This window comes from Komagataeibacter sp. FNDCF1, assembly GCF_021295335.1.
In the GTDB taxonomy this organism is placed as follows: domain Bacteria; phylum Pseudomonadota; class Alphaproteobacteria; order Acetobacterales; family Acetobacteraceae; genus Komagataeibacter.
The window spans coordinates 3,224,080-3,281,750 of record NZ_JAIWOT010000001.1; the positions used below are offsets into that span (position 1 = coordinate 3,224,080).

Here is a 57,671-nt window from a genome sequence, read left to right on the forward strand (position 1 = left end):
GGCCAGGCGGCGCATGATCATGTTGCGCTTGAGCGTGGACAGGTGATCGACAAACAGGATGCCCTCCAGATGGTCGATCTCGTGCTGCAGGCAGGTGGCCAGAAGGTCATCGGCTTCCAGTTCCTGCACCTTGCCCTCCATGTCCTGGTAGCGCACGCGCACGGCCTCGGGGCGGATGACCTCGGCATACTGGTTGGGCAGCGACAGGCAGCCTTCCTCACGCGCGGCCATGCTGTCCGTCTCGGCAATCACCTCGGGGTTGATCAGCACGATCGGGTTGCGGGCTTCGTTCCTGTCGGACACGTCCACAATGGCGAAGCGCATGCCAAGCCCGACCTGCGGCGCCGCCAGCCCGATGCCGGGGGCCTGGTACATGGCGGAGAACATGCGGGGGATGATGGTGCGCAGTTCGCCCATGTCCTCTGGCCGGACAAGGCGGGTTTTCTGGCGCAGAACCGCCTGGGGCGCGACCAGGATCGGCATGGGGGTCGCCTGAGCGATGACATCATGATCAATCATAGATCGCCATTTAGCGTGTCCGTACCCGTGATGCCAGTGGTGATGCGGCCAAAATGGCGCATGTGGCATCCCGTTGGTGACAGGGCTGGCGGGTGCCTCCCCTTGCGCATGGCTATTATTCTCCCATATCGTGAAAGAACGGAAGCGGACGCCTGAGCGGGTTCGTTTCACGTTTCTTGTCTCGCTCGCAGCAGAGGAGGCCGAGTTGTCGGGAAGAGTTTTCGGGTCCCCCATGTTCCTGGGGTTCGACCATCTTGAACAGATGCTTGAACGCGCATCGAAGAACGCAACGGATGGGTATCCGCCCTATAACATAGAGCAGGTCAGCCCCACGACCCTGCGCATCACGCTGGCGGTGGCCGGTTTCGTGATGGAGGACCTGCACATCACGCAGGAGGACAACCAGCTTGTCATCCGCGGGCGGCAGAGTGATGACGGGCAGGGCCGCATCTTCCTGCACCGTGGGATTGCGGCACGCCAGTTCCAGAAGGCATTCGTTCTGGCCGAGGGAATCGAGGTCGGCGGCGCCTGGATGGATAATGGCCTGCTGCATATCGAACTGGCGCGCCCGCAGCCCGAGGTACGCGTGCGCAAGATCGAGATCACGCGCGCACCATCGGCCACCGCGCCCGCGTCGCGTGATCGTGTTCCGCCCGTGGTTGATGTGCCCATGGGCCGCAAGCAACGTGTCGTGAGGGTAATTGACGAGGAATGACAGCGTACGCCGTAATGTAACGGCCAGTATTGCAATGCAGAGCCGAAGGGGCGCGTGCCCTTTCATGATGCAGGAGATGACGCGATGAGAGTCACAACACAGAATGGCCGGGTCGTGCTGCATAACGAACCCGAAGTGGCAGCCAGCCCCCATATCATAACCACGGGCGAACTGCGTGGACTGGGCATGGAGTCGGTGGCCTATATCCGCGCGGTGCAGGTGGAGGGCGAGGATGCTTTCGCCATACACGCGGCCGATGGTACCCCCATGGCGGTGACGGATGACCGGGAAACAGCGGTCAACGCCATCCTCCAGCACGAAATGATCCTGGTGCCGCTGCACTAGATCTTTTGCAGCCGCACACAGGCAATGGCCCTGTCCGCACATGCGGGCAGGGCCATTTTTGTTGTGGATCGGATCCCCTGTACATCAGGGGCATGATGACCCCGCGAGGCAGGCGCTAAAACTCCTGCCGCGCGGGTGCCGAGGGCCGTCGGCCTAGTTGCCGGTCCTGCCCGCGGGGTCGAGCCAGCCGATATTTCCGTCGGGTCGGCGGTAGAGCACGTTGACCGTGTCGGTCTTGCTGTTGCGGAAAAGCTGGATCTGGCTATCGGCCAGATCAAGGCGCATCACGGCCTCGCTCACGCTCAGGGTCGGGATCTCGGCGGGGCGTTCGGCAATGATGGTGGCGTAGGGGCCGGCCGTGGCCAATGCCGCGTCCTCTTCCTCAAGCGGGCTGTCCTCATCCATGGTGGCCGCTGGGGCCGTGCCGGGGCGCAGGACATAGCTGCGCCCGAATTCGGGCACCTGCTGGCGGGTTTTCATATGGCCGTGATTCGTGGCCTTGCGGTGGTAGCGGCGCAGGCGGCGGGCGATATGCTCGGCCGCGTCGTCAAAGGCCGAATGGGCATCGGCTGCCTCTCCCTCGCCGCGCAGGGTCAACCCGCGTGTGGCATGGAGATTGATGTCACAGGTAAAAAACGAACGCGCGCGGCTGAACGTGACACGTGCTTCCATGGCCTGCCCGAAATACTTTTCCGAAATACGGTCCAGATGGGCGCTTACCCGGTATTTCAGGGCATCGGACAGGTCGATCTGCTTTCCGGCAACACTGATGTGCATAAGGGATGGCTCCTTATCTGATCACGGCGCAGTCGCAGGGGTGGACGGATACGGTCGTTCAGTTCATGGGTATGTCTATGCTGGGCCGATCCTGTTCCATGCGGGCTGCGTCGTGTGCTGTTGCGTTGTTACCCGTCGGGCACATGGTCCCGAACGGGTACATTTGGGCATGGTTGCAGGGGGGCTGTCCATGCCTTGTTTGCATAAAAGATAGCAGGATTCTGTATGAATGAAGGCTTGCGTTCCATCCCCTGCATACAGGGGTGGCCGGGCTAGAGCGTGAATTTTTCACCCAGGTACACGCGGCGCACGTCCTCGTTCGCCACGATTTCCTCCGGCCGGCCTTCGGTCAGGACCTGCCCGCTATGCATGATGTAGGCCCGGTCAATGACTTCCAGCGTCTCACGCACGTTATGGTCGGTAATCAGCACCCCGATCCCGCGATCCTTCAGATGGGCGACCAGATCACGGATTTCGCCCACCGCAATGGGGTCGATGCCCGCCAGCGGCTCGTCAAGCAGGATGTAATGCGGCTGGCTGGCCAGCGCGCGGGCAATTTCCAGCCGCCGCCGTTCACCACCCGACAGCGCCAGCGAGGAGGAATGGCGCAGGCGCGTGATGCCGAATTCCCCCAGCAGGCCATCCAGCATCGTCTGCCGCCGGTCGGGGTCGGGTTCCACGATCTCGAGCGCCGCCATGATGTTCTGTTCAACGGTCAGGCCGCGGAAGATGCTCGATTCCTGCGGCAGGTAACCGATACCCATCCGCGCGCGGCGGTACATGGGCAGCTGGGTTATGTCCGCGCCATCCAGCGTAATGGTGCCCATGTCGGGCCGCACCAGCCCCACGATCATGTAGAAGCTGGTGGTCTTGCCCGCGCCATTGGGGCCAAGCAGGGCCACGGCCTCGCTACGCTGTACCTGCAGCGAGACGTCACGCACCACCTGCCGCTTCTTGTAGCTCTTGCCGATGCCGCTGGCGATCAGCCCGGCGGACGGGGCCGCGACCGGCTGTTCGGCGGGAACGGTCGCGTCTGTGGCTTGTGCCGGGGGCGTCATGTTCATCGTGCTGATCCCTTGTCACCTTTGCCAGCCTGGTTCGGAATGACCAGGCCGCTCACGCGTGATCCGGGGTTGTCGGTCAGTGTCGCGATATCGGTATGCATGTTCACGATGGCCGATGTGCCGCTGACCTGGTTTTCCCCACGGGTGATATGCACGTTGCCCACCAGTCGGGCAATGCCCGTATCGGGTACATACACGCCCCGGTCCCCTGTCACGGTCTCGGTGCGGGTACGGATCACGATATGGCCAAAGGCATCCACATGGTCGATCGTGCCGGCACCGGGGGCGGGCCGGTCATCCGCTGTGTCGACCGGCGTATCCTTCTTCCCGTCGGGGTGGGTGTCATTCCATTCGCGTCGTGGGTGGCTGCGCTGGTCCTTTGGCCTGTCGTAGCCGACCAGCACGTCGGCACGGATCTGCCGTCCGTCACTGGTGGTCATGGTCGCGTTGCCGCGGGCGACGGACATGTGTTCGTGCGAATGGTATTCCAGCACGTCGCGCGCGGTCAGGATATCCTGCGGCGTCGTCATCTTCAGGTGCTGGCCGGTCATGACCAGGATCGCCTGATCCACGTCATATACCGCACGGTCACCCCATGCCTGATCGTTCATGTTGAAGGAATGGACGTGACCCAGCGCTTCCAGGCGGTAGACCTCGCTGGCGCCGCCGGGACCGCTGTCGCCGCCGGACCCGTTGCCGGACGGGCCGGCCGTGCCGGGGCCGCCGGGCGCGCCGGCGGGTGTCGGGCTATCCGGTGTGGGCAGATCCTGTGGCAGCGTGTCGGACCCGGTGGCAAGGCTTGTATCCACATCCGGGTCAGCAGGCACGGAAGCCGCGGGTGCAGTGGGTGGCTGGACCGTGGAAGCGGGGGCAGGGGCGTCATCCACGATATGGGGCCGACGCGTTTCAAGCGGGGGCGCGACCCCCATATGGTCGGCCAGCGGGGCACTGGCGCCAGGTGGCTGCGCGATGGGCTGCCCGGCGGTGGTGGTCGCGCCCGTTGTTCCCTTTGACCCTGCGGGCGCTGCCGCCTTCTTGCGGTAGAAGGCGATCAGCCGGTCCGCGCGTACGGTCACGTCGCCCCGGATGGCCTGGGCGCGGTCATAGGCGGTTACGGTCTGGGCGTTCTGGTCCCAGTCGAAGCCACCGGCGGCCGTCACGTTGATCTGCTGGCCGTGCGACATGTCCAGCCCCTGCGCCATGGCGGGTGCCGCCACCGCCGGCCCCAGCAGGACGCCACCCAGCGACAGGGTGGACAGGGCGACCCGCGACCGGGCGGAGGGTGCGCGTGCCATCAGTTCGCCCTTTCCGCTGCGTTGAGGATCATGCGGCCGGGGCCACGGAACAGCATGATGCCACCATGGATGTCCAGCATGCCGCCCTGCACGTCCATCACGCCCATGGGGCCTTCGCCATGGATCCAGCTGTCGGTTACGATGATGTTGTGACGCATGTCGATATCGGCGGTAGGGGTGAGCATCAGGGTTCCGTCATTGCGATAGAGCGTGACCTCGTGCGTCAGGTCCAGCATCTGGGCATGCTGGATATAGACGCCTTCATTGGCGGTCACGTACAGCCAGTTTCCGTTATCCATCAGGGTATCGGCGGCGGCGTTGGTCAGGTCAATGCGTTCGGACGAGACCTGCCGCGCCTCATCGGCGGTAATCATGTAGGGGCGGCCATGTTCATCCAGCCCGCGATAGGTCGGGTTGAGCATGCTGCCGCTTTTCACGCGCACATGGCTCATCTGCGCCATGGTGCCGGTATGCATGATCACGGCGCGCTCGACCGCGGGCCACGCGGCAATGGAACCAAGCAGGATGAGCGCCAGCAGCGGCAGCATCCACTTGGCCGAACGCATGATGGTCTGCCGGCGCGCAAGGTCTGCGGCATTGGGCAGCAGCCGCGTGCGGGTGGACAGGTCAAATATGCTGCGGCGGCGCTCCGCATCGTCGGCGTTGCCGAGATAGTCCTCACGCTCTATGCGGTCGGGAGCACTCCCGCCGTCCGTATCGTCGGGTCGATCCGTCATGCAATGCCAGCACGCAGCAGGTCGTGCAGATGGACGATGCCGACAGGCTGGTCCGTGTCATCCAGCACGAAAATGCTGGAAATGGGGCGCGGGCGGTCATTCATGATCCGCAGTGCTTCCGCCGCCAGCACGTCCGGCCCCAGGGTCTGCGGGCGGGTGTTCATGATATCGGCGGCATGGGTGTGATCAAGGTCCAGGTCCAGCGCCAGGCGCAGGTCGCGGTCGGTGATCAGCCCGACCAGATGGTTGTTCGCATCCACCACGCCCATGCAGCCAAAAGCCTTGCGTGTCATTTCCATGATGACCTGCCGCAGCGGCATGTCCGGCGCGCCAAGCGGCATGCTGGAGCCAAGGTGCATGAGTTCGCGCACCTTGCGCAGCTGCGTACCCAGCCGCCCGCCGGGATGGAAGATGCCGAAATCGCTGGCGCTGAACCCGCGGCGCTGCAGCAGCACGATGGCCAGCGCATCGCCCAGCGCCAGCTGCATGGTGGAACTGGTGGTGGGGGCCAGACCGTTGGGGCAGGCTTCCGGCGCGCGGGGCAGCAGCAGCACGATATCCGCCGTGCGGGCCAGCGTGGAATCGGCGCATGATGTCATGGCGATGAGTAGCATGCCGAAGCGCCGGGCATGGGAAATGAGATCGGCCATCTCCGATGTCTCGCCCGAATTGGAGATGGCGAGTACCGCATCCCCCTTCTGCAGCATGCCCAGATCCCCGTGCGAGGCCTCGGCGGGATGGACAAAGATGGCCGGCGTACCGGTGGAGGCAAGGGTGGCCTGTATCTTGCGCCCGATATGCCCCGACTTGCCAATGCCGGTCACGACCACGCGCATGTTGTCCGTCAGGATGCGTTCGATGGCCTGGATGAAGGCCTGCCCCAGCCCGCCCCCGCCGGGCGTGGGGGGCGCGTCCAGTGCCGTGATCATGGCGTGCAGGCCCGCGGATTCGGTGCGCAGCACATTGCAGGCATCAAGCAGGATGCGCGCCTGTGGCGTGCGCGTGCTTTCGCCGGAGGCAGAGGTGGGGAAGGGGGAAAGGCTGCTGTTCATGCCCGATCTGTGTTGTTGCGACAGGCTGCCGGTTAAACCGGGAGCGGTGTCAGGCGGCCCGGTGCGCGAAGATGTCCGGGTCCTGATAGCCCAGTATATCAAGCCGTGCACGCGCAGGCATGAAATCAAAGCAGGCCTGCGCCAGCGCGCGCCGGCCTTCGCGGTGCAGCAGGGCTTCCAGCCTTTCCCACAGCGCATGCAGGTAAAGCACATCGGAGGCGGCGTAGCATAGCTGTTCACGCGTAAGGTCCGGCGCCCCCCAGTCCGAACTCTGCTGCTGCTTGCTCAGTTCCACCCCCAGCAGTTCACGGCACAGATTGGCCAGCCCATGGCGGTCGGTATAGGTGCGGACCAGCTTGGAGGCGATCTTGGTGCAGATGGAGGGTGCGACCGTAACGCCGAACGTGTGCTGGAGGATCGCCACGTCAAAGCGGGCGAAATGCATGAGCTTGGTTACATGGCCATCAGTCAGTACGCGGATCAGGTTGGGGTAGTCCGCCGCCGTTGCACCGGCCTTGACCTGCACCAGGTGGGCCTGCCCGTCCCCTGCCGAAAGCTGGACCAGGCACAGCCGGTCACGGTGGGGGTTGAGGCCCATCGTTTCCGTATCGACAGCCACCATGCCGCCAAAGGTTACATCGGCGGGCAGGTCGCCGCGATGGAAATGGATGGCATCGGGTGCAGGGCTTGCAGCCATGTTGAAAACGCTCCGTCACGCTATTGCCCTCACGGTGGCAGGTCTGGAAGGCAACCGCAAGGAAGGCCGCCCGTTGTATCGCGGGCCCCATCGGTGCGGGGCCGTGCAGGCGGACCTGCGCGTGAAGGATATGTTCGTGGGCGGTTTACACCAATTCGGGCCGGGAAACAGACAAAAAGATAACGGGGCAGACCTGACGGGCTGCCCTTACCAACCCCGATGGGGTGTATTATCCTGTTTTTCACTAAATAATGGTGCCCAGAAGAAGACTCGAACTTCCACGACCTTGCGGCCACAGGTACCTGAAACCTGCGCGTCTACCAATTCCGCCATCTGGGCTCAGAGGCTCCCCAGCGGAGGCCGCCGGGGTGGTGTGAGCGGTGTTTAGTCCGGCGGCCGGGTACGGTCAACAGGCTAAATGCATTTTTTTGAAATCAGGTGCATTTTTTCTTCCGTCGCCTGCGCAGGATGCCCGGTGGCGTGACAGAATGGACTGTGACGCCACCCGGACACGTGCGAAAAATGGCAGGTGAGATCGGATATGGCAGGCGGCGCAGTCACGCGCCACAGACAGGAGCGGTTCATGACACGCAGGGTGGCAACGGTTTTTGGCGGATCGGGATTCGTGGGGCAGTCCATTGTCGGGCGGCTGGCGCGGGCGGGATACGTGGTGCGCGTGGCCGGGCGCAGCGCAGGCATGGCCCCGGCGCTGCGCATGCAGGGCGAAGTGGGGCAGGTCGTGCCCGTTGTCGCCTCCATCACGGACGAGGCCGCCTGCGTCGCGGCGCTGGAGGGGAGTGATCTTGCCATCAACCTTGTGGGCATCCTTTCGCCGCGCGGGCGCGTAACCTTCGAGGCGATCCATGTCGAGGGGGCGGGGCGTGTCGCCCGGCTGGCCGCCGCCGCCGGGGTGGAGCGGCTGATCCATGTCTCGGCGCTGGGGGCTGCAATCGACAGTCCCTCCGCCTACGCACGCAGCAAGGCGGAGGGAGAATGCGCCGTCGCCCGCGCCATGCCGCAGGCGGTGATCATCCGGCCCTCGCTCATATTCGGGGTGGACGGGCCGTTTCCCGCCATGTTTGCGCGCATGGCGCGGTTCATGCCGGTCGTGCCGGTATTCGGCGCGGCTACCCGGTTCCAGCCGGTCTGGGTGGGTGATGTGGCCGAGGGCATGCTGCGTATCGCAACGGGGGAACACATGGCGGGTGCCGTGTTCGAATTCGGCGGGCCGAAAATCATGACCATGCGCCAGATCGTGGCATGGTCGGCGCGGTGGGCGGGCCATCCGCGTCCGCTGTTCGAGGTGCCGCGCTGGCTGGCCAGTGCGCAGGCCAGCGTGCTCGAGCACCTGCCCGGCAAGGTGCTGACACGCGACCAGGTCCGGCTGCTTTATGTCGACAATGTCGTGGCCCCCGGCGCGCGCACGATCGAAATGCTGGGCATCACGCCCGCCCCGATGGACCTGATCCTGGGCTGAGGCAGGAAAACTGGGGGAATTTGCCGTTTTCTTCCATTAAGGTCAGTACTGCTGTCTTTTCTTTGCGTGTGGGGTTGCGTAGGTCTGTCCCTCGCCACGGGGGTGCAGGTGCCGCCATGGCATCCTTATCCATCCGCACACCGGGGGCAGACCGATGGCCGAGCGCATGCTGAAATTCGTCTCTGTGGCGCAGGAGCAGCCGGACAAGCGGCCTGCCGGGGCGCGCAGCAGGGATTTCAATGAAATCTATGAGGAATTCGTGCCCGCCCGGGCCGAAGCACAGTCCTCGCGCTGCTCGCAGTGTGGCGTGCCGTTCTGCTCGGTGCACTGCCCGCTGGGCAACAACATCCCCGACTGGCTGATGATGACGGCGGCGGGCCGGATGGAGGAAGCGTACGAACTTTCGTCCGCCACCAATACCTTCCCCGAAATCTGTGGCCGCATCTGCCCGCAGGACCGCCTGTGCGAAGGTAACTGCGTGATCGAGGACGGGTTCGAGAGCGTCACCATCGGCGCGGTCGAGCGCTACATTACCGATACCGCCTTTGATAACGGCTGGGTCAGGCCGGTGAAGCCGGTGGCCGAGCGTGACGAAAGTGTTGCCATCATCGGTGCCGGTCCCGGCGGGCTGGCCGCCGCGGTGCAGCTGCGCGAGCAGGGGTACCAGGTCCATGTATATGACCGTTACGACCGCATTGGCGGCCTGATGATGTATGGCATCCCCGGCTTCAAGCTGGAAAAGGACATTGTCCTGCGCCGCCACAAACTGCTGGTGGAATCCGGCGTGCAGTTCCATCTGGGCAAGGGTATTGGCGATGCGGATGGCGCGGACAGCATTGCATTCTCCACCCTGCGCGCGCGCCATGATGGCGTGCTGATTGCAACGGGTGTGTACAAGTCGCGTGATATCGGTGGTCCCGGCGCCGGCCTGAATGGTATCGTGCGCGCGCTGGATTACCTGACGGCGTCCAACCGCGTCTCGCTGGGTGACAGGGTCGCGGAATATGACAGTGGCGAACTGAATGCCGCGGGCAGGTCGGTCGTTGTGATCGGCGGTGGCGATACGGCCATGGACTGCGTGCGCACCGCCATCCGCCAGGGTGCGAAGTCGGTCAGGTGCCTGTACCGCCGCGACCGCGCCAACATGCCCGGCTCCGTGCGTGAAGTGAAGAATGCCGAGGAAGAGGGCGTCGAGTTCGTGTGGCTCGCGGCCCCGCAGGCGTTCGAGGGCGAAGGCCACGTGAGCGGCGTGCGCGCAACCCGCATGAAGCTGGGCCTGCCCGATGCATCGGGCCGCCAGTCCGTCGAGCCGGTGGAAGGCAGCGCCTTTACGCTGGAAGCCGACATGGTGGTCAAGGCGCTGGGCTTCGACCCCGAACCGCTGCCCACGCTGTGGGGCCAGCCGGAACTGGAGGTCTCGCGCTGGGGCACGCTCATGATCGACCGCCACACGTTCATGACCAGCCTGCCCGGCGTGTTCGCGGCGGGTGACATCGTGCGTGGGGCCAGCCTGGTGGTGTGGGCCATCCGCGATGGGCGGGATGCGGCAGCGCAGATGCATGCATGGCTAGAGGAATTGACGGCCGCACAGGCCGAGGTGGCGGAGTAAGCATGATGGATCAGTTTGAAAACCAGTCCACCGATTTCGTTCAGGAATGGCGCGACAACGCGCAGGCCATTTCCGGCCTGTACACCCCCGCCGATGAACACGATGCCTGCGGCGTGGGCATGGTCGCGGCGCTTGATGGCAGGCCGCGCCGTGATGTGGTGGAAGCCGGTATCGCGGCGCTCAAGGCGGTATGGCACCGGGGGGCCGTCGATGCCGATGGCAAGACCGGCGACGGTGCTGGCATCCATGTCGAGATCCCGCAGGATTTCTTTGCCGATGCGATCCATGCCGGCGGCGCCGAAGGCGGCGTGGACAGCCAGATTGCGGTGGGCATGGTCTTCCTGCCCAAGACCGATATCGCGGCACAGGAACGCTGCCGCCAGATCATCGAAAGTGAGATCCTGGCCTTTGGCTACAGCATCTATGGCTGGCGGCAGGTGCCCATCAACACCGACTGCATCGGGGAAAAGGCCAACGCCACCCGCCCCGAGATCGAGCAGATCCTGATCCGCAACCTGCCCGGCAGTGCCGAGGCCGAGTTCGAGCGCGATCTGTACGTGATCCGCCGCCGGATCGAGAAAAGCGCCATTGCCAACCAGGTGGACCTGTATGTCTGCTCGCTGTCGTGCCGGTCGCTGATCTACAAGGGCATGTTCCTGGCCGAGCACCTGACGGAGTTCTATCCCGACCTGCTTGACCCGCGCTTTGTCAGCCGCTTCGCGATCTATCACCAGCGCTATTCGACCAACACCTTCCCGACATGGAAGCTGGCCCAGCCCTTCCGTCGGCTGGCCCATAATGGTGAGATCAACACCATCTCGGGCAACGTCAACTGGATGAAAAGCCACGAGACCCGTCTGGCCGACCCCGTCCTTGACCCGTATATGGATGACCTCAAGCCCGTGGTGCAGGCACAGGGGTCGGACACGGCATGCTTTGACAACGTGTTCGAACTGCTGACCTTTGCCGGGCGTGATGCGCCCATGGCGCGCTGCCTGATGATCCCGGCCAGCGTGGGCGGCAATTCCGCCATGCCGCAGCGGCACCGGGACATGTATTCCTACTGCAACGCGGTGATGGAACCGTGGGATGGGCCGGCCGCCATATGCGCCACCGACGGACGGTGGATGGTGGCCGGCCTCGACCGCAGTGGCCTGCGCCCGCTGCGCTACACCGTGACCGGCAGCGGCCTGCTGATCGTGGGGTCCGAGACGGGTATGGTAAAGGTGCCCGAAGCCGATATCGTAAGCCGTGGCCGCCTTGGCCCGGGGCAGTCGCTTGCACTCGACCTGCATGCGGCAAAGCTCTACAGCAACGAGGAACTGCTTGATGAGCTGTCCGGGCGGCAGGATTTCTCCGCCTGGGTGAAGCGCACGCAGGAAATCTCGTCCATTGTCCGCCCCGATGGCAGCGAGCCGGTGCTGTATGACGCCGAAACCCTGCGCCGTCGCCAGCTTGCCGTTGGCCTGACGCTGGAAGATCTTGAAACCATCCTGCAGCCGATGGTGGAAAATGCGGCGGAGGCCATCGGGTCGATGGGTGATGATACACCGCTTGCGGTGCTGTCCACCCGCTACCGGGGTCTGGCGCATTACTTCCGTCAGGCCTTCAGCCAGGTCACCAACCCGCCCATCGACAGCCTGCGGGAGACGCGGGTGATGAGCCTCGTGACCCGTCTTGGCAACCTTGGCAACATCCTGGAGGAAAGCGAGAGCCAGTGCGACCTGCTCCAGCTGCCTTCCCCGGTGCTGACCACGGGTGAATTCCAGGCGCTGGTCGATTTCTGTGGCAAAAATGCCTGTATCATTGACTGCACCTTCCCCGCCGCCGAGGGTGAGGCCGGACTGCGCGCCGCCATTGCCCGCATCCGCGCCGAAGCCGAGGACCGCGTGCGCCAGGGCTGCACCCATGTGTTCCTGACCGATGAGCACCAGTCCGGTGATCGCGCCTACATCCCCATGATCCTGGCCACGGCAGCGGTGCACACGCATCTGGTGCGCCAGTCGCTGCGCACGTTCACATCGCTCAACGTCCGCTCGGCGGGTGCGCTGGACGTGCATGCCATCGCGGTCACGATCGGGGTGGGGGCGACCACGGTCAACCCGTATCTGGCGCAGGAAAGCATTGCCGACCGCCACCGCCGGGGCCTGTTCGGCAGGCTGACGCTGAGCGAGTCGGTGGAGCGTTACCGCAAGGCGGTGAACAAGGGGCTGCTCAAGATCATGTCCAAGATGGGCATCTCCATCGTGGCATCGTATCGCGGCGGCTACAATTTCGAGGCCATCGGGCTGTCGCGTGCGCTGACGGCGGAATTCTTCCCCGGCATGCCCTCGCGCATTTCCGGCATCGGCCTGACCGGCATCGCGCGCAATGTGCTGAGCTTCCACCACAAGGCGTGGAACAGGCAGGTCGAGACACTCTCGGTCGGCGGACGCTACAAGCTGCGCCGCACGGGTGAGGTGCATGCGTTTGATGGCAACCTGATCCACATGCTCCAGACTGCTGTGACCACGGGCAGCTTCTCGGTCTACCAGCGTTATGCCGATGCCGTGCGCCGCCAGCCGCCGGTGGCGCTGCGTGACCTGCTGGATTTCCGTGGCGGCCGCACGGCCATCCCCGTGGAATCGGTCGAGAGCATCACCGAACTGCGCAAGCGCCTGATCGCCCCCGGCATCTCGCTGGGCGCGCTGAGCCCCGAAGCGCACGAGACGCTGTCCATCGCCATGAACCGCATCGGTGCGAAATCCGATTCGGGTGAGGGCGGTGAAGACCCGGCACGCGCCAGGCCGCGCGCCAATGGCGACAACGCATCGTCCGCCATCAAGCAGATCGCGTCGGGCCGCTTTGGCGTGACCGCGCAGTACCTCAATGACTGCCGCGAGATCGAGATCAAGATGGCGCAGGGGGCCAAGCCGGGCGAGGGCGGGCAGCTGCCCGGCTTCAAGGTGACCGGACTGATCGCGAAGCTGCGCCACGCAACCGAAGGCGTGACTCTGATCTCGCCGCCGCCGCATCACGACATCTACTCGATCGAGGATCTGGCCCAGCTCATCTACGACCTCAAGCAGATCAACCCCGAGGCTACCGTGACCGTGAAGCTGGTCGCACGCTCCGGCATCGGCACGATCGCGGCAGGCGTGGCCAAGGCCAAGGCGGACGCGATCCTGATTTCAGGCCATTCCGGCGGCACGGGCGCAAGCCCGCAGTCCTCGGTCAAGTATGCGGGCATGCCGTGGGAACTGGGGCTGGCGGAAGCACATCAGGTGCTGATGCTCAACCGCCTGCGCCACCGGGTGAAGCTGCGTACCGATGGCGGGCTGAAGACCGGGCGCGACGTGGTGATCGCCGCCATGCTGGGGGCCGAGGAATTCGGCATCGGCACGGCCAGCCTCGTGGCCATGGGCTGCATCATGGTGCGCCAGTGCCATTCCAACACCTGCCCCGTTGGCGTGTGCACGCAGGATGACGAACTGCGCCGCAAGTTCGAAGGCACGCCGGAGAAGGTGATCAACCTGTTCTCCTTCATTGCCGAGGACGTGCGCAACATCCTGGCCTCGCTGGGCTTTACCTCGCTTAACGAGATCATCGGCCGCACCGACCTGCTGCATCAGGTGCTGCGCGGGGCGGACTATCTGGATGACCTGGATCTCAACTCGCTGCTGGCGCAGGCGGATCCCGGCCCCTATGGCCGCTACTGCACGCGTGAAGGCCGCAATGAGGTGCCCGAGACGCTGGATGCGCAGATGATCGCCGATGCACGGCCGCTGTTCGATCATGGCGAGAAGATGCAGCTGCAGTACAACGTGCAGAACACGCATCGCGCCATCGGCACGCGCATCTCCTCCCTGATCGTGCGGCAGTTCGGCATGAGCAAGCTCGCACCGGGCCATCTTACGGTGCGGCTGCGTGGCTCGGCTGGCCAGTCGCTGGGTGCGTTCGCGGTGCAGGGCCTCAAGCTCGAGGTACTGGGTGATGCGAACGACTACGTGGGCAAGGGGCTTTCAGGGGCGACCATTGTGGTCCGTCCCTCTCCCTCCTCCAGCCTTGTGTCGAACGAGAACGCGCTCATCGGCAACACGGTGCTGTATGGGGCCACGGCGGGTGCGCTGTATGCGGCGGGGCAGGCAGGTGAGCGCTTTGCGGTGCGCAATTCAGGTGCCACCGCGGTGGTCGAGGGCTGTGGCTCCAACGGCTGCGAATACATGACCGGCGGTACCGTGGTGATTCTGGGGGAGACGGGCGACAATTTCGGCGCGGGCTTCACCGGCGGCATGGCGTTTGTTTACGATGCCAGCGGCACCTTTGCCGAACGTGTGAACCCCGATACCCTTGCGTGGTGCCGCGTGCAGGACCCGAAATGGGAAGCCGTGCTGCGTGAGCAGGTCGAGATCCATGCCCGTGAAACCGGCAGCCGCTATGCCGAGCTGCTGTTGCATAACTGGGACAGGACGCTGCCGCGCTTCTGGCATGTGGTACCTACCGAATATGCGCGTGTAATCGGCTTTGAAGTCCCGGCGCTGGCGCGTGGCGCGTAGGGACCGGACGGCTTTTTTCAGTCAGGAAGCGGCAGGGGAGCCGGGCAGCGATGCCCGGCTCCCTGTGTATGCGGGGCAGAATATCGGCTGGCGGGGTCGCACAGGCTTGCGGGACGCATTAGGCTTGACCACATGGGAATCGCGGGGCTGGCGCATGGGTGCCGGGCCTGTCGTGATGTGATGGTTGGTGGTCGATTCTATGTCCAGAGCGTATTTTTCCGCTTCCGTGTCCGGTGTGCCCGGTCCCTCCCCCGTGCGGGAGGAAACGGGCCAGCCATCCGGTGCCACGCCAGGCCTGTCGGGGCTGCCGCGATGGGACCTGTCGGATCTGTATGCAGGCCCCGATGCACCGGAACTTGTGACCGACCTGGACCAGGCGGATGCGGATTCGCAGGCTTTCGCCAGCACATGGAAGGGGCGCCTGGCCAGCGTGCCCGGTGCCGAACTGGCGCAGGCCATTGCCGAATACCAGCGTATTGATGAAGTGCTGGGCCGGGCAGGGTCCTATGCCCAGCTCCTGTTCGCGGCCAATACGTCGGATTCGGACGTTGCGCGTTTCGCCCAGTCGGTCAATGAGCGGCTGACGGCCATTTCCACCCATCTCCTGTTCTTCACGCTCGAACTCAACCGCATTCCCGATGAGGGGCTGGCGGCGCAGATGAGTGACCCGGCGCTGGCGCACTGGGCACCCTTCCTGCGCGACCTGCGTGTCTTCCGCCCCTATCAGCTCCCTGATGAGGTGGAGGCGGTGCTGCATGAAAAATCGGTTACCGGTGCTGCCGCCTGGAACCGCCTGTTTGATGAGACGATGGCCAGCCTGCGCGTGCGCGTGGGGGGCGAGAGTGTGACGCTGGGCAACGCGCTCGATACCATGTCCAGCCCCGACCGCGGTGTGCGGGCGAATGCCGCGCGCGCCATTGGTGATGAACTGGGCCGGAATGTGAAGCTGTTCTCGCTCATCACCAACACGCTGGCCAAGGACAAGGCGATAACCGACGGGCTGCGGCATTACCCGCGCCCCACATCGGCCCGCAACTGCGCCAACATGGTCGAGGACGAGGTGGTCGACGCGCTGGTACTGGCCGTGACCGAGGCCTATCCCCGCCTGTCACACCGCTATTATGCGCTCAAGGCTAAGTGGCTGGGGCTGGAAAAGCTGGAATACTGGGACCGTAACGCACCCTTGACCACACAGGATGAACCGCTGATCCCGTGGGCGGATGCAACGAGGCAGGTCATGGCCGCCTATGAAGGTTTCGACCCGCGCATGGGCATGGTGGCGAAGCAGTTCTTCGACCATGCCTGGATTGATGCGCCCCCGGTGCCGGGCAAGGCATCGGGTGCGTTCGCCCACCCCACCGTGCCGTCGGCCCATCCCTACCTGCTGCTCAACTACCGTGGCCGCACGCGTGATGTGATGACGCTGGCGCATGAACTCGGCCATGGCGTGCATCAGGTTCTGGCGGGCAAGCAGGGTTATCTCATGTCCAGCACGCCGCTGACGCTGGCCGAGACCGCCAGCGTATTTGGCGAGATGCTGACCTTCCGCGCGCTGCTCGATGCCCAGACCGACCCCGCGCGCCGCAGGCTGATGCTGGCGGCGAAGGTGGAGGACATGCTCAACACCGTGGTGCGGCAGATCGCCTTCTACCGTTTCGAGATGCTGGTGCATGAGGAACGCCGCAAGGGCGAACTGCTGCCCGCGCGCATTGGCGAGATCTGGCGCCAGACCCAGGCCGAAAGCCTGGGCCCCGCCTTCAACTTCACGCCAGATTATGATGTTTACTGGACCTACGTCCCGCATTTCATCCATTCCCCGTTCTATGTATATGCCTATGCCTTTGGCGATTGTCTGGTAAACGCGCTATACGGGGTCTTCCGCTCCGGGCATCCGGGGTTTCAGGACAAGTATCTCGACATGCTCGGTGCTGGCGGGACCAAAAGGCACCGTGAACTGCTCGCCCCCTTCGGGCTGGATGCGGCGGATCCCGGTTTCTGGCAGAAGGGGCTGGATGTGATCGCCGGATTTATTGATGAACTGGAGCGTGTCTGACGTGGCGGATGAACGGAATATCGACAATACCGGCCTGTTTGGTGAATTCCGCCGCATGGTGCGCACGTCCGGCACGGTTGGCGGCATTGCCGCCCGCATTGCCGGGCACAAGATGGGCTTCCGCTCCTCCAGCCAGAGCGTCCATGCCGAGGATCTGAAAAGCGTGCTGGGCGGGCTGAAGGGCCCGCTGATGAAGGGCGCGCAGCTTCTCTCCACCATTCCCGGCGCCCTGCCGGAGGAATATGCCAAGGAACTGGCGCAGCTTCAGGCCAATGCGCCGCCGATGGGGTGGAACTTCGTCCGCCGCCGCATGTCAGCCGAACTCGGGCCGAACTGGGAGCGTAATTTCCGTTCCTTCAACCGCGAGGCCTCGGCCGCCGCCAGTCTGGGGCAGGTGCATCGCGCGGTGCTGCCTGACGGGCGCGTTGTGGCGTGCAAGCTGCAGTATCCGGACATGAAATCAACGGTCGAGTCCGACCTGCGCCAGTTCCGTCTGGCCGTGGGGCTGTTCTACCGCCTGGACAGCACGATCTGCCAGGATGACGTGCTGGAGGAACTGCAGGACCGGCTGTACGAGGAACTGGACTACCAGCGTGAGGCCGCGAACATGCGGCTGTACCACCTGATGCTGGCCGATTTTCCGGATGTGACCATTCCCCGGCCGGTCGATGCCCTGTGCACCCAGCGCCTGCTGACCATGGAATGGGTCAACGGGCGCGGTATCCAGAAGGTGCTGGACACCAACCCCACGCAGGAAGAGCGCAACAGCATGGCGCGTGCCCTGTTCCGGGCCTGGTATGCCCCGCTCTACCGCTATGGCGTGATCCATGGTGACCCGCATATGGGCAACTTTACCGTGCGTGACGATTTCGGGATCAACCTGCTCGATTTCGGGGCGATCCGTATTTTCCGGCCACGTTTCGTCCAGGGTATCATCGACCTGCACAGGGCGATCGAGACGGATGACGAGGACCTGGCCATGCATGCCTATGAGGCATGGGGCTTTGTCAATCTCTCGCGCGATACGGTGCGGGTGCTCAATGAATGGGCGCGCTTCATCTATGGCCCGCTGCTTGATGACCGCGAACGCTTCATCCAGGAAGACAACGACCCGCAATATGGCCGCGCCGTGGCCGAACGGGTCTATAACGGCCTGAAGCGCACGGGTGGCGTGCAGCCCCCGCGTGAATTCGTGCTGGTGGACCGCTCCGCCGTGGGCCTGGGCAGCGTGTTCCTGCGGCTCAAGGCAAAGGTGAACTGGCACCAGCTGTTCCAGGAAGTGGCATCGGACTTCAACGAAGCTGCACTGGCCCGGCGGCAGGCCGACGCCCTGCGCGAAGCCCGCGTGCCGCCGCCACTCGGTACACGGGCATGAGGGGAATGGGGGTGCCATGCCGCCATGCAGCCCTTGTGCTGTGGCGGCTGCATCCCCACTGTGTCTAGTCATGGCAACAGCATCGCGTAGCAGGAAAAAGAAAACGACCGACATCGACCCGGCGGACATGCCTGTCCTGTTCCAGCCGGAGCGTCAGGCGGCCAAGCCCAAGGTCAACAAATTCCGGGTCCAGTCCCCGTACGCCCCCGCGGGCGACCAGCCCACGGCCATTGCCGAGCTCGTAAGCGGCGTGGAGGGTGGCGAGCGGGACCAGGTCCTGCTGGGTGTGACCGGGTCGGGCAAGACCTTCACCATGGCCAAGATCATCGAGGCGACGCAGAAGCCGACCCTGGTGCTGGCCCCCAACAAGACGCTGGCCGCCCAGCTTTATGCGGAAATGAAGCAGTTCTTTCCCGATAACGCGGTGGAATATTTCGTCAGCTACTACGATTACTACCAGCCCGAGGCCTACGTGCCCCGGTCGGACACGTATATCGAAAAAGACAGCCAGATAAACGAACAGATCGACCGCATGCGCCATGCGGCCACGCAGGCGCTGCTGGAGCGTAACGATGTGATCATCGTGGCTTCGGTCTCGTGCATTTACGGTATCGGCTCGGTCGAGACCTATTCGCGCATGGTGGTCAAGCTGGAGGTCGGTGGCGAAATCGACCGCGACAGGCTGATCAAGGGGCTGGTCGAACTGCAGTACCGCCGCAATGACGCGGCGTTCCAGCGTGGCACCTTCCGCGTGCGGGGCGAGACGATCGACGTTTTTCCCGTCCAGAACGAGGACCGCGCCTGGCGCATCAGCCTGTTTGGCGACGAGATTGACGAGATCAGTGAATTCGACCCGCTGACGGGGGAGAAGACCGGCGACCTTGAATCCATCAGCATCTACGCCAACAGCCATTACGTCACCCCGCGGCCAACGCTGACGCAGGCGATGACGGGCATCAAGCAGGAACTGCGCGAGACGCTTGCCCGCTTCAGCGCCGAAGGCAAGCTGCTGGAAGCCGAGCGCCTGCAGCAGCGCACGACCTTCGACCTCGAGATGATCGAGACCACGGGCGTATGCAAGGGAATCGAGAACTACTCCCGCTACCTGTCCGGCCGTGCGGCGGGCGAGCCGCCGCCCACCCTGTTCGAATACCTGCCGGAAGATGCGCTGCTGATCGTCGATGAAAGCCACGTGACCGTGCCGCAGATTGGCGGCATGGAACGCGGGGACCATGCGCGTAAATCCGTGCTGGCGGAATTCGGCTTCCGCCTGCCGTCCTGTCTTGATAACCGGCCGCTGACCTTTGCCGAATGGGATTCGTACCGTCCGCAGACGGTGTTTGTCAGCGCCACCCCCGGCCCGTGGGAAATGCGGCGGGTCGAGGGCGTGTTCGCCGAACAGGTGATCCGCCCCACCGGCCTGATCGACCCGGTCACCATCGTCCGCCCCGTCGAGCACCAGGTGGACGACCTGCTGGCCGAATGCCGCCTGACCATTGCCGATGGCGGGCGCGTGCTGGTCACCACCCTGACCAAGCGCATGGCGGAAGACCTGACCGAATACATGAACGAGGCGGGCATCCGTGTCCGTTACCTGCATTCGGACGTGGACACGCTGGAGCGTATCGAGATCATCCGTGACCTGCGGCTGGGCGCGTTTGACGTGCTGATCGGCATCAACCTGCTGCGCGAGGGGCTGGACATTCCCGAATGCTCCCTTGTCGCCATTCTGGATGCCGACAAGGAAGGCTTCCTGCGCTCACGCACATCGCTCATCCAGACCATTGGCCGCGCCGCGCGTAACGTGGATGGCCGCGTGCTGCTGTATGCCGACAAGATGACCGACAGCCTGGCCTACGCCATAGAGGAAACCGCACGCCGGCGCGAAAAGCAGAGCCTGTGGAACGCGGAACACGGCATCACCCCCCAGTCGGTGCGCAAGAATATTGGCGAGGCCATATCCTCGGTGTTCGAGCAGGATTACGTCACCGTGGCACCCACGGCCGATGGCAGCGTGCAGGAAATGGTGGGCAAGGACTACAAGGCTGCCATTGCCGATCTGGAAAAGAAGATGCGCGCGGCCTCGGCGGAGCTGGAATTCGAGACCGCGGCCCGCCTGCGCGACGAGATCCGCAGGCTGGAAGCACTGGAACTGGGCATGGAACCGCCACCCCTGCCGCAATCCAGCGCCGGCATGCCCGGCACCAGCCCCAAGGCCAAGGCCATAGCCCGGCGCAACCGTGGCCCGGTGCCGCTGGGGCCGGGTGGGGGTGGATACGACCCGCAGCAGGCAAAGGGCAGGCGACGTGGACGATAGGGGAGCGTTCCGGCCCTGCGCGGGGCAGCGGGAGCGTGGTGCCTCCGCCCTGCTGGAACTGCATGCGGGTGAAACGCGCCTGGGACTGCTGCCCGATGTGGGCGGGGCCATCGCCTTCTGGCGCAATGGCGACATGGAATTCCTCCGGCCCGTAGCCGACCCCCACCTCGTGGCCCAGCATGACCGGGCGGTGGCGGGGTACCCGCTTGTGCCATTTTCCAACCGGGTGGCGGATGACCGGTTCCGTTTTGAAGGGGTGGATTACCATCTTGCCCCCAGCTTCGCCGGGGAAAACCGTGCCATCCATGGCAATGGATGGCAGCGGCGGTGGCAGATCGACATGCTGTCCGACAGCAGCGCCACGCTGACGCTGGAGCACGTGGCCACGCCCGCGCTGGCCGCCCAGTGGCCATTCAGCTATCGCGCGCAGTTGCGCTACGACCTGCGTGAAGCAGGGCTTTCCATCGGCATCCTGCTGGAAAATACCGATACCCGCGACCAGCCCGTGGGCATGGGGTTCCATCCCTACTTTCCCCGCCATAACGGGCTCAGGCTGGGCTTTGCCGCGCAAAGCGTATGGACGAACGGGCCGGACCACATGCCCGACCTGCGCATCCCGGCGGAGGGGGAATGGTCCTTCGCCCATATGCGTGACGTGGGCCAGGCTGCCATCGACAACTGTTACGCGGGGTGGTCCGGCAGCGCCTTCCTGCGCTGGCCGCGCAGGGGATATGCCTTAACGGTGGAAGCCGGTCCGGAACTGGGCCATCTGGTTGTGTTCACCCCGCCGGGGCAGCCCTATATCGGGCTGGAGCCGGTCAGCAACATGAATGATGGCCTCAACCGCGCCGCCATAGCCGATAGCGGGGTGCGCGTGCTTGCCCCTGGCCAGAAGATGGAAGGTCATATCCGCATGACGGTCGTCCGATGCTGAACACCCCCGCATCGTCCGGGACAGGGGCGGGCAGGCCGGCCACGGGGGGACTGTCCTGCTACATCACGCCGGCGGGAATTGCCGCCATGCGTGCCGAACTCAATGCCCTGCTGCGTGACGAGCGGCCGAAAATCGTTGAAATCGTATCGTGGGCGGCAGGGAATGGCGACCGTTCCGAAAACGGGGATTACCAGTACGGCAAACGTCGCCTGCGCGAGATCGACCGACGCATCCGTTTCCTGACAAAGCGCATCGACAATGCCATCATTGTCGATCCGGCGGCCCAGCCGCAGCGAAACCGGGTATTTTTTGGCGCGACCGTAACCTATGTCACGGAACGCGATGTGGAACGGACGGTTACAATACTCGGCGTGGACGAAGCCGACATGGCGGCGGGGCAGGTCAGCCTTGTCTCGCCCGTGGCGCGTGCGCTCATGCGCGCGGGTGTGGGGGATGAAGTCCGCCTTGCCACCCCCCGTGGCGAGGAGATGATAGAGGTTGTGGCCATTGCCTACCCGCCCGCACCGTAACAAGGGGGCTGGCAGTGCGGTCAAAGGCATATTATGACATTTGTGCGCGGACAGTTTCAGTCTATGGCTGTCGGCACAGACCGGTCCTGTTGCGTGTGGAGAAAACAGTTACATGTCACGCCCCCTGAAGGTTGCCGTCCAGATGGACCCGCTTGACGGTATCGACATCAATGGCGATTCAACCTTTGCCATGATGCTCGAGGCCCAGGCACGGGGGTACGAACTGTTCGTCTATCAGGTCGAGGCGCTGAGCCTGAGCGAGGGACGCACCACCCCCCGCGGCCAGCGCACGGACCGTGTCACCGCCCGCGCCCGCCCGGTTGCGGTGCAGCGGAGGGCGGGTGATCATGCCACCTTCGGCGCGGAGCAGGTGATCGACCTGTCCGGCATGGACGTGGTGCTGATGCGCCAGGACCCGCCATTCGACATGGCTTACATCACGGCCACCCATATCCTTGAGCATATTCATGGCGTGGGCCCGGACCGGGCGCTGGTGGTCAACAATCCCGCCGCCGTACGCAATGCGCCCGAAAAGATACTGGTCACGCACTATCCCGACCTGATGCCGCCGACGCTGGTGACGTGGGATATAAAGGCCATACTGGAATTCCGTGCAAAGTGGCGTGACATCATCGTCAAGCCGCTGTTCGGCAACGGGGGGGCGGGTGTGTTCCGCATCCGTGAGGATGACCCCAATCTCAACGCCCTGCTGGAAATGCACTTTGCCCGCTCCCGCGAGCCGTTGATGATCCAGCGCTATGAACCCGCCGTGCGCAGGGGGGACAAGCGGATCATCCTGGTCGATGGCAGCCCGGTCGGCGCGATTGACCGCATCCCGGCGGAAGGCGAGACCCGGTCCAACATGCATGTGGGCGGAAAGGCGGTCCGGGCGGAACTGACCGCGCGTGACCGGGAGATCTGCGCGGCCATCGGGCCGATGCTGCGCGATGAGGGGCTTATTTTTGTAGGAATCGACGTGATCGGTGAATGGTTGACCGAGATCAATGTCACCTCACCGACCGGCCTGCAGGAAATCGACCGATTTGACGGTATCAATACCGCAGGCCTGATCTGGGATGCGATCGAGGGCAGGCTGGAGACGGGTGCGCCGGTCGCATAGGACAGGGAAAAAACGGTGTCCATGGCAGGCACGGTGGTCGTGACTGCCGCGCCATGTGGCATGGCATCGGGTATGGATTACAGGCGGTTGTGCGGGCCAGGGGGCGCGCGGGCATGTCAGGTGGAATTGCAATGCAGCAGAACGGGACGGATTTGATCATGGCAGGTGCAGCACGAGAGCGGGCCGGATGCGTCATCTTCCATGCCCAGGACATGGGAGCAGCCTGATGAGCGACGTCCTGCATGACGAGACCGCCGAGAAGGTCGTGGAAATCCCGTCCCCCAAATCCGCGATGGATGCCGATGCGGTCCGGGCGGCCTATCGCCGCTGGGCGGGCGTGTATGATGCGCTGTTCGGTGGTATTTCCGCCTTCGGGCGCAAGCGTGCGGTCGAGGCGGTGAACGCGCTGCCCGGCAGGCGGGTGCTGGAAGTGGGCGTCGGTACCGGCCTTGCGCTGCCGTATTACCGTGCGGACAAGCGGATTACCGGCATCGACCTGTCGGGGGACATGCTGGAGCGTGCCCGCCAGCGTGTGCGTCGCCTCAGGCTTTCCAATGTCGACAACCTGCTGGAAATGGATGCCGAGGCAACCCAGTTCGACGATGGCACGTTCGATATCGCGGTTGCAATGTTCGTGGCCTCCGTCGTGCCGCACCCGCGTGCCTTGCTGAGCGAACTCAAGCGCGTGGTCCGGCCGGGCGGGCACATCCTGTTCGTCAATCACTTCCTGGCGCAGGGCGGCGTGCGGCTGGCGGTGGAGCGTGGCATGGCGCGTGCCTCGCATTCACTGGGCTGGCACCCGGATTTCGCCATCGAATCCCTGCTGCCCCCGGGTGACCTGCGGCGCGCGACCCTGCAGCCCGTCCCGCCGGCGGGGCTTTTCACCCTTGTCACGCTGGAGCGTGAGGCAGGCTCCAGCGCAAGTCCGATGGTGGCCTGAACACAGGCTGCAGGAACCATGCGCCAGCCGGACAGCCCTGCCCCTGGGGCAGGGCTGAAATGACATTTGCGCGACCACTGGCACGGTCTGCAGGGTCGTTTTTATGTGCCGGTCGCGGTATATGATGAAAACATGGTAACGATTGGCCATGCCGGAAAGCCGGGCATGGCAGCAGGGAGTACATCGCATGCCCACAGGCACACGGTTCGGGGCAGATGACGTGCGGGGGGCCGCCACGTCCTGTAGCTACAGGACTGTCGGCATGCTGTACCTGGTCATGGCGATCGTGGCGGGCATGGCTGGCGGCCTGCTTGCCGTGGGCCTGCAGGCCGGGCTGCTGCCGCACGGGTTGGTCGCGGCATGGGCTGGTGGTGATGCGGCGGGGGCGGCGGACCGCATAGCTCGCCGCCACGGCATGATGATGGTGTTCTTCTGTGCGCTGCCGGCCCTGACCGGCGGGTTCGGGAACTGGTTCGTGCCGCTTCTGCTGCGTGCCCGCGCGCTGGCCTTCCCGCGCATGGCCCTGGTGGCCTGGGCGCTGGTCGCAGGCGGGTTCGTGGCGGTCATGGCTGGCCTGTCTCCCGCCGTTGCCCCGCAGGTTTCGGTTTTCGCCCTGATCGCGTGGTGCCTTGGCATGCTGCTGCAGGCCATCGGCATGATTGCCACCATTCTCAACATGGGCCCGGTGGACCAGCGGCTGCGTGACCTGCCCATGTTCGTATGGGCGCAGGGACTTGCGGCCATGATGGCCGTCATGGTCATGCCGGTACTGGCGGGCGGGCTGACGCGCATCGTGCTTGCCGGTGGTGACATGGGCGCGCAGATCGATGCGCTGCTGCATGTCTTCGCCGGTCCCGAGATCGCCCTGCTGCTGCTGCCGTCCATCGGCATCGTATCACAGGTTATCGAGACATTTTCCACCGTTCCCCTGCAGATGCCGCGTGTGGTGCTCGGCGTGCTGACCGTCATGTCGGTGGGCGGGGCATCGGTCTGGGTGCATGACCTGCTGCATGGCGGGCTGGAGCACATGGTGGCGCCTGCGGCCATGGTGCAGCTGGGGCTGATCGTGCTGCCGGTACTGGCTGTTCTGGCTGCCTGGGGGCAGACGGTGCGCGTGGGGCGGGTGCGGTCCTCCGTGTCGATGGAATGGGCGGCGGGTTTCGTGGCGCTACTGCTGGCGGGCACGGTCATGTCGCTGCTGCCCGGTGGCATGGCGGACGTGCACGCGGCCACGCTGTATGCGGCCGTGTTCGCGCTGTTCACCGGCTTTTATTACTGGATTGGCAAGATGGTGGGCCATGTGGCCCCTGTGGGTGCCAGCCGTGTGCATTTTGGCCTGACTGCTGGTGGCACGGTGCTGTCGCTGCTGGCGTTCCATGGTGCGCCTGGCGTGCTGGGCGCGGTGCTGATGGGCCTGTCGGTGCTGGTCTTTGCGGGCATCGTGATCCAGGCGGGGCTCCGCCCGGCTGAAGCGCTGCCGGACAATTACTGGGGGCCGGGTGCCCGCACGCCGGAATGGCAGGCGCGTAACGCCACCCGTGGAGGGGCATGAACATGAGTGGTTCAGCCACAGTACCCAATGGGCCCGAAGGCGCGGCGCTGGCTTATGACGCCAGCCGTGTCGGCACCGAGGCACGCGACTGGCTGGCGCTGCTCAAGCCGCGTGTCATCTCGCTGGTCGTGTTCACCGGGGCGGCGGGGCTGGCCATGGCGCCGGGGCCGCTCAATCCGCTGGTGGCGGCTGTCAGCATCCTGTGCATCTGCATGGCGTCGGGTGCGGCTGGCGCCATCAACATGTGGTACGACCGTGATATCGACGCGGTGATGAAGCGCACCGTCACCCGCCCCATCCCCGATGGGCGGATCAGGCCGGAGGCAGCGCTTGGCTACGGAATCGGCCTGTCGGTTGCGTCCGTCATCCTGATGTGGCTGGCCACCAACACACTGGCTGCGGGTATCCTTGCCTTTTCCATCTTCTTCTATGCCGTGATCTATACGATGTGGCTCAAGCGCTCCACGCCGCAGAATATCGTGATCGGCGGGGCGGCTGGTGCTTTCCCGCCCATGATCGGCTGGGCTGCGGCCACCGGGTCGATGGCGGTGATGCCTGTGGTGATGTTCGGCATCATCTTCCTGTGGACCCCGCCGCATTTCTGGTCGCTGTCACTCTATGCGTGCAAGGATTACGGGCGGGCGGGCATTCCCATGCTGCCGGTGGTCCGGGGGGCGCGGCATACGCGCTGGCAGATCCTGTGGTACACCATCATCCTGACCGCCGTATCGCTTGTACCGTCGTTTTTGCATCTGGCGGGCTGGCTCTATACAGGTGTGGCCAGCGTGCTGGGGGCGGGGTTCATCTACTGCGCCATTCAGGTGCTGCGGGACCGGCAGGATGCCCAGGGGGTCAGCCTGACGGGTGATGGCGCGGCGCGGCGGTCATTCCGCTATTCACTGGCCTATCTGTTCTTCCTGTTCTGCGGCCTGCTGGCCGATCATGCCTTCATAGCCCACTGACGGGCGTTTCTTACCCATGGGGAGTGCGGACTGATGGACCATACGGCAGTTCAGGTTACGCCAGATATGGAAGCGCGGGAGGCGGCGCGTCGGCACAAGGGGCGCATCCGGGGCGTGGCGATCACGCTCTCGGCGCTTGCGGCCATCCTGTATGCGCTCAGCCTGGCGCATATATAGAAAACTGATTCCAGATAATCCGTCTGTAAAGAATTACCGGGATGCCGCCCTTTTTCAAAAAGGGGCGGCACGTCCCGTATGCGGTATCGGGAGAACAACTGCATCAGGTTCTCTCCATAATGGCCTGGATATCTGGCGGCAGGTCTTGCCCGCTGTCCGTGAACGGATGTGTGCCCTGTTTGCCGGGTCACATCGTATGGATGCAATGTCCATGATACAGGCATGAAAAAAGGCCTGCATCGCGGGATGCAGGCCTTCTCCATACCGGTTGGGAACCGATGATCAGCGGCGCGGTGTCTGCTGGATGGCCGAGAGCAGCCATGTGCCCGTGCCAGCCGCGCGGACAAAGGTCCACAGTTCGGTCACGCTGGTGCGGTTGGCGGGGTCGCCTTCGATCACCCGACCGGTCATGTCGGTCGTGATGTCGATCATGGAATACTGCATGGCGACCGTGGCGTAATCCATGTTGTTTTCACGCCAGCTTTCCACCAGGTCACCCCGGTCAAAGCGTACGTCGGACACCACGTTGCGGGCCCCACGGCTGGCAAGATCGCTCAGCTGGTTGTTGAAGTAGGACACCATCTCCGGCGTGGCCATGTGCTGCATGGCGGCCACGTTCTGCTGGCTCCACGCTGCCTGGATATTGATCAGGGCCTGCTGGAAGGCCTGGTAGTCCGCAGCCGTAATGGCAACGCCCACCGGCTGCCGGCCAGCCTGCGGGGCGGCACCGCCAGCCGGTCCCTGCCCGCCCAGCGGGAAGGGGCTGGTCATGCCACCGCCACCACTCCGGCCACTGAAGCGGCGGATCGCCCAGCGCACGACGAAGAAGACCAGCGCCAGCTGGATCAGCAGGCCAAGAAAGCCGCCGCCCCCCATGCCCGAACCGAACATGCCATGGCCGAACATCATGCCAAACAGTCCGGCACTGATCAGGCCGCCCATGAACCCGCTCATGAACGGGTGGCGGGGCCGGGCCATCGCCATGCTGCCTGCACCGGCGCCAAAGGGCGCACGCGCGCCATAGCCCGCATCCGGCTGGCGGGGTGTCATGCTGCGCTGGAAAGGCATGGCCCCCATCGGCGCGGTCTGCGATGGTGCGGGTGCGCTGTAGGTGCGTGAGCCACGGCTGCCCATGGACATGCCGCCACCCGCGCGGGCATCGGCATCATGCGGATGGGCCAGCAGAGGCAGCATGGTCAGGGCCGCGCTGGCGGCGAGGACGATGCTTTTACGCGGCATCAGGCGCGAAGGATTTTTTTTCATCTGGGTCAGGGTATCTGCAATCCTGTGTCGGAACCATCTTTATCCGTGCAGCCTGCGTATACTCTCAGGCTGCCTGTTACAGATATAGGCAGGCCCGCGCCCCTAAAACAGGGGCAACGGGCCTGTGGAAACATGAAATCACGGAAAGGGTAACGATCAGGCGCCTGCAATAACCATGTCGTCAATGCGGATGGAGGGGGCATTGGTGGCCATGCGGAAGGTCAGGTCGCTGGCCGGGACCAGGCGGGCGAACATGTCATTGAGGTTGCCCGCCACGGTCAGTTCCGCCACCGGCTCGGCCAGAACGCCGCCCCGGATCATGAAGCCCGCCGCCCCCCGGCTGTAGTCACCCGTAATGCCGTTGATGGCGGAGCCCATCATTTCGGTCACGTAGATGCCTTCCTCAATATCCGCCATCAGTTCGGTGGGTGTCAGGCTGCCGGGCTGCATGTACATGTTGCCGAACGAAGGGGCGGGCGGCCCCGACGTGCCCCGGCTGGCGCAGCCGGTGGGCGCCAGCCCGAGCTGGCGTGCGGAGCGGGAGTCCAGCGCCCATGTCTTCAGCACGCCATCTTCCACCAGCGTGCGGGTACTGGTCAGCATGCCTTCACCATCAAACGGGCGGGCGCCGGGGCCACGCACGCGGCGCGGGTCGTCGATGATGGTGATGCCCGCCGGCATGATCCGGCTGCCCATCCTTTCCTTGAGGAAAGACGTGCCGCGCGCGATGGCAATGCCATTGATCGCCCCGGACAGATGACCGAGCATGTTGGTCGAGATACGCGGGTCCAGCACGATGGGCAGCCTGCCGGTACGCGGGCGCACGGGGTTGAGGCGGGCGACCGTGCGCTCGCCCGCGCGCAGGCCGATTTTTGCCGCATCCTCCAGATCGGACAGGTGGACGGCGGAATGGTAATCGTAGTCCCGCTCCATCTTCGTGCCGCTGCCCGCAACCGCACTGGCCGAGACGGAATGGCTGGTGCGTGCATAGCGGCCCGAAAAGCCCGCCGATGTCATGAGGATGATGTCCGACAGGCCGAAGCTTGCGGACGCACCGTTGCTGTTGGAAATGCCGGCAACCGACAGCGCCGCGTCTTCCGCCGTACGGGCCCGCGCCACCAGATCGGCGGTGGAGGGGGTTGCGGGGTCGAACAGGTCCAGCCCCGCTGCATCCACAAAGCCCTTTTCCGCGGCATCGCACAGCCCGGCAAAGCGGTCTTCGGGCACTACGCGGGCCATGGCCACGGCGCGCTCGGCCAGCGTGTCGAACCGCGTGGGGTCCAGCGCCGTGGCAGACACGATGGCGGCACGCTGGCCCACGAACACCCGCAGGCCAAGATCACAGGTTTCGGAGCGTTCAAGGTCCTCGGTGCGGCCATTACGCACCTGCGCGCCATGGGCGGTGCGGTTGACATATATGGCATCCGCCGCATCGGCCCCTGCCGCGCGGGCGCGGGTGATTAGGGTCGCGACCAGGTCAAGCGGTTCGGAACTCATGCTGCCAGCACCCCTGTAATGCTGTCGAGCGAGGGAACATGGCTGACCGGCCCCAGCGAGGCCAGCGTCGGCCTGCCGCTGAAGATACGGGTGGCGACGCGCTGCACGTCCCCGATGGTAACGGCGTCGATCCGGCGCACCGTTTCGGTCGTGGGGATCAGGCGGTCAAAGATCTGCAACTGGCGGGCAAGCTGTTCGCACCGGCTGCCCGTGCTTTCCAGCGACATGAGCAGCGAGGACTTGAGCTGCGCCCGCGCGCGGCCCAGTTCGGCGGCTGTGACCGTATGACGCACCTTGCGCAGTTCTTCCAGCGTTACGGGCACAAGATCGGCCACCTGTGCCTCCCCCGTGCCGGCATAGATGCCGAACAGCCCGCCCTGGCGGAACGGCGCGTTGAAGGAATAGACCGAATAGACCAGCCCGCGCTTTTCCCGGATTTCCTGAAACAGGCGCGAGGACATGCCACCACCCAGCAGCGTGGACAGCAGCAGGGCCGGGTAATAGTCCGGGTCGCCATAGGGCATGGAGGGGAAACCCAGCACGATATGCGCCTGATCCAGTTCCCGTTCGCGCGTGAAGGCGCCGCCCACGTAGTTGACGGCGGGCTGCGGTGGTACGCTGCCGGTGGGCAGGTCGGCAAAGTGGCGCTGCACCAGATCCACCACGCGGGCATGCTCAAGGTTGCCCGCGGCGGCGATGATGGTGTTGCCCGCCGTGTAATGGGTGTTCATGTAGTTGACCAGGGTTGCGCGCGACATGGTCTGGATGCCGGCTTCGGTGCCCAGCGTGGGGCGGCCCATTGCCTGGTCGGGAAAGGCGGTTTCCTGAAAATGGTCGAACACGATATCGTCCGGCGTGTCGTTCGCCTGCCCGATTTCCTGCAGGATCACGCCACGCTCGCGTTCCAGTTCCTCGGGTGCCAGGCTGCTGTGGGTCAGGATATCGCCGATGATGTCGGCACCCAGGTCAAGATTTTCCTTGAGCAGCTTGACGTAATAGGCCGTGTGCTCACGCGCGGTATAGGCGTTGATGTGGCCGCCCACATTCTCGATTTCCTCCGCAATACCCACGGCGGTGCGGGTACCCGTGCCCTTGAACGCCATGTGTTCCAGAAAATGGGAGACCCCGTTTTCAGGCGTGGTTTCGTTGCAGGTGCCCGCGGCGACATACGCCCCGAGGGAGACGGTCTCCACCCGGTCCATCCGTTCAGTCACGATGGTCAGGCCGGAGTCCAGTCGGGTCACATTGATCAGGTCGGTCATGCTGGTCCTGCGGGTGGCAGGGTGCAACTGCACCCGTGCCGTCCCCTGTTCTGCTTGGGATGAAAGGGTCGGTCAGCCGGCGGGCGTGTTGGACAGCACGGCGGCACGCACCCTGTCCTCGATCACGCCCAGTTCGGCGGGCACCACGCTATAGCGCTCGGGCCGGTCGTACAGGTCGGCAAGCGAGGCGGGGAGTGCCGGTCGGATGCCGGTTGCCTGCGCCATCGCATCGGGGAATTTGGCGGGGTGCGCCGTGGCCATGGCCACCATGGGAATCCCCGGCTCGCGGAAGGTACGGCCCGCCGCGATGCCGATGGCCGTATGCGGGTCGGCCAGATAATGGCTGCGGGTGTTCAGCGTACGGATTTCCTCCGCCGTGGCGCTGTCATCCAGCGACAGGCCATGGAACAGCGCATTGGCCCTGTCCCACACGGGGGTGGAGACCTTCATCACCCCTGTCTTGCGGAAATCGGTCATGATGCGCGCGCATTCGCTGGCGTTGCGGTCCAGCAGTTCGAACAGCAGGCGCTCAAAATTTGAGGAAACCTGGATATCCATCGAGGGCGACAGGCTGGGCACCACGCCGTGGATGCTCATGTCGTTCTCGTTGAGGAAGCGTGAGAGGATATCGTTGCGGTTGGAACCCACGCACAGCGCGCGGATGGGCAGGCCCATGCGGCGCGCGACCCATGCGGCCAGCACGTTGCCGAAATTGCCCGTGGGCACGGCAAATGACACTTCCCGGTCGGGCGCGCCCAGCGCAAGGGCGGCATAGACATAATAGGGCACCTGGGCCGCGATGCGCGCCCAGTTGATGGAATTGACTGCGGACAGGTGCATGTCCGTGCGGAAGGGCGCGTCGGCGAACATCGCCTTGACCAGATCCTGGCAGTCATCGAACGTGCCCTGCACGGCCAGATTGGTCACGTTGGGTTCCAGCACCGTGGTCATCTGCCTGCGCTGTACTTCCGATGTCCGCCCCTCGGGGTGCAGGATCACGACCTGCAGGCGCTCGCGCCCCCGGCAGGCCTCGATCGCGGCCGACCCGGTATCGCCCGATGTCGCGCCCACGATGGTCACCTTCTCGTCGCGCTCGGTCAGGACATGGTCGAACAGGCGGCCAAGCAGCTGCATGGCCATGTCCTTGAAGGCGAGTGTGGGGCCATGGAACAGTTCCTGAACGAACAGCCCGTCCTCCACCTGTGTCAGCGGCACGATGGCCGGGTGGTCGAATCGGGCATAGGCCTCGCGGCACAGCTTGAGCAGCACATCATGCGTGATCGACCCTTCGGCAAAGGGGGCGATGATGCGGGCGGCAAGCTCCGGATAAGGCAGGTCGCGCAGGGCACGCCAGTCGGCTACCGTGAGTTCGGGCCAGCTTTCCGGCAGGTACAGGCCACCGTCCTCTGCCAGCCCCGCCAGCAGAACGGACGAAAAATCGCGGACGGGGGCATTCCCCCGGGTAGAAATATAGCGCATTGCACCATCATAATCCCAACCGCCCCCCCGCGCGAAGGGGGCGGATGCGGCGCGGGCCGCAATTCCGCGCGTGGTGTGTCAGAATTTCGGTGGCGGCAGGCTGCCGATATTGATGCGGTAGACATGCACCGGCCACTGTATGGCGTTCACGCCCCCATTGAGCGGGGCCGTGCGGTCAAGCTGGGCGGCGGGTACGTATAGCTGCCCGTCTTTCGTGGCAAAGGAACCGCCGGGCCAGTGCAGGCGCGGGTCGGTCACGATTTTCTGGTAAACGCGATCAGGCATCAGGCGGAAGATGCTGCCGGTTGATACATCGTTGAAATACAGCGTGCCGTCCGGGCCTGCGGTAATGCCGCCCAGCGGGGGCGTCTTGTACCACAGCGTCGGGCCTTCCTCCAGTTCGATGGGGGTGACCTTGGGGTCCACCAGCAGGTCGGTATCCAGCTTGTAGACCGGGCCACACAGCGGCTCGAAATACAGCCACTGGCCGTCGGCGCTGATGTCCATCTGGCTGATGTTGACAATGGCGGTGTGGCCTGCGGGATTGGTCGCCACCTTGCCATCCACCGTAATGGGCTGGTGGGCGGTCAGGGCCGGGGTGTGCTCCATCAGGCGGCGCTGGGTGTTGGTGTCCAGCTTCACCACGATCATCGCCGGAATTCCCGCATCGCCCACAAAGGCATGGCCACGCGCCACCCGCATTGTGGCGGCGTAGCTGCCCTGGCGCAGCATGTCGGGGTTGAGTGGCCAGGTCTGCAGTACGCGCTGTCCGTGCGTATCGAGCTTTACGATCTTGGGACCGCCTTCCAGTGGTCTGCCCGCCGGGTCGGGCTGGCCGCTATCGAGCACCCATAACGTGCCATCGGGCTGGAGCTGCATGTCGGCTGGCGCCACGAAGCGTGAGGACGGCGGGGCGGACGGGTCATTCCATGTGGCATCGGGATAGGGCTGCGGGGCGCCATGCGCGTCCAGCACCGCAAGCGCCGGGCCGGCATTGCCCGCCCAGCGCGGCAGTTCGACCAGCAGCCGCCCGTCGGGTAGCACGGCCACCCGGTCCCATGCGCTGGTGGAGGACGAGGCGACTTCCTCAAGTGCCGCGGGCGGGTCGAGCGGGGGCGCGGGCTTGGCGGCATGGGCGGCGGGTAGCGCGCCCAGCAGGCAGGTGCCGCAGGCAAGGAGAAAGCCCGCGGGGCGCAGGCGGCGGGGGGCAGGAAGGGAGTTTGCGTACATCGCACGGTATCTCGTCACGAACCGGTGCGAATGGCAAGGGGATGATACGGCATGCCGGCCCTGCCGCCTGCTCGGGACCGCTCTGGTCAATCGTGCCGGGACGTTCAGGGGCTGTGTGGAGGGGTGACCCGATAATATACTGAAATCATGAAAGTTTCTGGCGAATCTTTTCTCGGCAGGCTTCGGAAGATGCCGCCTTTTCTGAAAAAGGCGGCATCCGGAGCTTTTGTTATCCTTTACCGGCAGGCTGTATTCGGGAAAACAGGGCGGCACCTGGATAGGGATATGTTCTAGACCTGCGCGCAGTAACGCTGGCGCAGGTGGCGCAGGTATGGCCCCGTATTGGGCACCGCCCCCGTGGCGTCGCGCACGATCTCGACCGTGCTGGCCCCGCTGCCACGGGCGTGGATGTGCGGGCGCAGCCAGTCCAGTAGCGGTGTGAAATCGCCATTGCCGATGGCGGGCATGATGCCCGGATTGTCCCGCTCGGCGGCCGCGCGCAGCTGTGCCGCAATGATGGCGCCGAGCGTGTAGGTGGGGAAATACCCCCATGACCCCGATGGCCAGTGAATATCCTGCAGGCAGCCTAGCCGGTCCTCGGGCACTCTGAGGCCCAGCAGGTCATGGATGCGGGCGTTGAAGGCTTCCGGCAGGTCGGCCAGCTTCATCTTTCCCGCGATCAGCGCGGTTTCCATCTCGTAGCGGACAAGAATATGGGCGGGATAGGTGACTTCATCCGCATCCACACGGATAAAGCCGGGCTGCACGCGGGTTACGAGCCGGTGCAGGTTTTCCGGTGTCCAGGCCACGTCCGTCGCATTGCCGCCAAAGGCCGCGCGCAGGCGGGGTGCCATCCACTCCATGAAGGGGCGCGAGCGGCAGAGCTGCATTTCCATCAGCGGGGACTGGCTTTCATGCAGGCTCATGCCGCGTGCCTCGCCCACCGGCTGGGCGCGCCATGCGCCGGGCAGCCCCTGTTCATACAGCGCATGCCCGGTTTCATGCACCACGCCCATCAGTGCGTTGATGCAGTCATCCCGTTCATAGCGGGTGGTGATGCGCACATCATCCTCCGCCCCGCCACAGAAGGGATGCAGGCTGACATCCAGCCGCCCGCGCGCCATGTCGAAGCCAAGGGCGCGCATGGTGTCACGCCCCAGCCTTTCCTGCGCGGGCACTTCAAACGGGCCGGGCAGCGGCAGGGGGGCGGGCCGGTTTTTCTGGTGCTCCAGCGCGGTTGCGATCAGGTCGGGCAGTTCGCTGGACAGTTCGGCGAAGACCGGGTCGATATCGGCCTGCCTCGTGCCCGGATCATACTGGTCCAGCAGGGCGTCATAGGGGGAAAGGCCAAGGGCATCGGCCTTGGCCGCGGCAATCTCACGCGTGCGGGACAGCACGGTCTGCAGTTCGGGCAGCAGGGATGCGAAATCGCTGTTCTGGCGCGCGGTGCGCCAGGCCATCTCGCAGCGCGAGGCGGCGCGTGAGGCTGCTTCCACCAGGTCGGACGGGACGGCGGCGGCATGGGCATGCTGGCGACGCATCTCACGCAGGTTGGCATGCGCCATGGCGTCATCAGGCGGTTCCGCGCGGGCCAGCAGGTCAGGCATGTCGGATGCGGTCATGAGTTCGTGCGAAAGCACGGCCAGGGCTGCAATGCTCTCGGCCCGGCTGTCGCCTGCGCCGGTGGGCATCATGGTGTCCTTGTCCCACCCCAGGATACCGAGTGCGTTGCGGATATGCCCCATGCGGGCAAAACGTCGCCGCAATGTTTCATAAGCCTGCTGGCTGGCGGTGCCGGACTGGATGTTCATGCAGGGTCCTGACTGAAATTCTTAACAATCCATCGCGTATGATGGCGGGCAAGTGTGCGGGAGCACGCCGCGCCATGCAAGGGAGGCCACGCGATGAATGCCGGATGTGACAGGCAGCAGGGGATGGCGCGGGAACTGGCGCAGGGATACGCCGCCCTGCGCGCGGATGACGTGGCAGGGGCGCATGCCCGTTTCACCGCCCTGCGGGTCACATCCCCGGATGATCCCGATGTACTGCACGCTCTGGCCTGCGCGGCGCTGGCGGCGGGGCGGGCGGATCATGCCATAGCCTTTGCGGGCCGCGCGCTGCGGGTTGCCCCGCATGGCCCGTTCCATGAAGTACTGGCCCGCGCCCTGCTGGTGCAGGGGCATGCTGATGCCGCGCGCGCCGCGATCCGGCTGGCCTGCCTGCGCCAGCCTGACGATGCGAGCCTGCATCTGGCCCGTGCGGAGATCATGGAAGCCGCGGGCGCTGTGGCGGAGGCGGCGCAGGCATTCGGGCAAGCCGTGCGCCTGTCGGGCATGAACGCCGGACACGCGCGCGTGCTGCATGCCCGCTTCCTGTGGCGGCGCGGGCGGCGGGTGGCCGCGATTGCGCAGATGCGCCATGTGGTGGCGCACATGCCGCATGATGCTTCCATCATTCATGAACTGGTCGAAATGCTGCTGGCGCAGGATGACAGGAAAGGGGCGGAGGCGGTGCTGCGCGCGGGACTGGCGCATGACCCGGCGGATGCCCGCGCCCTGTCGGTTCTGGGCACGCTTCTCTTTGCGCGCGGGCAGATGCAGGCCGCTGCCGACATGCTGGCGCGCGCCGTGGCGCAGGCCCCCGATGCGGAAAGCTGCAACAACCTTGGTCTGGCCCGCATGGCGCTGGGTGACATGGCGGGGGCGGACGCCGCCCTGCGTCAGGCCATGCGGTCTGCCCCCGATGATGCGCGCATTGCCCTCAACCACGCGACCGGCCTGTTTGAGGGGGGAGCGGTCATCAAGGCCTGCGCCCGCTATGAAGCGATACTGGCGCGCAGTCCCGCACCGGATGACGAGACACGTGCCCGTGCGCGTTTCAACCTGGGCGTGGGCCTGCTGGCACGGGGGCAGATGGCGCGTGGATGGGCGCTGTGGGAATCCCGGCTTGCCTTCCTGCCGCCCCATGCCGCGATAGCCCGCCTGCCGCAATGGCGCGGACAGGCCCTGCCCTTGGGGCGCAGGTTGCTGGTGCATATGGGGCAGGGGCTGGGGGACTGTGTGCATTTCCTGCGCTATGTGCGGCCCGCGGCGCGCAGGGTGCCGATCGTGCTGCAGGTGCCCGCCGCAATGGGCAGGCTGGCCGCCACGCTGGATGACGGGGGCGGATACGCGATAGAAATTATCACACATGATGGATATGAAGATCCGGATATCGTGGCGCAATGTGATCTGTTCAGCCTGCCCCATCTCCTGCACATGCATGGCGTGCCTGCCTTCGCGCCCTATCTGGGTGAAACATCATGGCGGCGGCACATGAGGCGGGAGGGGCCGCTACGTGTGGGGCTGTGCCACGAAGGGAACGCGGCTTATCGCTTTGATGCGCGCCGTTCGGCCAGCGTGGCGGATATCGCCCCGCTGGGGCAGGTGGAGGGTGTCGAGTTCATATCCATGCGCCCGCGCGGGGCGGATACACGGGTGGTGCCGTTTGTCAGGCACGAACTGCCACCGGGTGCCGACCTGCTGGATACCGCGCGGCTTGTCACGACACTGGATCTGGTCATCAGTGTGGATACGCTTGCGGCCCATCTGGCAGGTGCCATGGGCTGTCCGGTCTGGCTGCTCAGCCGTTTTGGGGGGGACTGGCGCTGGTCGGCGGCATTTGATGCGCCACATGCCGGTGCCATGCCGATAGCGGGCGCGGACGGGCCACCATGCCACGCGCCGGCCAGCCAGTGGTATCCCACGCTGCGGCAGTTCCGGCAGGAACGGCCCATGCCACCCGCGCGGGCGTGGGGTCAGGTGGTCGGGCGGCTATGCGCGGCCCTGCGGGCAGGACAGGCCACCGGCAGGGCCTGATTGCTCAGATGGTGATGGATTCCAGTTCGGAAGCACGGCGCTGCGCCGCCGCTTCCGCTTCCTGCAGGCCGGCGAGCAGGGTGGCGCGCACGCGGTCCAGCCGCTCCCTGTCCGTGATCTTGAGGCCGAACAGGTCCTTTACATAAAAGACGTCAACCGCCCGCACGCCATAGGTGGTGATGTGGGCGGAAGCAATCTGCAGTTTCTGCTCGCTCAGCGCCGCCGTGACGTCATGCAGCAGGCCGGGACGGTCGCGGCCGTTTATTTCCACCACGGTGCAGTTGTTCGAAGCCCGGTTGTCAATTACCACGCGGGGCGGCACGTGGATGGCCCGCATGCGTCGCCCGCTCAGCCGGCTGCCACACTGGGCAATCTCGCGGTTGATGTTGATGTGGCCGGTCAGCGCCTGCTCGATCAGCAGGGACAGGCGGCCAAGCTGCTGCGGTTCCTCGAACGCGGCGCCGCCCGCATCCTGTATCCACAGCGTATCAAGTGCCATGCCGTTGGTCATGGTGTGGATGCGCGCATCCACGATGGAGGCCCCGGCAATGGCCACCGCCCCCGCGATCTTGGAAAACAGGCCCGGATGGTCGGCGGCATAGATCGTGACTTCCGTCACCCCGCGCGCGGGCAGGGGCTGGGTCTCGACCGTAAGGGGGGCGTGCAGCCGTTCGGATTCGCCAATCAGCAGGGCATGACGGGCATGGGTGTCGTGATCAAAGGACAGCCAGTAACTGCCATAGCCCAGTGCCATGAAGTGCTGGACATCGGCCTCCTTCATGCCGTCCTCCACCAGCCACTGGGCTGTGGCGGTCTTGGCGCGCTCCACGCGCACGTCGCGCTCGGTCGTGGCAAGGCTGCCTTCCAGCACCTCGGCCACGCGCATGTACAGTTCGTTGAGCAGCGTCGCCTTCCACGCATTCCACACGCGCGGCCCCACCGCGCGCATGTCCACGATGGTCAGCAGCAGCAGCAGGCGCAGGCGCTCTGGCGACTGGATGATGTCGGCCAGGTCAAGGATGGTCTTGGGGTCGTCAATGTCGCGCTGGAAAGCGGTGTGGCTGAGCAGCAGGTGATGCAGCACCAGCCATGAAACCGTTTCCGTCTCCTCGCTGTCCATGCCCAGTTCGGGGCAGACATACAGCGCGATCTGCGAGCCGATTTCCGAATGGTCACCACCCCGGCCCTTGGCAATGTCATGCAGCATGACCGCCACGTACAGCGCGCGGCGTGAATGCAGGTTGCGCGCCAGGTCGTAGGCGATGGGGATCTCGTCGGCCATATGGCCATGTTCCACCCGGCCCAGTATGCGCAGCGCGTCGATGATGTGCTCATCCACCGTGAACACATGATACGTGTCGAACTGCATCTGCCCCACGACGCGTGACCAGTCGGGCAGCAGGCGGCCCATCAGCCCGGTTTCATTGAGGATGTGCAGCCAGTAGGCGTTGCCCTTGCGCCGGCCCTCATCCATCAGGTGGAAGCTGGGGGAGGCATCGGGGGCATCCGCCGCATCCCCCGTGCGTGGCGTGCGGGCCTGGCGTTCGGGCGGGTCGCCACACATCAGATCAAGGAAGATGCGTGCGGTTTCCGGGTCGCCGCGCAGGCTGGCGGCCCTGCGCTCCCAGCGGATCAGCTGGTGCATGGCCATGGGGTGGATGGGCAGCTTGCGCTTCTTGGCCCAGTCCAGCAGGCGCATCATCTGGATGGGTTCATCTTCGAACGAGGTGCCGCGCTGGGGCAGGATGCGGCCATCCAGCACGGTAAAGCCCGCGTCACGCATCTGGCTGTCGGCTTCCGGCGCATTGGCAACCGGCCCGAGCGCCTGGCGCAGCACGGCGGGTTCCAGCACCAGTGTCAGGCGCATGACCTCCCGCACGGTCAGGAAGTAATGGCGCATGAAGCGTTCCACGCCCACCTGCCTGCCGTGGCGGGTATAGCCCATGCGCCCCCCGACCACCGGCTGCACGTCGAAGGTCAGGCGCTCTTCCGCCCGGCCCGACACGTAATGCAGATGAAAGCGCACCCGCCACAGGAAATCCCATGCCCGTCGCGCGCGTTTGGCTTCGGGTTCGGTCAGCAGGCCGAGTTCACTGAAGCCGGGGGCCAGCAGGTCGGACACATGCCGGGTGCCGAAGGTGTAGCGGCACATCCAGTACAGCGTCTGCAGGTCACGCAGGCCACCGCGACCTTCCTTCACGTTGGGTTCGACCAGATACGGGCTGTCACCAAAGCGCTGGTGGCGGGCCGCGCGTTCCCTGCGCTTGTCGCTTATGAAGCGGTCGGCCCCCGCACGCACGCAGGCCACGATGTAGCGGGCCTGGAACATCTCGAAAAGCGACTCGCTGCCCGTCAGGATTCGGGCATCGAGCAGCGTCGTGCGCACCGTGGTGTCGGCTTCCGCCTCGGCAATGCATTCGTTGATGGTGCGGGTCGCGTGCCCGACCTTCAGCCCCAGGTCCCACAGGAAATACAGGATGTATTCCACGCAGGCGCGGATGCTTTCCGCCTCCGCATCGGGGGTGAGGAACAGCAGGTCGATATCGCTGAAGGGGGCCAGCAGCCCACGCCCGTACCCGCCGGTGGCCGCAATGGCGAAGGGGGCCTCGGGCTGCGAGTCGATGCCCGTCTGACGCATGGCGAAGGCGGCCAGAACGCGGATCATCCCGTCCGTATAGGCAGCCAGCAGCTTGCCCGCTTCCGCCCCGCCCAGTTCGTGGCGTTCGAATGCCTCACGCACATGGGCCTGGTAGCGCGACAGGTGGCGGCGGACCAGACCGATGGCGTCCTCACGCAGTACCGCAGGCCCGTCTCCCCCGTCCCCGGTGGGAAGGAGGGCTGCATGAAGGGCGTCTGTCATCGCCTCGACAGGGGAGGCGGGGGAGGGTGCTGCGTTGGACATGTGGCCAGATGGCGTCCTGTAGGTGGCAAGGGGATGGCGAGTGTGCAGCCCTTCATGGGTTCAGGTCCAGAGCCGTGTCAGGCTTTCATCAGTTTTTTGAGTTTATACAGCATTTCCAGCGCCGTGCGTGGGCTGAGCGCAGCAGGATCCAGTTCCTCCAGCAGCGCATGGGCGGCAGGCGGCATGGTGGGGGGTGGGGGCTCCGCCTCCGCTTCGGGGGGGTGGCGGTCAAACAGCGGCAGGGGCGGGGCCTGCCTGCCCCGTTCCTTTTCCAGCATGGACAGCAGGCGGCCCGCACGGCGCACCACCGGCTCCGGCACGCCGGCCAGACGGGCGACGTGCACGCCCCAGCTGCGCCGGGCGGAACCGGGCACGACCTCATGCTGGAAGATCACCTGCCCCTTCCATTCCCGCACGCTCATGGTGTGGGGGGACAGGCGGGGCATGCTGTCCGACAGTTCGGCCAGTTCATGGAAATGCGTGGCGAAGATGGCCCGGCAGCGCAGGGTGGAATGCAGCGTTTCCAGCACCGCCCAGGCAATGGCCAGCCCATCCAGCGTGGAGGTGCCACGCCCGATCTCGTCCACCACCACCAGCGAACGCGGACCTGCCTGATTCAGGATGGCCGCCGTCTCGGTCATTTCCACCATGAAGGTCGAGCGCCCGCGCGCCAGATCGTCCGCCGCCCCCACGCGTGAGAACAGGCGGTCCACCACCCCGATGCGCATGGACACGGCCGCGACCGGCAGCCCCGCCTGCGCCAGGATCACGGCCAGTGCCGTCTGCCGCAGGAAGGTGGACTTGCCCGCCATGTTCGGCCCCGTCAGCAGCATGATGCGGTGGTCGGGTTCCAGATCACAGTCATTGGGGGTGAAGCGGGCGTTACGCGGCAATGCCGCTTCAACCACCGGGTGGCGACCGGCGCGGATGATGAAGGACGTGTCATCGACCACGGTGGGGCAGCACCACGTACCACCCCCGGCCAGCAGCGCGCAGGACTGCATGATGTCGATGCACGCAAGGGCATCCGCCATGTCCGGCAGCGCGGTTTCATCAAGGATATGGCACACGACCTGTGTGAACAGGTGCCGCTCGCGCAGGGCCGCGTTCTCGGCGGCCTGGGCAATCTGCCGGTCAAGGTCGATCAGCCGTTCGGTTGAAAAGCGGCTGGCGCTGGCGGTGCCCTGCCGCATGATCAGGTCATCACGCCCGCGCAGGCGTGCGCTGGCGGCGGCAGGGACCTCGATCACGTAGCCGAGCTGGGCATGATGGCGGATCTTGAGGCTGGAGACGCCAAGGCTTTCGGCATATTCCTGCTGCAGGCCCGCGATCACCCGCCTGCTGCCGTCGCGCAGTTCGCGCTGGGCGTCGAGTTCGGTGTCAAAACCACTGGCGATGATGCCGCCATCATCCATGCGCGCGGGCGGGTTCTCGCTCAGCGCCCGGCCCAGCAGGGCTTCGAGTTCATGGGCGCGGTCAAGATGGCCCATCGCACCCGCCATGATGGGGCACAATTCCGTCTGCGTGTTCAGTATGCGCCGGGTCTCGCGCGCGACTTCCAGCGCCAGCCGGATGGCCACGGCATCACGCGGCTGCCCGCGCCCCAGTGACAGCCGCCCCAGCGCGCGCGCCATGTCGGGGGCGGCGCGCAGGGTCGTGCGCAGGTCATCGCGCAGGCCGGGCCTGTCCAGCAGCCATGTCCACCCCGCCTGCCGGCGTGCAATGCGGGCGGGGTCGGTCAGCGGCGCTGCGATCCAGTCTGCCAGCATGCGGCTGCCGGCGGCGGTCACGGTGCGGCTTACGGCGGCGAACAGGGTGTGTTCCGTCGTGCCGTCACGCGTGCGCAGCAGGTCCAGGCTCGCGCGGGTTGCGGGGTCCAGGCCCAGCACGTCCTGGCTGTCGCCGGGGCGGGGGTGCGACAGGCGGGGAAGCTGGCCTGCCTGGCTGCGGCGGATGTAGTCGATGGCGCAGGCTGCGGCCAGTGCCTCCGTATCGCTGAAGGTGCCGAAGGCATCAGGACTGGCCACGCCAAAGGTCTCGGCCATGCGCGCCCGCGCGGCCTCCACGCTGGGGGGTGGCACGACGGGGGTGCGGCGCGGGGCGAAATCGCCCAGATCCACATTGTCGGCGCACAGGATTTCCGCCGGGTCCAGCCGGCCAAGCAGGTCGTGCAGGCCGGTTGCGGGTAGCGTCGTGGTCTCGAACAGCCCGGTGGAGATGTCGATCCACGCCAGCCCCGGCGTGCCCCCTTCGCGCCCCGTGGGGCAGATGATGGCGGCCAGCAGGTTCTGCCGCCCGGCTTCGAGCAGTTCGTCCTCGGTCAGGGTGCCCGGCGTGATCAGGCGCACGACCGCGCGCCGCAGCGGTCCCTTGGAGGCGGGGCGTCCCTTGCGCGGCTGCTCGGTCTGTTCGGCCACCGCCACCCGGAAACCGCGCCGGATCAGCCGCGCCAGATAGGCCTGCGCCGCATGCACCGGCACGCCGCACATGGCGATGGGCTCGCCACCATGGGTGCCGCGCGCGGTCAGCGATATGTCGAGGGCGGCCGCGGCGGCTTCGGCATCATTGAAGAACAGTTCGTAGAAATCCCCCATCCTGAAGAACAGCAGGGCATCGGGATGTTCGGCCTTGAGCGCAAACCACTGCGCCATGGCGGGGGTGGCGCCTTCGGGGGATGGGAATGTCATCCCCGTTGTCTAGCGGTGGGGTGGGGGATTCGCCAGTGGGGATTCACCAGCGGGGATTCACCAGTGGGGACTGGCCGGAAGGGGGCTGGCCATGACGGGGCGGGTCGTGACCTATGCGGACCGGCCCCGCCCCAGCCGCCGCCGGATCGCGCCGGCTGCCTGCCCCACATCGGCCACGCCCAGCACATGCAGCGCACCCAGATAAAGGCCGATACCCAGGGCAATGAGTACGCCCACATCCACCAGCCGCATGACCGCACCGGCGTCCATCGCCCCCCCCAGCGGGGTATGGCCCAGCAGAACCAGCCCTGCGGCCATCAGGCCCGCGCAGGCCACCATGCCCGCAAGCTGGCGGATCAGCCCCGCATCGGGCACCAGCGCCCCGCGCCGCACCAGTAGCCATGCCAGCGCGCCCGCATTGACCATGGCGGCAAGACTGCTGGCCAGTGGCGGGCCGATATGCGCCAGCCAGTGCATGAAGCTTATGTTCAGCACGAAATTCAGCAAGAGCGTGCCCATTCCCACCAGCACCGGCGTGCGGGTGTCGCCACGCGCAAAGAAGCCGGGCGAGAGCACCTTGACCAGCACGAAGGCGGGTAGCCCCACCGCATAGGCCCGCAGCGACTGGGCCGCCAGCACCGCGTCATGCGCCGTGAACTGCCCGTGTCCGAACAGCGCCATCATGACCGGGGCGGCCACCACCAGCAGCCCCGCTGCCGCTGGCAGCGTCAGGATCAGGGCGTAGGATATGGCCCGGTTCTGCGTGGTGTGGGCCCCCGCCGTGTCGCCTGCCGCCAGGTGGCGGGTCAGCACCGGCAGCAGGGTGGTGCCCGCCGCCGCCCCCAGCACGCCCAGCGGCAGCTGGTTCACCCGGTCGGCAAAATACATGAGCGATACGCTGCCTTCGGGCAGCAGGGTGGCGATGATGGTATCGACCAGGAAGTTGATCTGGGTAATGCCGCTGCCCACCAGCCCCACGCCCATGCGGGCCAGCAGGGTGCGGATCTGTGGCGTGATCCATGGTACCACCAGCCGCAGGCGCATGCCCGCCCGCCGCGCGGCGTAGAGCAGGATGCCGAACTGGATCACGCCCGAGGCACTTACCCCCCACGCGGCCGCGTGCGCCACATCGCCCGTAAAGGGAGGCAGCAAAAGTATGGCCGCAATTCCCACCACGTTGAAGCTGACATAGGCCGCCGCCGCCACGCCAAAATGGTGCATGCCGTTCAGCACGCCGGATACCAGTGCCGCCCCGCAGATCATGAGCAGGTAGGGGAATGTGATGCGGCTGAGCGATATGGCCAGCGAATCGCGCACGCCCCCGTGCGTGAAGCCGGGTGCTATCAGCCGCAGCACGCCGGGCATGAAGATCTCGCCCAGCACGGTCAGCACCAGCAGCCATGACAGCAGCACGCTCATCGTCTCGCTGGCGAAGCGCCGGGCGGTATCGTGGCCCTCGCGCTCCAGCAGGCTGGAGAACAGGGGCACGAAGGCGGCGTTGAGCGCGCCCTCGCCAAACAGGCGACGGAACATGTTGGGCAGGCGGAAGGCGATCTGGTACGCATCCTGCGCCACCCCCGTGCCCAGGAGTGCCGCCAGAAGCTGGTCGCGCACCAGCCCCAGCAGGCGGCTGATCATGGTCCAGCCGCTTACGGTCAGGAAACCCTTCAGCATGGCACGCGGGGGGTGCTTGCCATCAGTGGTCCATCACCGCGCGTTCGACCGCCATGCGTACCCGCCGTGATTCGGGTGAGGTGATGGAGGTGAACCAGTTGACCAACTGCCCGTCACGCCCGATCAGGTATTTGTAGAAATTCCAGCGCGGCAGTGACAGGAACCCGCCCTCGCGTGCCAGCCAGCGGAACAGCGGAATTGCCTGCGGGCCCCTGACGTGGCTCCGGGCCGCAAGCGGGAAGGTGACGTTGTAATTGCGCTGGCAGAAGGTGGCGATCTGGTCCGCCGTGCCCGGCTCCTGCGCGCCAAAATCGTTCGAGGGCACGCCAATGACCATGAGATCATGGCCGCGCCAGGTGGTCCACAGGTTCTGCAGTCCTTCATATTGCGGCGTAAACCCGCATTTGGAGGCGGTGTTGACAATAAGGATCGGCTTGCCCCGCAATCTGGACATGTCAATGTCGGGTCCATGGAGGGCAGGCAGGATGAAATCGTAAATTGTGGTCATGGAAATGCTCGGTCTCGTATGCGTGCCGGAATGACCAGATTGCAGGCTGTAATGCCGGGGGTCAAGCCGCCTGTTTGCAGATGTGGAATGTGAGGGGCCGGGCCGTCACGCAAATTCATGCCCCACCGGGCGGGCCAGCAGTTGCCGGCTGGCTTCGGGCATGGTGATCGTACCCGCCAGCAGGCTGGATACGGTGGCGATGACCGGTGCGTTCACCCCATGGCGCAGGGCAAGCTGGTGGAGTGCGGGGGCGGTGGCCATGCCTTCGGCAACCCCTTCCAGCGTGTCGGCGGCTTCCTGCGCGGGGGTACCTTTGCCAACGGCCAGTCCCAGTCGGTAATTGCGTGAGGCAAGGCCGGTGCAGGTCAGCAGCAGGTCCCCGATTCCCGCAAGGCCGGACAGGGTTTCCGGCCGCCCGCCCAGCGCAAGGGACAGGCGCCCCAGTTCGGCGATGCTGCGGGTGATCAGGGCGGCGCGCGCGTTTTCCCCCAGCCTGGCGCCCATGGCCGCACCCGCGGCTATGGCCACCACGTTCTTGGCAGCACCCCCGATCTGTACCCCGGTCGGGTCATCGCTTGCATACAGGCGGAAGGCGGGGGTGGTCAGCATGTCCGCCAGCCTGCGGGCCTGTGCGCGCTCCGCACCGGCCAGCACGGCGGCTGTGGGCAGGCCGGCCGCCACTTCATGCGCGAAGTTCGGGCCGGACAGCACGCCCAGCACGCTGTGGGGGAACAGTTCGGCCATGACCTGCAGGGGCATGAGGCCGGTGGCCTGCTCGATCCCCTTGCAGCACGCGATCAGTGGCGCGCAGGGCGGCACGGCGCGTGCCGTGGCCCGCAGGTGCTGGGTGGGGCAGGCCAGCAGGATCAGGTCGGCCTGACGCGGCAGGGTGCTGGTGACGGTAATGGTGTCGGGCAGTGCATAGCCCGGCAGGCGGGGCATGACCCGCCCCGCGGACATGGTGGTGGCGTCCCGTGCCCACAGGCAGACCTCGGCCCCCGCGCGCGCGGCCTGCAGGGCCAGTGCCGTACCCCATGCGCCTGCGCCGATCACGGCAATCCGTGCGGTGTGGGTCATCCGTTTATCTTTCTCCGCCGGTCATGTGCCGTATCCGGTATTGTGGTATGTATCTAAGCGCAATGGGCCTGTCGGGGTTGCCGTGCAAGGGCCGCGGGCCCCGCACCGTTCCGCCGGCCACGTACTGTTACGCCTGCGTTCCGCCGTCCGCCGTCATCCGCTGCGCCATGTCGGTCAGTGGCCAGCGCGGGCGCGGGCGCATGGCAATGTCATCAGGTATGGGCAGGCCCGCTTCGCGGCGCGCGCGCATCGTCTCGATCGCGGCCCACGCCACCATCACGGCATTGTCCGTGCACAGGCGCAGGGGCGGCGCGGCAAAGGGCAGGCCGTGTGCCTGCGCGAATTCCCGCAGGCGCGCCCGCAGCACGCCATTGGCCGCGACACCCCCCGCCACCACCAGCGTGGTGGGGCGTTCCATCATGTCCAGTGCGTGGCCCAGGCGGTCGATCACGATGTCGCTCACCGCCTGCTGGAATCCTGCGGCAATATCGGCGGCAAGCTGGCGGGGCAGGGCGGTGCGCACTTCGGCGGGCAGTTTCTGCGCCACGGCGGTTTTCAGGCCGGAGAAGGAAAAATCGCATCCCGCCCTGCCCATCAGCGGGCGGGGCAGGGCAATGGCATGCGGATCACCCTCCCGCGCAAGCTGTTCCACCGCCGGGCCGCCGGGCCAGCCCAGGCCGAGCATCTTGGCCACCTTGTCAAACGCTTCCCCCGCCGCGTCGTCAATCGTGCCGCCCAGCCTGCGGTAATGGCCCACGCCTTCCACCGCGATGCACTGGCAGTGCCCGCCCGAGACCAGCAGCAGCAGGTAGGGAAAGGGCGCACCGTTATCCGCCACGCCGGGCAGGCGGGCGGTCAGGGCATGGGCCTCGATATGGTTCACGGCAATGAAGGGGCGGTCCAGCGCTATGGCCATGCCTTTGCCCATGTCCGCCCCCACGATCAGGCCGCCAATCAGCCCCGGCCCGCAGCTTGCGGCAATCGCCCCCAGTTCATGGGCGCGCATGTCCGCCCTGGCCAGCGTGTCGGCCACCAGTGCGGGCAGGGCGGCAAGATGGGCGCGGGCCGCGATTTCGGGCACGACCCCGCCAAATGGCACATGGCCGGATTGCGATAATGTCGTTTCTGCCAGTATCGCGCCATCCGCGCGCACGATGGCGCAGGCGGTATCATCGCACGAAGATTCAATGGCCATAACGGGAGTTGGCAGATCGGGATATGTCTGTTCGGTGTCGGGCATGGTGTAATTTACAATCCGGGTGTGCCGAATGTCATCTTTCCTTTATCGCGGTGCGGTAATAGACACGCGGTATGGAGTCCGCAAAGCCATCCGCCCCGTTTCCATCGTCCGCGCTACAGAAAGTCGCGGCCGAGGCTGCTGCCCGCCAGCGAAAGGAAGCCACACATCCCGAACCCCACCGGCGGCAGCTGCCGCTGAAGGTCGGAACGCGTGCCTCTCCGCTGGCACTGGTGCAGACACGGGCGTTCCTTACGGTGCTGACCCGTTTCTGTCCCGTGCTGCGCGACATGGGGGCGTTCCAGGAACACCAGATCAGCACGACGGGTGATCAGGTCCAGAACCGCAAGCTGGCGGAAATTGGTGGCAAGGGCCTGTTCGCCAAGGAAATTCACGAAGCCCTGCTGGACGGGCGGATCGATTTTGCCGTGCACAGCCTGAAGGATCTGGAAACCACGCTGCCACCGGGGCTGGTGCTGGCCTGCACGCTCAAGCGCGAGGATGCGCGCGATGTGCTCATCCTCGGCCCCGGCTGCGGGGAGCCCGACCCGGCGGACCCGTATGCCGTGCTGCCGCGGGGCGCGCTGGTTGGGTGTGCCTCCGTCCGCCGTCAGGCGCAGATGCTGCACGTGCGCCCGGATCTGAAATTCGGCCTGCTGCGCGGCAACGTGCAGACCCGGCTGGACAAGCTGGCCGCGCGCCAGTGCGATGCGACCCTGCTGGCCTATGCCGGCCTGCGCCGCCTGGGCATGGAGGACCGCGCCGACGTGATCCTTGACCCCACCATCATGGTGCCTGCCGCGGGGCAGGGCATCGTGGGCGTGACCGTGCGTGAAAGCGATGTGGAACTGCGCGAACTGCTTTCCGCCATCGAGGATTACGAAGCCCGCGCCGTTGCCACGGCCGAGCGCGCGCTGCTGGCGGAACTGGATGGTTCGTGCCGCACCCCCATTGGCGGTTACGCACGGCTGATTCCGGTTGTGGCCGGTGGCGCGCCCGAACTACACCTGACCGGCCTTGTCGCGCGGGAGGACGGGTCGTTCCTGCTCAGGCGTTCCATAAGCGGCGCGCCAGCGGATGCGGCGCGTCTCGGGCGTGATCTTGGTCGCAGCCTGCGGGCCGACAGCCCGGCCGACATCTTTGTTGAAGAGGCATAAGCCGCTTTTCCCTGCCCATGCGTGACGGGGTGATCATTACCCGGCCCCCGCCCGGCCTTGCCCCCACCATGGCGGCGGTGGCGGCGCTGGGGTGGCGGCCCATCGCGGCCCCGATGCTGGAGGTTATCCCGCTGGGCCTGGCGTCTGTAGGCCGCCAGCCCGATGCGGTCGTGCTGACCAGCGGGCAGGCCATCGCGGCGCTGGATGATCCGCGGCTGCATGCCTGTCCGTGCTACGTAGTGGGGCAGGCCACGGCGCGCCGGGCGCGGGCGGCGGGGTTTGTCCATGTCATCACCGCATCCGGCACGGCAGCGGATCTGGTGGATATGCTGCGTGAGGCATGTCCGGCGGGCAGCAGGCTGCTGCTGGCGGTCGGGCGCGGCTATGGGCGTGACATGGCGGATGAACTGCGCGGGGCCGGTTTGCGGGTAACGCGGCGATGTGTCTATGCGGTCGAGGCCGTGCGCGGGCTGCCCGATGCCGCAGTCACCGCGCTTTTGGCGGAGCAGGTGAGGGGGGTCATGTTCTATTCCACCCGCACGGCGGAAGCCTTCATGGCGGCCCTGACCCCGGTCGTGGCGGATACGCTGGCGCGTGTGGACGCCATTGCCATGTCGGCGGGCATTGCGGCGGCGCTGGCGGACGGGCCGCGCTGGCGCGCCATGCGGGTCGCGGCCCGACCGGAACAGGACGCCATGCTGGCCAGCCTTGGCCGCCCGGCATCCGGTTGAGCCCAGGCGGGCGCGTGGTCCCGCCTGCGAATGTTCCAGTTACAAATGTTCCGGACATGAAAGCCCGCAGGCATGAAAAAAGCCGGGAGCGAGTGCCCCCGGCCTTCCGTGTCAGTGCGTGCGGTCCCGACGGCTCAGGCGTGGCCCGGCGTCTGGTCGAACGAGTTGCGCTTGGCCTGCCACAGCGCCACGAAGTCGATCGGCTGCAGCACCACGGGCGGGAAACCACCATCGCGCGTCACTTCGCTCAGGATGTTGCGTACGTAGGGGAAGATCAGGCGCGGCACTTCCACCAGCAGGATCGGCTCGATCAGCTCGGCGGGCGGGTTGTTCAGCGTCGCGATCGCGGCATAGGACAGTTCGGCAATGAAGACCGGGCGGCCAGCGGGGCCACCTTCCTGCTGCGGGGGTTCGCTGGCTTCGGCCTTTACGGTCAGGATCACCTCGAACACCGGCTGTTCCTGCTCCAGGCGGTTGGCCTGCACGTCAATGTTGACCGAGATCTGCGGGTTGGTGCGCAGGGTCGCGAAGATTTCCGCACCGGCGGGCACTTCGAACGAGAGGTCCTTGATATACTGCAGGTTGATTGCCAGCGGGAGCGCGGGGGGTGCGCTCTGGCCGTTTTCAGGGGTGGGCGGCTGAGTCGTGTCGGACATGCTTGTCTGTATTTCCCAGAGAATATGTGGAAAAAAGAAATGAACACCGTATCCTCTGGCCGTAGCATGGGTATGCGGGCGATGGCCATAGCGCCTGCCGGAATTTTAACGGCGCTTGTGCATTGTGCTGGCACAGGGCGTTGCCTATGTTGTGGCGCAGGGTAATTTCTGGCAGGGCGCCCGCCTGCCGTTATGGACGCGCGGCATGAATTTTATCTCTGGTCATTTTCCGCTGGATCTTGTTGTTCTGGGGCTGGTGGCTGTATTCCTCGTTCTGCGCCTGCGCAGCATTCTCGGCCGCAGGGTCGGGGCCGAACCGGCGGTGCGCCCCATGGCGCCCCAGCCCCAGGCCCAGCCGGTGGTGGAGAAAGCCGCCGAACCCCCGCCGCCCGCCATCACCTATGACATCCCCGCGCCCGATACGCGCGTGGGCGGCGTACTGGCCCAGATCGCCAGCCTGCAGCCGGGATTTACGCCACAGGAATTCGCCAGGGGAACGGAAACCGCCTTCCGCCAGATCGTGGGCGCCTATGCGGCAGGTGATCTCAATGTCCTGCGCGAGCGGCTGACGGCAGCCACCTTTGGCGCGTTCGAGGCCGCGATCCAGTCCCGCCAGCAGGCGGGGGAAGTCCTGCGCAGCGAAATCCGTGACATTACCGACATCGCCATCATCGGCGCGGAAGTGGACGAGACGGAAGGCCCGAACCCGATTGCCCGCATCGAGGTACGCATCGTGTCAGATCAGGTCAGCCTGACGGTGGACGGCAATGGCCAGCCCGTGGCAGGCGTGGACGCCGTGACCGAATTTTCCGATCTGTGGACGTTCGAGCGGATTCTGGGCGTTAGCGCGCCCGGTGCCGGCTGGCGACTGGGTGCCAGCCGCAGCGCATAGGCCTGCCTGCCATAATTTGTCGATAAACCCATGTTCAGTCTGTGTGTATGAAACTGTCCAAGCGTGTTGCGCCATTGTGCGCCGTTATTGCCCTGTGTGGCTGCCACATGGAATCACCCAATACGGGCGGGCCGCCACGGGCCGCCCACGCGCGGGCACACCATGTTCCGTTCCGTTCGCTGCCCGGCTGGCAGGAAGATGCGCTGGAAGATGCGCTGCCCGTCTTCCTGCAGGACTGCCACAAGATCACTAGCCTGCCCGCCGACAGCAGCCTAGGGGGAGACGCCACATCGCATCCCGGCCATGTGGTCGGGGACTGGCAGGCGGCCTGCACGGCGGCGCGTGACGTACCCGTCGGGAACCGTGCCGCGGCACGGGCATTTTTCGAGCAGTGGTTCGTACCCTATGCCATGCCTGCGGGCAGGCGTGCGGATGGCATGCTGTTCACCGGGTATTACGAGCCTGAAATCAGGGGTTCCCTGCGCCGGGGCGGCATATACCAGACCCCGGTCTACCGTCGCCCTCCCGATCTGGTGCGCGAGCGTGACGCGAAGGGCAATGTCGTGACGGGCCGCAGGCAGGACGGGCAGGTCGTGCCCTACTGGACCCGTGCCGAGATCGACCAGGGCAGGCTTGCGCACCAGAAGCTGGAGCTGTTGTGGCTGGCCGACCCGGTGGATCTGTTCTTCCTGCAGATTCAGGGGGCAGGTCGCGTACGTCTGCCCGATGACAAGGTCATCCGCCTTGGCTTCGATGGGCTTAATGGCCAGCCTTACATACCGCTGGGCCGGGTAATGGTGGCGCAGGGGCTGCTGGAGGCTGATGATGTGTCCATGGCCTCCATCCGTGGCTGGCTTGAAGCCAATCCCGACCAGGCGCGCGACATGATGGAGCAGAATCCCAACTACGTCTTCTTCCGGGAACTGGAGGAAGGTGATACCCGGAGCGGCGCGCCGGGCGCGCTGGGCGTGCCGCTGACACCGGGGCGCTCCGTGGCGGTGGACCGCAGCTACATCCCGCTGGGAAGCCCGGTATGGGTGCAGGCGCAGGTCCAGCTGGACGGGCATCCCGCAACATGGCAGAGGCTTGATTTCGCGCAGGATCTGGGCACCGACATCAAGGGACCCGATCGCGCCGACCTGTACATGGGCTGGGGGCCGGAGGCTGCCCAGGCCGCAGGCAACCTGCATTCCGGCGGGCAGATGATCGTACTGGTGCCCCGCAGCAAACTCAGGCACGCAAAGACCGCTCCGGTCACATCAGATCCGCCCGGGGCGGAGTAAAGAGCGCAAGGATATCATGACAGGGCGACCCCGCGCGGCGCAGGCTTCCGTACCGATACCCCGCCCGCCGCGGACGGTCCGTTACACCGAAGGCCCCCACCTGCTGGTCCGTGGTGACTGCGTGCGCGCCATGCGTCGCATGGAGGCGGCCAGCGTGGATGTGATCGTGACCTCGCCGCCCTACAATATCGGCCTGAAATACCGCACCTACCGCGACCGGCTGGAGGAGGAAGGCTATCTGGACTGGATGGTGCAGGTAGCGGCCGAGGTGCGTCGCGTCATGCGGCCGGACGGGTCATTCTTCCTCAATGTGGCGGGGTCTTCCGCCCAGCCATGGCTGCCGTTCGAACTCATGGTGCGGCTGCGTGACCTGTTCGTGCTGCAGAACCATATATCATGGGTCAAGTCGATCTCGGTCGGGGCGGACACGCATGGGCATTTCAAGCCGGTCAACAGTCACCGCTATCTCAACCGCAATCATGAACACCTGTTCCACCTGACCCACAGGGGCGAGGTCGGGTTGAACCGGCTCGATATCGGCGTGCCGTACAAGGACAAGTCCAACATCGTTCGGCGCGGCCACCGCCAAGACCGGCGCTGCCGGGGGGATACATGGTTCATCCCGTATGAGACCGTGCAGGGCAGGGCGCAGAAATTCCACCACCCCGGCACGTTTCCCGTGCTGCTGCCGCAGATGTGCATCCGCCTGCATGGCAAGAGCGCGCCAGTGGTGCTGGACCCGTTCATGGGTACGGGCACCACGCTGGTCGCCGCCGTGCGGGAGGGGGGGCAGGGTATCGGGATCGATCTGGACACCATTTACGTCAACGTGGCGCGTGAGCGTGTCCGCCAGGCCATGAAGGCGCAGGCCGAAGGCGGTGTTGGTGCAGATGATCGAAATATCTGATCGTTTCCATTTAAACGATTATTTTGACAAATAATTCCTGAATCGGCCAAAACCACTTTCATCCAAGGGAAAGGGATTTGGCATGTCGGTCAGGAAGGCGGTTCTGGGGATAATGGCCGCAGGTTGCGTGGCATATGGCGGGACGGTCGCCTATCTTGCGCATTTTGATCACGCCACGGCGCCCGCGTCGGCGGCATCGGGCGTGGATGCCGTCTCCACCGCGGCCCTGAACGTGGTGCGTGAGGCACGTTGCGACTACTGCCATGCGGCGAATGTCGGCCTGCCCTTCTATTTCAGCCTGCCCGTGGCCAATACGCTCATGAGTCGCGACCGCGCGGAAGGGCTGAAGCATTTCCGCGTGGAACCGGTCATTACCGCCCTGCAGAATGGCGGCGTGCCCGATGAGGAACCGCTGGCCCGCATCGAGGAAGTGATCAACCAGAACCGTATGCCGCCCACGCTGTACCTGCTCATGCACTGGCATGCCCATCTGTCCGCCGCCCAGCGTGAAAGCATGCTGGCATGGATCGCGCAGGAGCGTCGCCAGCATTACGCCACGACGGGGGTGGCGGAACGCTTCGCGGCCGAACCCGTGCAGCCGATACCCGAATCCGTGCCGGTGGACGCACCCAAGGTAGCACTGGGCCAGCGCCTGTTCTTTGATAAACGCCTGTCGGGTGATGGACAGTCCAGTTGCGCAAGCTGCCACAGCCTGCAGCATGGCGGTGTGGACGGGCTGGTCACGGCAACCGGCATCTATGGCCGCAAAGGGCCGATCAACGTGCCGACCGTGTTCGACGCGGTGTTCAACAAAAGCCAGTTCTGGAACGGTCGTGCCGCGACGCTGGCCCAGCAGGCGGCAGGCCCGGTCATGAACCCGGTGGAAATGGGCTCGCACGACTGGCCGGACGTGGCCGCCCACCTGCGTGATGATCCGTCCTATGTTACGGATTTCCAGGCAGCCTTCGGCAGCGACGCGATCGACGAGAGCACGATCACCGATGCGATCGCGGAATATGAAAAGACGCTGATCACGCCCGACAGCCGCTTCGACCAGTATCTGAAGGGCGATGACGCGGCCCTGAACACACAGGAAAAGCACGGCTACAGGCTGTTCAAGGAGATTGGCTGCTCGGGCTGCCATACCGGCGTTTCCATGGGCGGACAGGCATTCGAGCCCATGGGGCTGGAGGGCGATTACTTCGCGGCCCGTGGGGGCCCCCTGACCGATGCGGACAAGGGACGTTTCACGGTCACGCACAACCCGGCGGACATGGAACGCTTCAAGGTCCCCAACCTGCGCAACATCGCCCTGACCGCACCGTATTTCCATGACGGCAGCGTCCGGACGCTGGATGAAGCCGTGCGCAAGATGGCGCGCTACCAGACACCGGATCACGACATCTCCGATCAGGACGTGGCCGATATCGTGGCCTTCCTCAACACGCTGACCGGGCGCTACCAGGGGCAGGTCCTGCACAACACGACGCCCTGATCCCAGCCGTGCCGCACCGGACACGACCCCGCCGCATACGCGGCGGGGTTTTTGCGTTATGGTCCGCGCCTGAAAACATGGACCTGTCAGGCCGGGTATGATTCTATATACACGGGCCACCGTGCCGGGGAGGGGACACAGACCGTGAGGCAGCGCAGACTGAACGAGGAGGAACAGGCCCTGTGGTCGGCCTTCGCGCATGGCATCGCACCGTTGCGAACGGCCCGGCATGCCCTGCCTGAAGCCCCGGCGCAGGCGCCCGCCATTCCACCCAGGCCCGCGGCAGCCCCCGGCATGAGCCGGGAGGACATCATGGAGCGGATCACGGCAGGAGCGGTGCATACGGTGCATGGAACCGCGTCGCACAGCCTGACCGTGCACAAGGGCAGGGGCGGCGCGTTCGAGATCGGCGTGCGCAGGCCGGGGCTGGACGATACAAGCTGGCGGGGTCTGGTCAGCGGCAAATTACGGCCCGTGCGCAGGCTTGACCTGCATGGGCAGGTGGCCCAGACGGCGTTCCACCGCCTGCACGCCTTCATCATTCAGGCGCATGCGGACAATGTACGCTGCATCGAGATCATTACCGGGCTGGGTAGTGGCCACAATGGCGGCATCCTGCGGCGCGAACTGCCGTTCTGGCTGGGGCGCGGCGATCTGGGGCGGCTGATCCTGGCGGTGGTGCATCCCCATTCCGCCAATCAGGGTGCCGTGCGGGTGCTGCTGCGCCGCCCCGGCAGGCAGGGGCGCTAGGCTGGAACCGCCGGGGCGGCTGGCCTGCCAAGGCAGATCCAGTTTGAATGGACACATTCAAACTGATGAAGACGCTCGATAAACAATGAGTCAGAGAACTTTCACTGAGCCAAAGTTCAGTGGAATTGCCCTAGTCCAGCCGCCATGTCGGCAGCTTGGCGGCAAGCCAGCGGCGCAGGGCCATGATGTTCGACGTATCGCCTGAAATCTGTCGCAGCATGTCCGTGGCGTCCGTGCAGGTCAGCAGCGTGCGGCCCGCATCGTGGCTCATGGCCTGTATGGCGCTGTCATGCAGTGCCGTTGCCGTGGCGGTCCGCCAGCGTGCCAGTGTCGCGGGCTGGGTCAGCATCGGCAGCACGAGCGCCAGGTCAATCGACGCGGCACCCGCCAGCGGTTTCCATGCGGCATAGAGCAGGTTGCCCAGCGCGGAGGGGGCATCCTGACGCAGTCGGGCTTCCATGCTCATCACATCCTGCCCCTGGATACTGAAAGGGGTGTTCCGGGTGGATAGCGTGAACAGGTTTGCAAAACCTGCCTGACCCAGTGACTGGATGAGCGCCATCGTGTCCGGTGCGCCCAGCGGGTCGGTTATCTGTATGGCGTCGACCTGGTTGTCATGCAGGGCGGCAGCGGCGGCCTGCGGGGTGGCCAGGCCGGTTACGGGAATGGGGCGCAGGCCGAACAGGCTCATGGCCAGCACGGTAGGCAGTTCGATGCCGGTCAGGGTGGATACCGCAATGCGCACAGGCCGGTCACGTATGAAGCTGCCAAGGCTGTGGTGCAGTTGCGCCCGCCCGATCACGACCGGTACCGTCATGCTCAGCAGCAGGGGCAGCCAGCGGCTGTAGTCAAAATGGATGCGCGGGTCCCCACACAGGGACGAGACCAGTGCGGAGCCGGGGGCCGCCAGCGCCATCATGCCATCTGATGCAAACTGGGAATCGAACAGGTTGGCGCCCGTCACCCCGTCCTGCCCCACCGTATTGCGAACCGGCAGGGGGGCAGGCAGATCAAACCCCTGAGCCAGTGCCGCCGGCAGCACGGGACTCCAGCGGTCGGCCATGGCGCTGTGGTCCCCCGCCAGCAGCAGGCCGGGCGCGCCGGAAGAATTCGCCGGCATGGACAGCCGTTCCCGCGGGAGTTCGGACGCCATGGCCCGTCGCGTGGCGCCCCCCATGGCGGCGCCCGTCGTGGCCAGCATGCCCAGCAGGGTCCGGCGTGTGATCATGGCCGTGCCGTGCGGGGGCAGGCAGGGGGCGGCCGCACGCCATGATAACACCGAGGCGGCTGGCGGATGGCCGGGGCAGGTTCGGGCGGGGCGGATAGGGCAGGCATGGGGCTATTCTTATGGCCAGTGGACTTCCGGGGGAAGACTCATGAGGATGGCTTCGGTATTTCCACCCGTTTTAAGGCCAAAAATTGTTCCCCTGTCGTGCAGCAGGTTGAACTCCACATACCGCCCGCGCCGGACAAGCTGCGCCTTGCGCTGGGCCTCGGTCCACGGCTCCATCATCCGCGAACGCACGATGTCGGGATAGGTCTCCAGAAAACCAAGCCCGACATCGCGGGTGAAGGCGAAGTCGGCATCTACATCGCCGGTATTGAGCCGGTCATAGAAAATGCCGCCAAGCCCGCGTGCCTCGTTGCGGTGGGGCAGGTAGAAATACCGGTCGCACCATTCCTTGAAACGGGGATAGTACTGCGGGTCATGCTTTTCGCACGCGGCACGGAAGCCGTCATGAAAGCGGGCGGCATCGCTGATGGCCTGCGCACTTTCGGGGAACATGGGCGTAATGTCGCCACCGCCGCCAAACCAGCCCTGCGTGGTGATGATCATGCGGGTATTGAAATGGGCGGCTGGCACCAGCGGGCTGCACATATGGGCCACCAGGCTTATGCCGGTGGCAAAGAAGCGCGGGTCCTGTGCCGCACCCGGTATCGAATCGCGAAATCCGGGGCTGAACTCCCCGCTTACGGTGGAAACGTTCACGCCCACCTTTTCGAACACGCGCCCGCGCATGAGGCTGATCACGCCGCCGCCGCCCGGCGTGCCGTCATCATTGGTGCGCTCCCACGGCGTGCGGGCGAAGCGGCCGGGGGCGTCCTTGCCCGGCAGGGTGGGCGCGCCTGCGGCCGCGGCCTCGTCCTCTATCTGTTCAAAGGCGCTGCAGATCCGGTCGCGCAGGTTTTCAAACCAGGCCCGGGCCGTATCCTTGAGTGCGTCGTGGGCGACGGGAGTGCGGGATGTTGTCATGGCTGTATCATTCTGCCCGTTCTGGTCGTTCGCAATGGGTATTACGGGTGCCCGTTTGTTCCGCCCATTGCAAGACGGGCGATTGCAAGGC

General features: G+C 65.5%; 45 protein-coding genes and 1 tRNA gene (1 of these 46 running past the window's edge). 23 read left to right on the top strand and 23 right to left on the bottom strand.

The window, feature by feature from the left end:
- Positions 1–519: the 5' portion of a peptide deformylase gene (gene def / locus LDL32_RS15190; protein ID WP_233068250.1), read on the bottom strand. It extends 24 nt beyond the left edge of the window; 519 of the gene's 543 nt are visible here — the first part of the coding sequence; its start codon is at positions 517–519; its stop codon lies off the left edge, out of view.
- A 232-nt stretch (positions 520–751) separates the two neighbouring features.
- Here def and LDL32_RS15195 point away from each other — a divergent pair, with 232 nt between their 5' ends.
- Both LDL32_RS15195 and LDL32_RS15200 read left to right on the top strand, forming a co-directional pair.
- Positions 752–1,234: an Hsp20 family protein gene (locus LDL32_RS15195; RefSeq protein WP_233068985.1), complete on the top strand. Its 483-nt coding sequence runs from the start codon at positions 752–754 to the stop codon at positions 1,232–1,234.
- Positions 1,235–1,318: 84 nt separating this feature from the next.
- A complete protein-coding gene (locus LDL32_RS15200) occupies positions 1,319–1,579 on the top strand; it encodes a DUF1150 family protein (protein WP_233068252.1) in 261 nt (86 codons plus the stop codon).
- 153 nt (positions 1,580–1,732) lie between these two features.
- On the opposite strand, the gene hpf is transcribed toward LDL32_RS15200, so the two are convergent.
- From hpf to LDL32_RS15235, 7 genes are all read right to left on the bottom strand, one after another.
- Positions 1,733–2,356, bottom strand: a complete 624-nt coding sequence (hpf, locus tag LDL32_RS15205) for a ribosome hibernation-promoting factor, HPF/YfiA family (protein ID WP_233068254.1) — start codon at positions 2,354–2,356, stop codon at positions 1,733–1,735.
- Positions 2,357–2,628: 272 nt separating this feature from the next.
- A complete protein-coding gene (gene lptB, locus LDL32_RS15210) occupies positions 2,629–3,420 on the bottom strand; it encodes an LPS export ABC transporter ATP-binding protein (protein ID WP_233068256.1) in 792 nt (263 codons plus the stop codon).
- Positions 3,417–4,715 carry an LptA/OstA family protein gene (locus LDL32_RS15215; protein ID WP_233068258.1) on the bottom strand — a complete coding sequence of 433 codons (1,299 nt, stop codon included), beginning with the start codon at positions 4,713–4,715 and terminating at the stop codon, positions 3,417–3,419. The genes lptB and LDL32_RS15215 overlap by 4 nt, the downstream gene beginning before the upstream one ends.
- Positions 4,715–5,452 carry an LPS export ABC transporter periplasmic protein LptC gene (gene lptC, locus LDL32_RS15220; protein ID WP_233068260.1) on the bottom strand — a complete coding sequence of 246 codons (738 nt, stop codon included), beginning with the start codon at positions 5,450–5,452 and terminating at the stop codon, positions 4,715–4,717. The genes LDL32_RS15215 and lptC overlap by 1 nt, the downstream gene beginning before the upstream one ends.
- Positions 5,449–6,504, bottom strand: coding sequence for an SIS domain-containing protein (locus LDL32_RS15225; protein WP_233068262.1), 1,056 nt, complete (start codon positions 6,502–6,504; stop codon positions 5,449–5,451). Before LDL32_RS15225 ends, lptC begins: the two co-directional genes overlap by 4 nt.
- Before the next feature lie 49 nt (positions 6,505–6,553).
- Positions 6,554–7,201 (bottom strand): ribonuclease D, encoded by a 648-nt coding sequence (locus LDL32_RS15230; RefSeq protein ID WP_233068264.1) that lies wholly within the window; start codon positions 7,199–7,201, stop codon positions 6,554–6,556.
- 252 nt (positions 7,202–7,453) lie between these two features.
- Positions 7,454–7,540 (bottom strand) — tRNA-Leu (locus LDL32_RS15235).
- A gap of 244 nt (positions 7,541–7,784) precedes the next feature.
- On the opposite strand from LDL32_RS15235, the gene LDL32_RS15240 reads away from it, so the two are divergent.
- From LDL32_RS15240 to LDL32_RS15300, 13 genes are all read left to right on the top strand, one after another.
- Positions 7,785–8,678, top strand: coding sequence for a complex I NDUFA9 subunit family protein (locus LDL32_RS15240; protein ID WP_233068266.1), 894 nt, complete (start codon positions 7,785–7,787; stop codon positions 8,676–8,678).
- Positions 8,679–8,832: 154 nt separating this feature from the next.
- On the top strand, positions 8,833–10,287 hold the full coding sequence (locus LDL32_RS15245; protein WP_233068268.1) for an NAD(P)-dependent oxidoreductase: 1,455 nt from the start codon (positions 8,833–8,835) through the stop codon (positions 10,285–10,287).
- A 2-nt stretch (positions 10,288–10,289) separates the two neighbouring features.
- On the top strand, positions 10,290–14,822 hold the full coding sequence (gene gltB / locus LDL32_RS15250; protein WP_233068270.1) for a glutamate synthase large subunit: 4,533 nt from the start codon (positions 10,290–10,292) through the stop codon (positions 14,820–14,822).
- Positions 14,823–15,021: 199 nt separating this feature from the next.
- Positions 15,022–16,875 carry a M3 family oligoendopeptidase gene (locus LDL32_RS15255; protein WP_233068272.1) on the top strand — a complete coding sequence of 618 codons (1,854 nt, stop codon included), beginning with the start codon at positions 15,022–15,024 and terminating at the stop codon, positions 16,873–16,875.
- The gene (locus tag LDL32_RS15260) at positions 16,856–18,250 is read left to right on the top strand and encodes an AarF/ABC1/UbiB kinase family protein (RefSeq protein ID WP_233068274.1); all 1,395 of its coding nucleotides are present in this window, start codon (positions 16,856–16,858) and stop codon (positions 18,248–18,250) included. The genes LDL32_RS15255 and LDL32_RS15260 overlap by 20 nt, the downstream gene beginning before the upstream one ends.
- Positions 18,251–18,320: 70 nt before the next feature.
- On the top strand, positions 18,321–20,567 hold the full coding sequence (gene uvrB / locus LDL32_RS15265) for an excinuclease ABC subunit UvrB (protein ID WP_305069324.1): 2,247 nt from the start codon (positions 18,321–18,323) through the stop codon (positions 20,565–20,567).
- The gene (locus LDL32_RS15270; RefSeq protein WP_370636716.1) at positions 20,557–21,501 is read left to right on the top strand and encodes an aldose 1-epimerase; all 945 of its coding nucleotides are present in this window, start codon (positions 20,557–20,559) and stop codon (positions 21,499–21,501) included. Before uvrB ends, LDL32_RS15270 begins: the two co-directional genes overlap by 11 nt.
- A complete protein-coding gene (gene greB, locus LDL32_RS15275; protein ID WP_233068276.1) occupies positions 21,495–22,031 on the top strand; it encodes a transcription elongation factor GreB in 537 nt (178 codons plus the stop codon). Before LDL32_RS15270 ends, greB begins: the two co-directional genes overlap by 7 nt.
- A gap of 112 nt (positions 22,032–22,143) precedes the next feature.
- A complete protein-coding gene (gshB, locus tag LDL32_RS15280; protein WP_233068277.1) occupies positions 22,144–23,151 on the top strand; it encodes a glutathione synthase in 1,008 nt (335 codons plus the stop codon).
- 226 nt (positions 23,152–23,377) lie between these two features.
- Positions 23,378–24,091 (top strand): class I SAM-dependent methyltransferase, encoded by a 714-nt coding sequence (locus LDL32_RS15285; protein ID WP_233068278.1) that lies wholly within the window; start codon positions 23,378–23,380, stop codon positions 24,089–24,091.
- A gap of 187 nt (positions 24,092–24,278) precedes the next feature.
- Positions 24,279–25,643, top strand: coding sequence for a cbb3-type cytochrome c oxidase subunit I (locus tag LDL32_RS15290; protein WP_233068279.1), 1,365 nt, complete (start codon positions 24,279–24,281; stop codon positions 25,641–25,643).
- A 2-nt stretch (positions 25,644–25,645) separates the two neighbouring features.
- Positions 25,646–26,605 (top strand): heme o synthase, encoded by a 960-nt coding sequence (locus LDL32_RS15295; protein ID WP_233068280.1) that lies wholly within the window; start codon positions 25,646–25,648, stop codon positions 26,603–26,605.
- A 33-nt stretch (positions 26,606–26,638) separates the two neighbouring features.
- On the top strand, positions 26,639–26,782 hold the full coding sequence (locus LDL32_RS15300) for a hypothetical protein (protein WP_233068281.1): 144 nt from the start codon (positions 26,639–26,641) through the stop codon (positions 26,780–26,782).
- A gap of 282 nt (positions 26,783–27,064) precedes the next feature.
- On the opposite strand, the gene LDL32_RS15305 is transcribed toward LDL32_RS15300, so the two are convergent.
- From LDL32_RS15305 to LDL32_RS15330, 6 genes are all read right to left on the bottom strand, one after another.
- Positions 27,065–28,045: a Tim44-like domain-containing protein gene (locus LDL32_RS15305; protein WP_233068282.1), complete on the bottom strand. Its 981-nt coding sequence runs from the start codon at positions 28,043–28,045 to the stop codon at positions 27,065–27,067.
- 156 nt (positions 28,046–28,201) lie between these two features.
- The gene (locus LDL32_RS15310) at positions 28,202–29,542 is read right to left on the bottom strand and encodes a TldD/PmbA family protein (RefSeq protein WP_233068283.1); all 1,341 of its coding nucleotides are present in this window, start codon (positions 29,540–29,542) and stop codon (positions 28,202–28,204) included.
- Positions 29,539–30,804 (bottom strand): pitrilysin family protein, encoded by a 1,266-nt coding sequence (locus LDL32_RS15315; protein WP_233068992.1) that lies wholly within the window; start codon positions 30,802–30,804, stop codon positions 29,539–29,541. Before LDL32_RS15315 ends, LDL32_RS15310 begins: the two co-directional genes overlap by 4 nt.
- 72 nt (positions 30,805–30,876) lie before the next feature.
- Complete coding sequence (gene thrC / locus LDL32_RS15320) at positions 30,877–32,283, bottom strand: threonine synthase (RefSeq protein ID WP_233068285.1); 1,407 nt, start codon at positions 32,281–32,283, stop codon at positions 30,877–30,879.
- 78 nt (positions 32,284–32,361) lie between these two features.
- Positions 32,362–33,513: a major royal jelly family protein gene (locus LDL32_RS15325; protein WP_233068287.1), complete on the bottom strand. Its 1,152-nt coding sequence runs from the start codon at positions 33,511–33,513 to the stop codon at positions 32,362–32,364.
- 290 nt (positions 33,514–33,803) lie between these two features.
- Entirely contained in the window at positions 33,804–35,324 is a 1,521-nt protein-coding gene (locus tag LDL32_RS15330) for a carboxypeptidase M32 (protein WP_233068289.1), read from the bottom strand.
- 93 nt (positions 35,325–35,417) lie between these two features.
- Between LDL32_RS15330 and LDL32_RS15335 the strand changes: the two genes are divergently transcribed.
- Positions 35,418–37,370, top strand: coding sequence for a tetratricopeptide repeat protein (locus LDL32_RS15335; RefSeq protein WP_233068291.1), 1,953 nt, complete (start codon positions 35,418–35,420; stop codon positions 37,368–37,370).
- A 4-nt stretch (positions 37,371–37,374) separates the two neighbouring features.
- Here the strand turns inward: LDL32_RS15335 and LDL32_RS15340 are convergent, their stop codons facing one another.
- The 6 genes from LDL32_RS15340 to tsaD form a co-directional block, all read right to left on the bottom strand.
- On the bottom strand, positions 37,375–40,272 hold the full coding sequence (locus LDL32_RS15340) for a [protein-PII] uridylyltransferase (RefSeq protein WP_233068293.1): 2,898 nt from the start codon (positions 40,270–40,272) through the stop codon (positions 37,375–37,377).
- 77 nt (positions 40,273–40,349) lie between these two features.
- Positions 40,350–42,959 (bottom strand): DNA mismatch repair protein MutS, encoded by a 2,610-nt coding sequence (gene mutS / locus LDL32_RS15345; protein WP_233068295.1) that lies wholly within the window; start codon positions 42,957–42,959, stop codon positions 40,350–40,352.
- 111 nt (positions 42,960–43,070) lie between these two features.
- Positions 43,071–44,633, bottom strand: coding sequence for a murein biosynthesis integral membrane protein MurJ (murJ, locus tag LDL32_RS15350; RefSeq protein WP_233068297.1), 1,563 nt, complete (start codon positions 44,631–44,633; stop codon positions 43,071–43,073).
- Between the two features lie 22 nt (positions 44,634–44,655).
- Positions 44,656–45,141 (bottom strand): glutathione peroxidase, encoded by a 486-nt coding sequence (locus LDL32_RS15355; protein ID WP_233068298.1) that lies wholly within the window; start codon positions 45,139–45,141, stop codon positions 44,656–44,658.
- A 105-nt stretch (positions 45,142–45,246) separates the two neighbouring features.
- Positions 45,247–46,218 (bottom strand): NAD(P)H-dependent glycerol-3-phosphate dehydrogenase, encoded by a 972-nt coding sequence (locus tag LDL32_RS15360; protein ID WP_233068300.1) that lies wholly within the window; start codon positions 46,216–46,218, stop codon positions 45,247–45,249.
- A gap of 127 nt (positions 46,219–46,345) precedes the next feature.
- Positions 46,346–47,458, bottom strand: coding sequence for a tRNA (adenosine(37)-N6)-threonylcarbamoyltransferase complex transferase subunit TsaD (gene tsaD / locus LDL32_RS15365; RefSeq protein ID WP_233068302.1), 1,113 nt, complete (start codon positions 47,456–47,458; stop codon positions 46,346–46,348).
- A gap of 71 nt (positions 47,459–47,529) precedes the next feature.
- On the opposite strand from tsaD, the gene hemC reads away from it, so the two are divergent.
- Both hemC and LDL32_RS15375 read left to right on the top strand, forming a co-directional pair.
- Complete coding sequence (hemC, locus tag LDL32_RS15370; protein ID WP_233068304.1) at positions 47,530–48,612, top strand: hydroxymethylbilane synthase; 1,083 nt, start codon at positions 47,530–47,532, stop codon at positions 48,610–48,612.
- Between the two features lie 17 nt (positions 48,613–48,629).
- Positions 48,630–49,343, top strand: coding sequence for a uroporphyrinogen-III synthase (locus tag LDL32_RS15375; protein WP_233068306.1), 714 nt, complete (start codon positions 48,630–48,632; stop codon positions 49,341–49,343).
- A 134-nt stretch (positions 49,344–49,477) separates the two neighbouring features.
- Here the strand turns inward: LDL32_RS15375 and secB are convergent, their stop codons facing one another.
- The gene (secB, locus tag LDL32_RS15380; protein WP_233068308.1) at positions 49,478–49,999 is read right to left on the bottom strand and encodes a protein-export chaperone SecB; all 522 of its coding nucleotides are present in this window, start codon (positions 49,997–49,999) and stop codon (positions 49,478–49,480) included.
- A 205-nt stretch (positions 50,000–50,204) separates the two neighbouring features.
- On the opposite strand from secB, the gene LDL32_RS15385 reads away from it, so the two are divergent.
- The 5 genes from LDL32_RS15385 to LDL32_RS15405 all read left to right on the top strand — a co-directional run bounded on the left by LDL32_RS15385 (position 50,205) and on the right by LDL32_RS15405 (position 55,326).
- Positions 50,205–50,891 carry a Tim44/TimA family putative adaptor protein gene (locus LDL32_RS15385; RefSeq protein ID WP_233068993.1) on the top strand — a complete coding sequence of 229 codons (687 nt, stop codon included), beginning with the start codon at positions 50,205–50,207 and terminating at the stop codon, positions 50,889–50,891.
- A 47-nt stretch (positions 50,892–50,938) separates the two neighbouring features.
- Entirely contained in the window at positions 50,939–52,174 is a 1,236-nt protein-coding gene (locus tag LDL32_RS15390) for a murein transglycosylase A (protein ID WP_233068310.1), read from the top strand.
- Positions 52,175–52,190: 16 nt separating this feature from the next.
- Positions 52,191–53,081: a site-specific DNA-methyltransferase gene (locus tag LDL32_RS15395; protein ID WP_233068311.1), complete on the top strand. Its 891-nt coding sequence runs from the start codon at positions 52,191–52,193 to the stop codon at positions 53,079–53,081.
- Between the two features lie 82 nt (positions 53,082–53,163).
- Positions 53,164–54,576, top strand: coding sequence for a cytochrome-c peroxidase (locus LDL32_RS15400; protein ID WP_233068312.1), 1,413 nt, complete (start codon positions 53,164–53,166; stop codon positions 54,574–54,576).
- 144 nt (positions 54,577–54,720) lie between these two features.
- Positions 54,721–55,326, top strand: coding sequence for a Smr/MutS family protein (locus LDL32_RS15405; protein ID WP_233068313.1), 606 nt, complete (start codon positions 54,721–54,723; stop codon positions 55,324–55,326).
- Positions 55,327–55,456: 130 nt separating this feature from the next.
- Here the strand turns inward: LDL32_RS15405 and LDL32_RS15410 are convergent, their stop codons facing one another.
- Together LDL32_RS15410 and hemF are read right to left on the bottom strand one after the other, a co-directional pair.
- Positions 55,457–56,554 carry a hypothetical protein gene (locus tag LDL32_RS15410; RefSeq protein WP_233068314.1) on the bottom strand — a complete coding sequence of 366 codons (1,098 nt, stop codon included), beginning with the start codon at positions 56,552–56,554 and terminating at the stop codon, positions 55,457–55,459.
- Between the two features lie 117 nt (positions 56,555–56,671).
- On the bottom strand, positions 56,672–57,580 hold the full coding sequence (hemF, locus tag LDL32_RS15415) for an oxygen-dependent coproporphyrinogen oxidase (protein ID WP_233068315.1): 909 nt from the start codon (positions 57,578–57,580) through the stop codon (positions 56,672–56,674).
- Positions 57,581–57,671: the final 91 nt, after the last annotated feature.

Excerpts from the sequence above, each read along its gene's own strand:
- gshB (WP_233068277.1), top strand. The coding sequence starts at position 22,144 with ATGTCACGCCCCCTGAAGGTTGCCGTCCAGATGGACCCGCTTGACGGT.
- LDL32_RS15245 (WP_233068268.1), top strand. The coding sequence starts at position 8,833 with ATGGCCGAGCGCATGCTGAAATTCGTCTCTGTGGCGCAGGAGCAGCCG.
- LDL32_RS15290 (WP_233068279.1), top strand. The coding sequence starts at position 24,279 with ATGCCCACAGGCACACGGTTCGGGGCAGATGACGTGCGGGGGGCCGCC.
- LDL32_RS15360 (WP_233068300.1), bottom strand. The coding sequence starts at position 46,218 with ATGACCCACACCGCACGGATTGCCGTGATCGGCGCAGGCGCATGGGGT.
- LDL32_RS15300 (WP_233068281.1), top strand. The coding sequence starts at position 26,639 with ATGGACCATACGGCAGTTCAGGTTACGCCAGATATGGAAGCGCGGGAG.
- LDL32_RS15375 (WP_233068306.1), top strand. The coding sequence starts at position 48,630 with ATGCGTGACGGGGTGATCATTACCCGGCCCCCGCCCGGCCTTGCCCCC.
- lptC (WP_233068260.1), bottom strand. The coding sequence starts at position 5,452 with ATGACGGATCGACCCGACGATACGGACGGCGGGAGTGCTCCCGACCGC.
- uvrB (WP_305069324.1), top strand. The coding sequence starts at position 18,321 with ATGGCAACAGCATCGCGTAGCAGGAAAAAGAAAACGACCGACATCGAC.
- LDL32_RS15260 (WP_233068274.1), top strand. The coding sequence starts at position 16,856 with ATGAACTGGAGCGTGTCTGACGTGGCGGATGAACGGAATATCGACAAT.
- thrC (WP_233068285.1), bottom strand. The coding sequence starts at position 32,283 with ATGCGCTATATTTCTACCCGGGGGAATGCCCCCGTCCGCGATTTTTCG.
- LDL32_RS15340 (WP_233068293.1), bottom strand. The coding sequence starts at position 40,272 with ATGTCCAACGCAGCACCCTCCCCCGCCTCCCCTGTCGAGGCGATGACA.
- LDL32_RS15390 (WP_233068310.1), top strand. The coding sequence starts at position 50,939 with ATGAAACTGTCCAAGCGTGTTGCGCCATTGTGCGCCGTTATTGCCCTG.
- LDL32_RS15195 (WP_233068985.1), top strand. The coding sequence starts at position 752 with ATGTTCCTGGGGTTCGACCATCTTGAACAGATGCTTGAACGCGCATCG.
- LDL32_RS15200 (WP_233068252.1), top strand. The coding sequence starts at position 1,319 with ATGAGAGTCACAACACAGAATGGCCGGGTCGTGCTGCATAACGAACCC.
- LDL32_RS15385 (WP_233068993.1), top strand. The coding sequence starts at position 50,205 with ATGAATTTTATCTCTGGTCATTTTCCGCTGGATCTTGTTGTTCTGGGG.
- LDL32_RS15230 (WP_233068264.1), bottom strand. The coding sequence starts at position 7,201 with ATGGCTGCAAGCCCTGCACCCGATGCCATCCATTTCCATCGCGGCGAC.
- greB (WP_233068276.1), top strand. The coding sequence starts at position 21,495 with ATGCTGAACACCCCCGCATCGTCCGGGACAGGGGCGGGCAGGCCGGCC.
- LDL32_RS15305 (WP_233068282.1), bottom strand. The coding sequence starts at position 28,045 with ATGAAAAAAAATCCTTCGCGCCTGATGCCGCGTAAAAGCATCGTCCTC.
- LDL32_RS15285 (WP_233068278.1), top strand. The coding sequence starts at position 23,378 with ATGAGCGACGTCCTGCATGACGAGACCGCCGAGAAGGTCGTGGAAATC.
- LDL32_RS15335 (WP_233068291.1), top strand. The coding sequence starts at position 35,418 with ATGAATGCCGGATGTGACAGGCAGCAGGGGATGGCGCGGGAACTGGCG.
- LDL32_RS15355 (WP_233068298.1), bottom strand. The coding sequence starts at position 45,141 with ATGACCACAATTTACGATTTCATCCTGCCTGCCCTCCATGGACCCGAC.
- hemF (WP_233068315.1), bottom strand. The coding sequence starts at position 57,580 with ATGACAACATCCCGCACTCCCGTCGCCCACGACGCACTCAAGGATACG.
- LDL32_RS15315 (WP_233068992.1), bottom strand. The coding sequence starts at position 30,804 with ATGACCGACCTGATCAATGTGACCCGACTGGACTCCGGCCTGACCATC.
- LDL32_RS15295 (WP_233068280.1), top strand. The coding sequence starts at position 25,646 with ATGAGTGGTTCAGCCACAGTACCCAATGGGCCCGAAGGCGCGGCGCTG.
- hemC (WP_233068304.1), top strand. The coding sequence starts at position 47,530 with ATGGAGTCCGCAAAGCCATCCGCCCCGTTTCCATCGTCCGCGCTACAG.
- LDL32_RS15410 (WP_233068314.1), bottom strand. The coding sequence starts at position 56,554 with ATGATCACACGCCGGACCCTGCTGGGCATGCTGGCCACGACGGGCGCC.
- gltB (WP_233068270.1), top strand. The coding sequence starts at position 10,290 with ATGATGGATCAGTTTGAAAACCAGTCCACCGATTTCGTTCAGGAATGG.
- LDL32_RS15395 (WP_233068311.1), top strand. The coding sequence starts at position 52,191 with ATGACAGGGCGACCCCGCGCGGCGCAGGCTTCCGTACCGATACCCCGC.
- LDL32_RS15255 (WP_233068272.1), top strand. The coding sequence starts at position 15,022 with ATGTCCAGAGCGTATTTTTCCGCTTCCGTGTCCGGTGTGCCCGGTCCC.
- LDL32_RS15310 (WP_233068283.1), bottom strand. The coding sequence starts at position 29,542 with ATGAGTTCCGAACCGCTTGACCTGGTCGCGACCCTAATCACCCGCGCC.
- lptB (WP_233068256.1), bottom strand. The coding sequence starts at position 3,420 with ATGAACATGACGCCCCCGGCACAAGCCACAGACGCGACCGTTCCCGCC.
- LDL32_RS15325 (WP_233068287.1), bottom strand. The coding sequence starts at position 33,513 with ATGTACGCAAACTCCCTTCCTGCCCCCCGCCGCCTGCGCCCCGCGGGC.
- LDL32_RS15400 (WP_233068312.1), top strand. The coding sequence starts at position 53,164 with ATGTCGGTCAGGAAGGCGGTTCTGGGGATAATGGCCGCAGGTTGCGTG.
- LDL32_RS15240 (WP_233068266.1), top strand. The coding sequence starts at position 7,785 with ATGACACGCAGGGTGGCAACGGTTTTTGGCGGATCGGGATTCGTGGGG.
- hpf (WP_233068254.1), bottom strand. The coding sequence starts at position 2,356 with ATGCACATCAGTGTTGCCGGAAAGCAGATCGACCTGTCCGATGCCCTG.
- LDL32_RS15330 (WP_233068289.1), bottom strand. The coding sequence starts at position 35,324 with ATGAACATCCAGTCCGGCACCGCCAGCCAGCAGGCTTATGAAACATTG.
- murJ (WP_233068297.1), bottom strand. The coding sequence starts at position 44,633 with ATGCTGAAGGGTTTCCTGACCGTAAGCGGCTGGACCATGATCAGCCGC.
- secB (WP_233068308.1), bottom strand. The coding sequence starts at position 49,999 with ATGTCCGACACGACTCAGCCGCCCACCCCTGAAAACGGCCAGAGCGCA.
- LDL32_RS15215 (WP_233068258.1), bottom strand. The coding sequence starts at position 4,715 with ATGGCACGCGCACCCTCCGCCCGGTCGCGGGTCGCCCTGTCCACCCTG.
- mutS (WP_233068295.1), bottom strand. The coding sequence starts at position 42,959 with ATGACATTCCCATCCCCCGAAGGCGCCACCCCCGCCATGGCGCAGTGG.
- tsaD (WP_233068302.1), bottom strand. The coding sequence starts at position 47,458 with ATGCCCGACACCGAACAGACATATCCCGATCTGCCAACTCCCGTTATG.
- LDL32_RS15225 (WP_233068262.1), bottom strand. The coding sequence starts at position 6,504 with ATGAACAGCAGCCTTTCCCCCTTCCCCACCTCTGCCTCCGGCGAAAGC.